The 57,671-nt window shown below is 62.4% G+C and carries 50 protein-coding genes (1 of these 50 running past the window's edge); 33 read left to right on the top strand and 17 right to left on the bottom strand.

The features are described 5' to 3' along the window. Both HX824_RS16960 and HX824_RS16955 read right to left on the bottom strand, forming a co-directional pair. Positions 1–586: the 5' end (the start) of an efflux transporter outer membrane subunit gene (locus tag HX824_RS16960; protein WP_177054847.1), read on the bottom strand. The gene continues 863 nt to the left of window position 1, outside the view; 586 of the gene's 1,449 nt are visible here — the first part of the coding sequence; its start codon is at positions 584–586; the stop codon falls past the left edge of the window. A gap of 114 nt (positions 587–700) precedes the next feature. Next, entirely contained in the window at positions 701–1,444 is a 744-nt protein-coding gene (locus HX824_RS16955; RefSeq protein WP_177054846.1) for a helix-turn-helix domain-containing protein, read from the bottom strand. Between the two features lie 161 nt (positions 1,445–1,605). Between HX824_RS16955 and HX824_RS16950 the strand changes: the two genes are divergently transcribed. The 6 genes from HX824_RS16950 (at position 1,606) to HX824_RS16925 (ending at position 7,298) form a co-directional block, all read left to right on the top strand. Continuing rightward, positions 1,606–2,406: a glucose 1-dehydrogenase gene (locus tag HX824_RS16950; protein ID WP_003208175.1), complete on the top strand. Its 801-nt coding sequence runs from the start codon at positions 1,606–1,608 to the stop codon at positions 2,404–2,406. Beyond that, positions 2,399–4,225, top strand: a complete 1,827-nt coding sequence (locus tag HX824_RS16945) for a glycoside hydrolase family 15 protein (RefSeq protein ID WP_008434531.1) — start codon at positions 2,399–2,401, stop codon at positions 4,223–4,225. The genes HX824_RS16950 and HX824_RS16945 overlap by 8 nt, the downstream gene beginning before the upstream one ends. 137 nt (positions 4,226–4,362) lie before the next feature. Continuing rightward, complete coding sequence (locus tag HX824_RS16940; RefSeq protein ID WP_177054845.1) at positions 4,363–4,824, top strand: cysteine hydrolase family protein; 462 nt, start codon at positions 4,363–4,365, stop codon at positions 4,822–4,824. Between the two features lie 491 nt (positions 4,825–5,315). Further along, on the top strand, positions 5,316–5,948 hold the full coding sequence (locus tag HX824_RS16935; RefSeq protein ID WP_087695346.1) for a BRCT domain-containing protein: 633 nt from the start codon (positions 5,316–5,318) through the stop codon (positions 5,946–5,948). Further along, on the top strand, positions 5,948–6,340 hold the full coding sequence (locus HX824_RS16930; RefSeq protein ID WP_177054844.1) for a VOC family protein: 393 nt from the start codon (positions 5,948–5,950) through the stop codon (positions 6,338–6,340). The genes HX824_RS16935 and HX824_RS16930 overlap by 1 nt, the downstream gene beginning before the upstream one ends. A gap of 49 nt (positions 6,341–6,389) precedes the next feature. Beyond that, entirely contained in the window at positions 6,390–7,298 is a 909-nt protein-coding gene (locus HX824_RS16925; protein ID WP_177054843.1) for an alpha/beta fold hydrolase, read from the top strand. Here the strand turns inward: HX824_RS16925 and HX824_RS16920 are convergent. From HX824_RS16920 to HX824_RS16910, 3 genes are all read right to left on the bottom strand, one after another. Further along, positions 7,276–9,471, bottom strand: a complete 2,196-nt coding sequence (locus tag HX824_RS16920) for an ATP-binding protein (RefSeq protein ID WP_177054842.1) — start codon at positions 9,469–9,471, stop codon at positions 7,276–7,278. The genes HX824_RS16925 and HX824_RS16920 overlap by 23 nt on opposite strands. Beyond that, positions 9,468–10,055 carry a biliverdin-producing heme oxygenase gene (locus tag HX824_RS16915; protein WP_043225183.1) on the bottom strand — a complete coding sequence of 196 codons (588 nt, stop codon included), beginning with the start codon at positions 10,053–10,055 and terminating at the stop codon, positions 9,468–9,470. The genes HX824_RS16920 and HX824_RS16915 overlap by 4 nt, the downstream gene beginning before the upstream one ends. Positions 10,056–10,186: 131 nt before the next feature. Then, positions 10,187–11,155, bottom strand: coding sequence for a GlxA family transcriptional regulator (locus tag HX824_RS16910; protein ID WP_177054841.1), 969 nt, complete (start codon positions 11,153–11,155; stop codon positions 10,187–10,189). Positions 11,156–11,245: 90 nt separating this feature from the next. Here HX824_RS16910 and inhA point away from each other — a divergent pair, with 90 nt between their 5' ends. Further along, positions 11,246–11,926, top strand: coding sequence for an isonitrile hydratase (gene inhA, locus HX824_RS16905; protein WP_177054840.1), 681 nt, complete (start codon positions 11,246–11,248; stop codon positions 11,924–11,926). Here the strand turns inward: inhA and HX824_RS16900 are convergent. Both HX824_RS16900 and HX824_RS16895 read right to left on the bottom strand, forming a co-directional pair. Further along, the gene (locus HX824_RS16900) at positions 11,923–12,264 is read right to left on the bottom strand and encodes an antibiotic biosynthesis monooxygenase (RefSeq protein ID WP_003208192.1); all 342 of its coding nucleotides are present in this window, start codon (positions 12,262–12,264) and stop codon (positions 11,923–11,925) included. The two genes, inhA and HX824_RS16900, sit on opposite strands and share 4 nt — an antisense overlap. A 27-nt stretch (positions 12,265–12,291) precedes the next feature. Next, positions 12,292–12,921: a LysE family translocator gene (locus HX824_RS16895; RefSeq protein ID WP_087695340.1), complete on the bottom strand. Its 630-nt coding sequence runs from the start codon at positions 12,919–12,921 to the stop codon at positions 12,292–12,294. Positions 12,922–13,015: 94 nt separating this feature from the next. Between HX824_RS16895 and HX824_RS16890 the strand changes: the two genes are divergently transcribed. From HX824_RS16890 to HX824_RS16810, 17 genes are all read left to right on the top strand, one after another. Then, a complete protein-coding gene (locus HX824_RS16890) occupies positions 13,016–14,341 on the top strand; it encodes a PLP-dependent aminotransferase family protein (RefSeq protein ID WP_177054839.1) in 1,326 nt (441 codons plus the stop codon). 302 nt (positions 14,342–14,643) lie between these two features. Continuing rightward, positions 14,644–14,946, top strand: coding sequence for a DUF6124 family protein (locus HX824_RS16885; RefSeq protein ID WP_003208197.1), 303 nt, complete (start codon positions 14,644–14,646; stop codon positions 14,944–14,946). Between the two features lie 129 nt (positions 14,947–15,075). Beyond that, positions 15,076–15,591: a sigma-70 family RNA polymerase sigma factor gene (locus HX824_RS16880; RefSeq protein WP_003208199.1), complete on the top strand. Its 516-nt coding sequence runs from the start codon at positions 15,076–15,078 to the stop codon at positions 15,589–15,591. Beyond that, entirely contained in the window at positions 15,578–16,537 is a 960-nt protein-coding gene (locus HX824_RS16875) for a FecR domain-containing protein (protein ID WP_177054838.1), read from the top strand. Before HX824_RS16880 ends, HX824_RS16875 begins: the two co-directional genes overlap by 14 nt. Before the next feature lie 105 nt (positions 16,538–16,642). Further along, positions 16,643–19,129 (top strand): TonB-dependent receptor, encoded by a 2,487-nt coding sequence (locus HX824_RS16870; protein ID WP_177054837.1) that lies wholly within the window; start codon positions 16,643–16,645, stop codon positions 19,127–19,129. 444 nt (positions 19,130–19,573) lie between these two features. Further along, complete coding sequence (locus HX824_RS16865; RefSeq protein WP_003208206.1) at positions 19,574–21,013, top strand: undecaprenyl-phosphate glucose phosphotransferase; 1,440 nt, start codon at positions 19,574–19,576, stop codon at positions 21,011–21,013. After that, positions 21,013–22,473, top strand: coding sequence for a mannose-1-phosphate guanylyltransferase/mannose-6-phosphate isomerase (locus tag HX824_RS16860; protein WP_177054836.1), 1,461 nt, complete (start codon positions 21,013–21,015; stop codon positions 22,471–22,473). The genes HX824_RS16865 and HX824_RS16860 overlap by 1 nt, the downstream gene beginning before the upstream one ends. Continuing rightward, positions 22,473–23,384 (top strand): glycosyltransferase family 2 protein, encoded by a 912-nt coding sequence (locus HX824_RS16855; RefSeq protein WP_003208209.1) that lies wholly within the window; start codon positions 22,473–22,475, stop codon positions 23,382–23,384. Before HX824_RS16860 ends, HX824_RS16855 begins: the two co-directional genes overlap by 1 nt. 29 nt (positions 23,385–23,413) lie before the next feature. After that, positions 23,414–24,178 (top strand): polysaccharide biosynthesis/export family protein, encoded by a 765-nt coding sequence (locus HX824_RS16850; protein ID WP_008434559.1) that lies wholly within the window; start codon positions 23,414–23,416, stop codon positions 24,176–24,178. 14 nt (positions 24,179–24,192) lie between these two features. After that, positions 24,193–26,184 (top strand): exopolysaccharide transport family protein, encoded by a 1,992-nt coding sequence (locus HX824_RS16845; protein ID WP_003208213.1) that lies wholly within the window; start codon positions 24,193–24,195, stop codon positions 26,182–26,184. Beyond that, positions 26,184–27,374 (top strand): glycosyltransferase, encoded by a 1,191-nt coding sequence (locus HX824_RS16840; RefSeq protein ID WP_003208215.1) that lies wholly within the window; start codon positions 26,184–26,186, stop codon positions 27,372–27,374. Before HX824_RS16845 ends, HX824_RS16840 begins: the two co-directional genes overlap by 1 nt. Further along, complete coding sequence (locus HX824_RS16835; protein ID WP_003208216.1) at positions 27,364–28,692, top strand: cellulase family glycosylhydrolase; 1,329 nt, start codon at positions 27,364–27,366, stop codon at positions 28,690–28,692. The genes HX824_RS16840 and HX824_RS16835 overlap by 11 nt, the downstream gene beginning before the upstream one ends. An 8-nt stretch (positions 28,693–28,700) precedes the next feature. Beyond that, positions 28,701–29,918: a glycosyltransferase family 4 protein gene (locus tag HX824_RS16830; RefSeq protein ID WP_177054835.1), complete on the top strand. Its 1,218-nt coding sequence runs from the start codon at positions 28,701–28,703 to the stop codon at positions 29,916–29,918. Continuing rightward, the gene (locus HX824_RS16825) at positions 29,909–31,012 is read left to right on the top strand and encodes a glycosyltransferase family 1 protein (protein WP_008434566.1); all 1,104 of its coding nucleotides are present in this window, start codon (positions 29,909–29,911) and stop codon (positions 31,010–31,012) included. The genes HX824_RS16830 and HX824_RS16825 overlap by 10 nt, the downstream gene beginning before the upstream one ends. Before the next feature lie 2 nt (positions 31,013–31,014). Then, positions 31,015–32,442, top strand: coding sequence for an O-antigen ligase (locus HX824_RS16820; protein WP_043225192.1), 1,428 nt, complete (start codon positions 31,015–31,017; stop codon positions 32,440–32,442). A 2-nt stretch (positions 32,443–32,444) separates the two neighbouring features. After that, positions 32,445–33,860, top strand: a complete 1,416-nt coding sequence (gene murJ, locus HX824_RS16815) for a murein biosynthesis integral membrane protein MurJ (RefSeq protein WP_177054834.1) — start codon at positions 32,445–32,447, stop codon at positions 33,858–33,860. Between the two features lie 36 nt (positions 33,861–33,896). Then, a complete protein-coding gene (locus HX824_RS16810; protein ID WP_177054833.1) occupies positions 33,897–34,940 on the top strand; it encodes an acyltransferase family protein in 1,044 nt (347 codons plus the stop codon). 113 nt (positions 34,941–35,053) lie between these two features. Here the strand turns inward: HX824_RS16810 and HX824_RS16805 are convergent, their stop codons facing one another. Continuing rightward, the gene (locus tag HX824_RS16805; RefSeq protein WP_003208227.1) at positions 35,054–35,635 is read right to left on the bottom strand and encodes a DUF4174 domain-containing protein; all 582 of its coding nucleotides are present in this window, start codon (positions 35,633–35,635) and stop codon (positions 35,054–35,056) included. A 164-nt stretch (positions 35,636–35,799) separates the two neighbouring features. Further along, a complete protein-coding gene (locus HX824_RS16800) occupies positions 35,800–36,420 on the bottom strand; it encodes a glutathione S-transferase (RefSeq protein ID WP_177054832.1) in 621 nt (206 codons plus the stop codon). Between the two features lie 70 nt (positions 36,421–36,490). On the opposite strand from HX824_RS16800, the gene HX824_RS16795 reads away from it, so the two are divergent. Then, the gene (locus tag HX824_RS16795; protein WP_003208231.1) at positions 36,491–36,706 is read left to right on the top strand and encodes an AbrB/MazE/SpoVT family DNA-binding domain-containing protein; all 216 of its coding nucleotides are present in this window, start codon (positions 36,491–36,493) and stop codon (positions 36,704–36,706) included. On the opposite strand, the gene HX824_RS16790 is transcribed toward HX824_RS16795, so the two are convergent. After that, a complete protein-coding gene (locus HX824_RS16790) occupies positions 36,703–37,281 on the bottom strand; it encodes a GNAT family N-acetyltransferase (protein WP_177054831.1) in 579 nt (192 codons plus the stop codon). The two genes, HX824_RS16795 and HX824_RS16790, sit on opposite strands and share 4 nt — an antisense overlap. 72 nt (positions 37,282–37,353) lie before the next feature. Further along, positions 37,354–39,711, bottom strand: coding sequence for a DNA polymerase II (locus HX824_RS16785; RefSeq protein ID WP_102605361.1), 2,358 nt, complete (start codon positions 39,709–39,711; stop codon positions 37,354–37,356). A 230-nt stretch (positions 39,712–39,941) separates the two neighbouring features. Between HX824_RS16785 and HX824_RS16780 the strand changes: the two genes are divergently transcribed. From HX824_RS16780 to HX824_RS16750, 7 genes are all read left to right on the top strand, one after another. After that, positions 39,942–42,176, top strand: a complete 2,235-nt coding sequence (locus tag HX824_RS16780) for a TonB-dependent siderophore receptor (RefSeq protein ID WP_177054830.1) — start codon at positions 39,942–39,944, stop codon at positions 42,174–42,176. 194 nt (positions 42,177–42,370) lie between these two features. Continuing rightward, the gene (locus tag HX824_RS16775) at positions 42,371–43,252 is read left to right on the top strand and encodes a LysR family transcriptional regulator (RefSeq protein WP_003208237.1); all 882 of its coding nucleotides are present in this window, start codon (positions 42,371–42,373) and stop codon (positions 43,250–43,252) included. Positions 43,253–43,372: 120 nt separating this feature from the next. Continuing rightward, positions 43,373–44,479, top strand: coding sequence for a tartrate dehydrogenase (locus tag HX824_RS16770; RefSeq protein ID WP_177054829.1), 1,107 nt, complete (start codon positions 43,373–43,375; stop codon positions 44,477–44,479). 2 nt (positions 44,480–44,481) lie between these two features. After that, the gene (locus HX824_RS16765; RefSeq protein WP_177054828.1) at positions 44,482–45,930 is read left to right on the top strand and encodes an aldehyde dehydrogenase family protein; all 1,449 of its coding nucleotides are present in this window, start codon (positions 44,482–44,484) and stop codon (positions 45,928–45,930) included. A gap of 32 nt (positions 45,931–45,962) precedes the next feature. After that, on the top strand, positions 45,963–46,721 hold the full coding sequence (locus HX824_RS16760) for an SDR family oxidoreductase (protein WP_008434578.1): 759 nt from the start codon (positions 45,963–45,965) through the stop codon (positions 46,719–46,721). A 27-nt stretch (positions 46,722–46,748) separates the two neighbouring features. Continuing rightward, entirely contained in the window at positions 46,749–47,720 is a 972-nt protein-coding gene (locus tag HX824_RS16755) for a cyclase family protein (protein WP_177054827.1), read from the top strand. Between the two features lie 80 nt (positions 47,721–47,800). Next, the gene (locus HX824_RS16750) at positions 47,801–48,388 is read left to right on the top strand and encodes a hypothetical protein (RefSeq protein WP_177054826.1); all 588 of its coding nucleotides are present in this window, start codon (positions 47,801–47,803) and stop codon (positions 48,386–48,388) included. Positions 48,389–48,409: 21 nt separating this feature from the next. Here HX824_RS16750 and HX824_RS16745 read toward each other — a convergent pair whose 3' ends face one another. The 6 genes from HX824_RS16745 to HX824_RS16720 form a co-directional block, all read right to left on the bottom strand. After that, positions 48,410–48,877 carry an SRPBCC family protein gene (locus HX824_RS16745; RefSeq protein WP_003208248.1) on the bottom strand — a complete coding sequence of 156 codons (468 nt, stop codon included), beginning with the start codon at positions 48,875–48,877 and terminating at the stop codon, positions 48,410–48,412. A gap of 78 nt (positions 48,878–48,955) precedes the next feature. Continuing rightward, entirely contained in the window at positions 48,956–51,445 is a 2,490-nt protein-coding gene (locus HX824_RS16740; RefSeq protein ID WP_177054825.1) for a TonB-dependent receptor, read from the bottom strand. Positions 51,446–51,545: 100 nt separating this feature from the next. Next, on the bottom strand, positions 51,546–52,496 hold the full coding sequence (locus tag HX824_RS16735; RefSeq protein WP_008434584.1) for a FecR domain-containing protein: 951 nt from the start codon (positions 52,494–52,496) through the stop codon (positions 51,546–51,548). After that, positions 52,493–53,017 (bottom strand): sigma-70 family RNA polymerase sigma factor, encoded by a 525-nt coding sequence (locus HX824_RS16730; RefSeq protein WP_177054824.1) that lies wholly within the window; start codon positions 53,015–53,017, stop codon positions 52,493–52,495. Before HX824_RS16730 ends, HX824_RS16735 begins: the two co-directional genes overlap by 4 nt. 83 nt (positions 53,018–53,100) lie before the next feature. Continuing rightward, positions 53,101–54,993 (bottom strand): penicillin-binding protein 2, encoded by a 1,893-nt coding sequence (gene mrdA / locus HX824_RS16725; protein WP_003208249.1) that lies wholly within the window; start codon positions 54,991–54,993, stop codon positions 53,101–53,103. A gap of 195 nt (positions 54,994–55,188) precedes the next feature. Next, positions 55,189–56,604, bottom strand: coding sequence for an aldehyde dehydrogenase family protein (locus tag HX824_RS16720; RefSeq protein ID WP_177054823.1), 1,416 nt, complete (start codon positions 56,602–56,604; stop codon positions 55,189–55,191). Between the two features lie 101 nt (positions 56,605–56,705). Here HX824_RS16720 and HX824_RS16715 point away from each other — a divergent pair, with 101 nt between their 5' ends. After that, positions 56,706–57,596 carry a LysR family transcriptional regulator gene (locus HX824_RS16715; protein ID WP_003208253.1) on the top strand — a complete coding sequence of 297 codons (891 nt, stop codon included), beginning with the start codon at positions 56,706–56,708 and terminating at the stop codon, positions 57,594–57,596. Positions 57,597–57,671: the final 75 nt, after the last annotated feature.

Below are 57,671 nucleotides of genomic sequence, written 5' to 3'. Positions count from 1 at the left end.
CCGAGTGCGCCTGCACCTGTTCGCGCACACCATAGACGCAGGCCTGGGCATAGGCGCGGGCCGTCTGCGCGGCCACCGTCACCCGCAGCTCATCCTCCAGCGCCCGCGCCACCTGGGCATCCGCCCGTGCCGCAGCGATGCGATAACGCACCTCGCCCCACAAATCGAGGGTGTAGCTCAGGGAAAACTCAGGGGTGTGGCTCCATTCGGCACCGGCATGACGGTTAGTCGCCTGGGCCAGCGTCTGGTCATCGCGGCTGCGACCGTAGGCCAGGCCATAGTCCAGGGAAGTCGACGGCAGGCGCTCGCCGTCTGCCTGTTCCAGCTGCGCCAGCAACGCATCGACATGGGCGGCGGCGGCTTCGAGGTCTTTGTTCTGGTGCAGGGCCCGCGCCACCAGGGCGTCCAGTTGCGGGTCGCGGTACAGCTGCCACCACCGCGCGGGCAACGCCTCGGCCGACTCGGCGGAGAGCCGCGGTGCAGGCTGCGCCGTGACGGTCGACGGTTGACCGGGCACACCAGTGCACCCGGCCAGCACACTCAACAGGGCGATGGGCATCCATGGGTGAAAAGAAGGGCTGTGCATCACAAGGCTCGCTCAAGAAGGAGCCTTGCAGATTAGGCAGATGGCCTGTCCGATTCGCCCGCGTCAGGGCCATGTATCGTCGCTAAACGGACAATAGCGTTACCTGACGCAACACTAAACTCCGGGCCGAAAATGACTTGGCGGATAACCCAGCGACTTGCGAAACATCGCGCTGAACGCACTCGGGCTCTGGTAACCATGCTCCAGCGCCACCTCCAGGATCGACACGCCCTGGGCCAGCAACTTCAAGCTCAGGGCCAACCGCGCACGCTTGCGCCATTCACCGAAACTCATGCCCAACTCCCGCTGGAACACCCGGCTCAGGGTGCGGGCGCTCATGTTCAGGCTGTCGGCCCAGGATTCCAGGCTGCTGTCGTCAGAAGGGTTGCGGATGAAATGCGTGCACAGCCTGGCCAGCCGTGCTTCGCCGGGCACCGGCACGTGCATCGCCACCACCGGCGCGGCGAGCAGTTCCATGCGGATCAACTCGATCATGGCCTGCAGACGCGGGCTGGGGTGCCCGGCAATCTGCGTGGCGGCGACGATCAGCTCCCGCAGCAATGCCGACACTTCAATCACCTGGCAGGTGCGCCCCAGCCCCGGCTCGGCCTCGGGCATGAGGAACAGCGTGCGCATATGCACCTCGCCGGCCATGCGGATCTCATGCGGGGTGCCGGCCGGCACCCACAACGCATGCCCGGACGGCACCAGCCAACTGCCCTGGGCGGTGCTGACCACCATCACCCCGGACACGCCGTGGATCAATTGCGCCTGGGCGTGGCAATGGGGGTGCACCACGTCATCGTTGCGGTAGTTGTCGGCGTAGGCTTCAAGCCACGGGCGGGGTGGGCTGTTCATCGGCTGAGGTCTCGCATCAATCAAGCGTCGATTCTAGCGAAAAGTCCTGTGGCAAAAACGATAGATATAGACAGCCATCGTCGCATTCCAGACAGCCGGTGAACTTGTGGGCCGCCCCGTCAGTCAGCTAGTTGGGCACTCTGAAAAAGGTTGGGTGGGCAATGCGCATTTCGTTGGAGCAACAAGTGGCGCTGGTGACTGGCGCCAGTTCCGGAATCGGCGCGGGGGCCGCCAAGGCCCTGGCCGAGGCCGGAGCCGCCGTGGTACTGAACTACAACGCCCAGGCGGCGCCGGCTGAAGCACTGGCGGCGCAGATCAACGCCAACGGCGGCCGGGCCATTGCGATTGGCGCCGACGTGTCGAAAGAGGCCGATGTGGAGCGCCTGTTTGCCCAGACCCTTGATGCCTTCGGGCACCTGGACATCCTGGTGGCCAACTCGGGCATGCAGAAAGACGCCGCTGCCGTCGACATGACCCTCGACGACTGGAACACCGTGATCGGCGTCAACCTCACCGGCCAGTTCCTCTGCGCCCGCGCCGCGTTGCGCATCTTCAACCGCCAGGGCATCCGCGAAGGTGTTTCCCGGGCCGCCGGGAAGATTATCCATATGAGTTCGGTGCACCAGGTGATTCCCTGGGCCGGGCACGTGAACTACGCCGCGTCCAAGGGCGGCGTGGAAATGCTGATGCGCACCCTGGCCCAGGAAGTCAGCCAGCAGCGCATCCGCATCAACGGCGTTGCGCCGGGAGCGATCCGCACGGCCATCAACCGCGCCGCCACCGAAGGCGCGGCCGAAGTGGAACTGCTCAAGTTGATTCCCTATGGCCGCGTGGGTGACGTCGAAGACGTGGCCAACGCGGTGGTGTGGCTGGCCAGTGATGCCTCCGACTACGTGGTGGGCAGCACCCTGTTCATTGATGGCGGCATGAGCCTTTATCCGGAGTTTCGTGGCAATGGTTGATCTGAAAAACGAACCACAAAGTGCCATTGATGCCCACGGCATCATCGGCGACATGCGCAGTGCAGCGCTGGTGAACGACAAAGGCAGCATCGATTTTTTCTGCTGGCCGGAGTTCGACAGCCCCTCCATCTTTTGCTCATTGCTGGACTCCCCCGCCGCCGGCATATTCCAGCTCACGCCGGACCTGCCCGACGCCCGCCGCGAGCAGATCTACCTGCCCGACACCAACGTGCTGCAAACCCGCTGGTTGAGTAATGACGCGGTGGTGGAAATTACCGATTTCTTGACCGTCAGTGAAGAAGTTGACGACCTGCCGATCCTGATTCGGCGGGTGCGGGTGGTCAGCGGCAAAGCGAGCATCCATATGCGCTGCGCAGTCCGACATGACTACGCCCGCGCCCAGACCCGGGCCACTCAAGATGACGGCGACGTGTTGTTTGAGGCCGCAGACCAACCCGGCCTGCGCCTGACCAGCAGCCACACCCTGCAGTTGGATGGCGACGCTGCCGTAGCATCCTTTGAACTCGGCCAGGAAGAAGGCGCCGAGTTTGTCCTCGGCGGGCTGGACGATGCCCGAGTCAAAAACGACTGCACCGACCTGTGCCTGGAGCGCACCCTGAAGTTCTGGCGCGGCTGGATTTCCCAATCCAACTACCGTGGGCGCTGGCGCGAGATGGTCAATCGTTCGGCCCTGGCCTTGAAGCTTTTGACCTCGCGCAAACACGGTGCAATCCTCGCCGCCGCCACCTTCGGCCTGCCGGAAACACCCGGCGGCGAGCGCAACTGGGACTACCGCTACACCTGGATCCGCGACGCCTCGTTTACCGTCTACGCCTTTATGCGCCTGGGGTTTATCGAGGAAGCCAACGGCTACATGCGCTGGTTGAAAGGCCGGGTGGGTGACTGCTGCGATCAGCCGATGAAAATCAACATCCTGTACGGCATCGACGGCCGCCAGGAACTGCCAGAAACCGAGCTGAGCCACCTCAGCGGCCACGGCGGCGCGCAACCGGTGCGCATCGGTAACGAGGCGTACGACCAGGTGCAACTGGATATCTACGGCGAGTTGATGGACGCGGTATACCTGGTCAACAAATACGGTGAGGCCATCTCCCACGAGGGCTGGAAACACACGGTGGAAGTGGCCGACCAGGTCTGCGAAACCTGGAACCACAAAGACGTCGGCATCTGGGAAATGCGCGGTGAGCAGCATCACTTCCTGCACTCAAGGCTGATGTGCTGGGTGGCCCTGGACCGGGCGATTCGACTGGCGTCCAAGCGCTCGCTACCGGCGCCGTTTGCCCGTTGGGACCAGACCCGCCAGGCGATTTACGCCGATATCTGGAGCAACTTCTGGAACGAAGAACGCGGCCACTTCGTGCAGCATATCGGCAGCACCGCGCTGGATGGCTCGATGCTGTTGATGCCTCTGGTGCGCTTCGTTGCGGCGACCGACCCGCGCTGGTTGTCGACACTGGAGGCGATCCAGAAAAGCCTGGTGCGTGACGGCATGGTCTACCGCTACCGCAACGACGACAGCCAGATTGATGGGCTACAAGGCACCGAGGGCGCGTTTGCAGCGTGCTCGTTCTGGTACGTGGAATGCCTGGCCCGGGCCGGGCAAGTGGAGAAGGCGCATCTGGAGTTTGAACAGTTGCTGCGCTATGCCAACCCGCTGGGTTTGTATGCCGAAGAGTTTGATAACCAGGCACGGCATTTGGGCAATACACCGCAGGCGTTGAGCCATTTGGCGCTGATCAGCGCAGCGACGTTTCTGGACCGGAAGTTGAGCGGGGTGAAGACGGTTTGGCAGCCTTGAGCCCGAGCACAATCTGAAGGCAATTGAGTAACCTTGTGGGAGCTGGCTTACCTGCTCCCACATAGACCGCGCCAGACTTGGAGACGAGGTGTACCCGGTGCACAATGCGTGGTCCTTCGATCTATACCAGGATGCCAATGCGCCAAGTCCTACTGATCATCGATGTACAACCCTCCTTCGCCCCGCCCGACTGGCTGGTAATCGGCATCAACGCCTTGCTGGGTCGCATGCCGTCAGTGGCCACCGTAGAGCGCCACGACGAAAACATAACCCCGTTCGCCCGCCAACTCGGCTGGCAGCCGGCGCCCGACGACGACAGCCTGATCGCCGCCGACCACATCTTCATCAAACACGGCTACGCGCCCACGCCCGAGACCATCAGCCACCTGAAAAGCCTCGCACCGGACCGAGTGCTGGTGTGTGGCATCCAGACTGATACCTGTGTGCTGGCGGCCGGGTTTGCGTTGTTTGATGCCGGATTACAGCCCACGCTGATCAGCGATTTGACCGTGGGTTCGTCGCTGGATTGCTCTGGGAAACTGGGCGCGGATTTGTGGCGGCATCACTTTAAACACGTCATCACCCACGCAGAGATTTAAGTCAACCCCTCACTGTGGCGAGGGAGCTTGCTCCCGCTGGGGCGCGAAGCGGCCCTAAAAAGCTCAACGCCATCTAACTCAAAGAACACATTCAACAAAACCTGGGGCTGCTGCGCAGCCCAACGGGAGCAAGCTCCCTCGCCACAGGTTGTTTGGCAAAAAACACAAGATCTGTGTAGATCGGTCCCACCGTTTACGACACCGCTAAATATTCAAGGAAGGAATATGACCGCAATACCTGTGGCGAGGGAGCTTGCTCCCGCTGGGGCGCGAAGCGGCCCCAAAAGCTCAACGCCATCTAACTCAAAGAACACATTCAACAAAACCTGGGGCTGCTGCGCAGCCCAACGGGAGCAAGCTCCCTCGCCACAGGTTATTTGGCAAACATCACAACATGTGTGTATATCGGTTTCACCATCAACGCGAAACCTTCGGCCCATGCTGAGCTGGACCGAGACCTGGCAAAGCACTGACTTAAGGAGCATGGACGCATGACCGATCTTCATCAGGAATTCGAACGCAGTCACCTCTTCCACAAGGCGCGTATTGATCGGCGCTCTGCCGACGCATTACTCGGCGTCACTGCCGGCCTGGTCGCCGACGGAAACATCAATCAGATGGAAGCAGCGTTTCTAAAGACCTGGATAGAAACCCATCTGCTCCAGTTGGAAGACCCGGTGGTAAACATTCTTTATCAGCGCCTTGCCAGCATGTTGAGTGACGGTGTTCTCGACGCGGAAGAGTCCGCAGAACTGTTGGAAATGCTGCATCAGTTTTCCGGTATCTCGGTGGGGTCACCTCAACGCCCCTCTGCTGTCAGCAGCCTGCCGCTGAACAATCCGGCTCCGACACTGGAGTGGCAGGACCGGACTTTTTTGTTTACCGGTGTCATGGCGTACGGGCCTCGCAAGGAATGTGAGTTACTTGTCGTAGAACGCGGCGGCCTAATCGGTAACTCGGTGAGCAAGAAGGTTCATTTTCTCGTGGTCGGGAGCGTTGGTAATGAACAATGGCTCCATAGCTCATATGGAACGAAGATCAAAAAAGCCGTCGAGTTAAGAAATAGCGGTATTCCGATCGCTATCATCAGTGAAACCCATTGGCAGCAGGTGTTGTTCGGTTGATGCCCATTATCTCCATCCTGATTCACGTCCCCGACTGGCGTGCCGCCACTGAGTGGTACGCCACCGCCTTCTATGCCGCCACACGCATCTACCACGAGCCCGATGATTTCGGTCATTTGGACGTGGGCGGCGTGGCCATCGAAATCGTGAACGCCGACAACAAGGTCGCCAGCGGTGCGGCGGGGTCGGTGGTGTATTGGCGGGTGGTTAACCTGCATCACGAGGTACAGCGACTGGTCACGTTAGGCGCCACTTTGTATCGCGGCCCGATGAAAATCCAAGGCGGCGAGTGGATGTGCCAGGTGCGCGACCCTTGGGGTAATTGCATCGGCTTGCGCCAGGCCGGTCTAGACAAGTCAAGCAATTGCAGCCTTTCGAACCACACTCGGTAACCCGCTTGGTCTACAGTTCCAACACTTTCCCTCCACCCTCGGAGCCTCCATGCCCACCCTCCAAATCCGCACGCCCATGCTCGATATCGCCTACGAAGCCCATGGCCCGGAAGGCGGTGAGGTGGTGATTCTGCTGCACGGCTTCCCCTACGACCCTCGTGGCTATGACGAGATCGCCCCGGTGGTCGCCGCACGTGGCTACCGGGTATTGGTGCCATACCTGCGCGGCTATGGCCCGACGCGCTTTATCAACGAACAGGTGATGCGCTCCGGCCAACAAGCAGCGCTGGCCAAGGATTTGCTGGATTTCATGGATGCCCTGTCCATCGAAAAAGCCACGCTGGTGGGCTATGACTGGGGCGGACGCGCGGCGTGTATCGTTGCGGCGCTTTGGCCTGAACGGGTGCGCGGCCTGGTGACGGGCGATGGCTACAACATTCAGGATATCGCTGCGTCGACCAAGCCTCGGGCGCCGGAAACAGAGCATCGGCTGTGGTATCAGTTTTACCTTCATACCCAACGGGGTGCCGACGGACTGACCGCCAACCGGCGTGAGTTCTGCCAGTTGCTGTGGGCGCTCTGGTCGCCGTCCTGGGCCGAAGGGCCGAGCCTGTATGGCAAGACAGCGCCTTCGTTTGATAACCCGGATTTTGTCGAGGTGGTGGTCCATTCCTACCGGCACCGCTTCATGTACGCACCGGGTGACCCGGCGCTGGAAAGCATCGAGCAGGCCCTGGTGCAGCCACCGCCGATTTCAGTACCGAGCATCTCGTTGTGCGGCGCTGATGACGGCGTAGGTCCGGCTCCGGTTGAAGATGACGACCTGGAAAATTTCAGCGGGTTTTATCGGCGCGAGGTGTTGGCCGGCGTGGGCCACAACATTCCCCAGGAGGCGCCCCAGGCAACCCTTGAGGCGATTTTCGAGCTGCTGAGCCTCAGCCCCCAGCCGAAATCCTGAAGCTGAACACGCTGCCCTGCCCCACCACGCTTTCAGCCCACAGGGTGCCGCCGTGGGCTTCGACGATGCCGTGGGAGATGTACAACCCCAGCCCGCTGCCGGTGGGGTTGCCCTCGCGTGAGGTCCAGTAGCGGTCGAAAATATACGGCAGTTGCGCCGGGTCGATGCCGATGCCGTTGTCGCATACCCGAAACAGCACTTCGTCCCCCGCCGCCTCGGCAATCACCTCGATCACTCCGCCCACCGGGGTGAATTTCAGGGCGTTGCCCAGCAAGTTGGAAAACACCTGGAACAAGCGCTCCGGGTCGGCCTGGGCACTCAGCCCGTCCACTGAGCGCCAAGTCAGGTCCAAACCCTTGGCCGCCGCCAGCGGTTGCCACATCGAACAGATCTGGTCCAGGGTTGCCGCCACATCGAGCCGTTGCAGCGAAACGCTGTAGCGCCCGGCCTCGATGCGCGAAATATCGATCAGGTCTTCCAGCAGCGTGTTCATGCGGGCGGTGGCGTTTTGCATGGTTTCAATCGCGGTGGAGAGGCGCCGGTTCGCCTTGTTGTCCTCGGCGGGCACCATGCTGCGCATCATGCCGCATTGCATCAGCAGGATGGTCAGCGGGCTGCGCAGGTCATGGGAGACCACCGCCACCAGCTCGTCACGCGCCCGCACCGCAGCATGTTCGCGTTGCACCTGGCGCGCCAGGTCATGCTCCAGGGCATTGCGCCGCAGGCTCTCCACCGCCTGTAGCTCCGACAGCGACCAATACAGCGCCTTGCCGTCGACCTGCTGCTTCCACAACTCAAACGACAGGCGCGGGCTCAAGGTCGTGCTGCCCGGTTCCTGATGTTTGACCGGCTGGCCGCTCCACTCCACCGAGGACTGGACCTCCGGGCGAAACCACATCACCGCGTTGTCCACCGGCTTGGGCAGGCAGAACGCCAACAGGCCGCTGGCGTGGGCCTGATAGGCCGCCGCCGGGGGGAAATCCACAGACAGTTGATGGCTGTGCACCACGCCTTTGCCCTGCCCGCGCACCCACTGGTACAAGGCGTGGATTTCAGCACGTGCAGGGCAAACGCCGAACACATGCAGGCGCTCTTCCACCAGGATCGCCAGGCCACCGGCGGCGGTCAGGCTCAGCAGCATTTGCGCATGCGGCAACAGGCTTTCCATCACATCGCACTGCACCCCCGTCATGGCAGCAACCAGCGCTTCGACCATGGCGGCCTTGTCGCGTTGTTGGCGGCGCTCCTGCTGTTCCTGGAGCAACGTGATCTGCATCGACAACAACTGGCCGATGCTGGTGCACGCCGTGCGCAGTTCATGGGGCACGCGCAACGGCTCACGGTGACCACAGGTGATCAGGCCCCAGAGCTGGTCGTCCTTGAGCAGCGAAATGCTCATGGAGGAACGCACGCCCATGTTCTTCAAATAATGGCAGTGCACCGGGGACACGCTGCGCAACACGGCGAAGCTGAGGTCCAGGGGCTGGCCGTTGTCGGGGCGCAGGGCCGGCAGGATCGGCACCGGCTGGTACTCGGCGTCGGGAATCGCGCGGATCCAGTTCAGCCGGTACAGCTCGCGTGCCTGGGGCGGGATGTCCGACGCGGGAAAACATAATCCCAGGTACGGCTGCATGCCGTCGCTGAGGGCCTCGCCAATCACTTTGCCGTGGCCCTCCTGCTCGAAGCGGTACAAGGTGACCCGGTCATAACCGGTGAGGCTACGAATCTCGGTCACGCTGATCTGGTACAAGCTGTCGAGCGTCTTGGCCGACTGCAAGCGGCGCAGCGTTCGGGACAGCTGCTTCACAGCGCTGTGCTCAAGCGTGAGGCTCCGTTCCAGTTCGAGAAACAGCAGGCCTTGATGACGATGCAGCAGGATGTCGTAGGCGTAGCCATCCAGCGTCAGTTGATGCACCTCCTCCTCAAAGGCGTCCAGGTCTGCCAGGGCACGATTCACCTGTACTGCCGCTTCGCTGCCCAGCACACTGGCCAGCGCCTGGCCCGACAGGCGTTGCGCGTCCAGGCCCAGCGCGACGCTCAGGTTGCTGCTGGCTTGCAGCACCTCAAGCGCCGGTTCGCTCAGCGTCAACAACAACCCGTGAGGCTGGATCGAGCCGGGGATATGGATGGGCTCGCTGGCGCAATCGTCGATCAGCGTATCGACCGTGGTCATCGCAGCACCCCGCAGCGGTCCAGCCACTGCTCGAAACACAGGAAGGTCGACTCGGCGACCTTCACCGCCTCCACGCGCTCGTACGCGGTTCGCAGCGGGTAAAGGCACGCCATAAAGCGCTGCCACAGGGCGCTGGTCTCGGCCCCGTACACATTCATGAACGCGCCGCCATTGGTGGAGCCCACGCCAATCTTGATCTCGATCAGGTCGCGCAACACCTGGCCGCCGAGGGTGGCGCCTTCCAGCACATAGAGGGCGCCCAAGGCCTGGGCCACGTTGGTGATGGCGGGCAGTTCGGGGCATATCGGCAAGGCATCGATCTGCAGGTTTTCCAGGCCCAGCGCCCGCAAATCCGCCTGCAAGTACGGGGTTTTGCTGCGCCGCCCCCACTCCAGGTCCGGGATGATCTCGCCCCACGGCGCCAGGGCGCGCTCCAGCGGTTGATAGAAGCCGTAGTAGGCGCTCATCAACTCGCGGTACAACGCCAGGTCCATGCGGGAAAAAGGCAGCCGAGTGTCGAGGCGTCGATGCAGCGCAGCGGTCGCCGCGCGTAGTTCGACAAGGACAGGAGGTAGTGAATTCATGAGCTGTGCGCACGCCGGGAAGGTTCAAAACCGCGACGTAGAGGCCTGGGATCAAGACACTGCGCAATGGACTGTGAGTAACATAGCACCTTGATACAAAAACGTACCTATTCGTTCAAACAGGCTCGACCTCAACCGGGTGAGGAAAACCGTTCACGGTAGGCCTGGGGCGTGATCGATACCGCTCGCAGGAAGCTGCGGCGCATGGTTTCTTCACAGCCAAAGCCGCAGTGCACGGCAATGCGCTTGATCGACACGCTGCTGTCCGCCAGTTGCCGGCGGGCGGTCTCCACGCGAATCAACTCGACCGCCCGCGCGGGGGTCTGGCCGGTCTCGCTGCGGTAGTGGCGCACGAAGCTGCGCTCGCTCATGCCCGCCTGGGCGGCCAGTGTGGCAACGTTCAAATCGAGGGTCAGGTGTTCGGCGATCCAGGCGTGCAGCTCCGCAAAACGGCTACCGCCCTTTTGCAGGGACAACGTCACGCTGAACTGCGATTGCCCACCGGGGCGCTTGAGAAACACCACCAGGTGCCGCGCCACTTCCAGGGCCACGGCGCGACCCAGGTCCTCTTCCACCAGCGCCAGGCACAAGTCGATACCGGCGGTCACGCCGGCGGAGGTCCACAGGTTGCCCTGCTGGATGAAAATCGGATTGGCCTCCACCGTCAGCTGTGGGTACTTGCGCGCGAGTTCTTCGCAGCGCGTCCAGTGGGTCACCACGCGGCGGCCGTCGAGCAAACCGCTGGCGGCCAGCAGAAAGGCGCCGGTACACACCGAAGTCATGCGCCGGGCCTGGGTGGCTTTTTGCCGAACCCAGTCCACCAGCGCCGGGTCTTCGGCGGCGCCGTACACCCCCCAGCCGCCGGCAATCACCAGTGTGTCGCACGGAGCATCGGCAGGCGGCAGTGGCTCGGCCACCAGGGCCAGGCCCGCCGAGGTCATCACCGGCTCGGCCTGCGCGGCAATCACACTGACCGCATAGGGCAACGGCAAGCCCTGCTGGCGCGCCAGGTCATTGGCCGAGGCAAATACTTGCAAGGGCCCGGTGACGTCGAGCACCTGCACATTGGGAAAGGCGAGCACGTTGATGATTCTGGGCATGTTGGCGTAATTCGTGGGCTCAATGGCGTATGCGCCAAAGCCTAGGTGACTAGAGTGAAGCCGTCCATCCCTTTATCAGGAGCAGTCCCAATGACCTTGCAGATCGGCTTTTTGTTGTTCCCCGGCATCCAGCAACTGGACCTCACCGGGCCCTACGACGTGTTGGGATCGCTGCCGGATGTGAAACTGCACCTGGTGTGGAAGGACCTCGCGCCGGTCACCTCCAGCACCGGCTTGGTATTTACCCCCGGCACCACTTATGACGAGTGCCCGACGCTGGACGTGATTTGCGTGCCCGGCGGTTCTGGCGTCGGGGCATTGATGGAGGATGAGCAGACCCTGGCGTTTCTCAAGACACAGGCCCAGACCGCGCGCTATGTGACATCGGTGTGCACCGGCTCCCTGGTGCTGGGTGCCGCGGGCTTGCTGCGCGGGCGTCGCGCGACCACTCACTGGGCCTACCACGACCTGCTCGCACCGCTCGGTGCGATCCCGGTGCAGGAGCGCGTGGTGCGTGACGGCAACCTGTTGACCGGTGGCGGGATTACCGCCGGGATCGACTTTGCCCTGACCCTGGCCGCCGAGCTGTACAGCGAGGCGGCAGCGCAACTGGTGCAGTTGCAGATTGAGTACGCCCCGGCGCCGCCGTTCAATGCTGGCCGGCCGGAAACCGCACCGTCGCATGTACTGGAAGAAGCCCGCAAGCGCACCGCCGAGTCGCGCAAGACCCGGGGTGAAATCGTGGCACGGGCGGCGGCCAAGTTGGGTTAAGCGTTCGCCCGTCCGTGGCGGTCGGCGGGCACCAGATGCCCGATGGTGCCGTCCCCATACGCCCGCTCCACTTTGGAAATCACCACGTGATAACCGCCGTACCAGCGGCGGTATAGGCGCTTGGCTTCCAGGTGGGTCGGGTGGCTGGCAAAGGCGCGAATGGAGGCCTCGTCACGCCAGTAATAACTGGCGTTGATCAACCCGCCATCCGCCGAACGCCACGACTCGGCCCCCACGTATCCCGGCAGCCTTGCTGCCAATGCGTCGATCAGATTCGTGAGGCGCTGGAACTCGTCATCCCGTTCGCCGGGCTTGTAGATAAAGGCTGCGATGTACATGGGTAACGTCCTTTTATGAGTGATGTTTCACGTCGGGCGAGACATCAATGCCAAGCGCACGGCCAGCACCATCAGCACGGTTGCCAGGCCCCATTTCTGTAAGCCTGCGCTCCCCGGTTTGCCGGCAAAAAACCGGCTAACCGCCCCGCCAAAAATCCCCAGCACGGCATGAAACACACCGCTGATCAGCGTCAGGATGATCCCCAGTTGCACCAGTTGCAGCGCGATGGGGCCCGCCTCGGGGCTGACGAATTGCGGCAGGAACACCATGAAAAACAGCAGCGCCTTGGGGTTGAGCAAACTGTTGAGCATTGCCCGCACAAACACCCGGCCCAGCGGCACGCGGCTGACGTGGGCCGTGTCCAGGGCGGGCGTTTTCTGCAGGGTCTTGAACACCAGCCACAGCAGGTACAACACCCCGGCGTAGCGAATCAGGTCGAAGGCCGGCGGCCAGCTGGCGACCAGAGCGGTCACGCCGGTTGCGGTCAGTGCCGTGAGCAGCAGGTCCGCCACGCTGATGCCCAACCCGGATGCCACCCCGCCACGCCAGCCATAGGTCACACCGTGGCTGATGACGAAGGCCATGTTCGGGCCCGGGGATAACAACAGCAGCAGGACTGCGCCAGAGAACACAGCCAGGGTTGCGAGGTCGATCATGCTCAAGCCATCCACCGGGAAAGCCTGTAGATTAATCAGCTCACCTGATACAAACAAAAAATTGATCTAGATACGCTTTACACGGGAACGCACCATGGCTCAGGTCCGCTACAAACTGATCGTCGATGAACTGGCCACGCGGATTCGCGCCGGAAAATTGCCGCCGGGCACCCAGTTGCCGACCGTGCGTAGCCTGATGAACAGCCATCGCATCGCCCTCGCCACTGCCTTGCGGGTGTACAGCGAACTGGAGGCCAGCGGCCTGGTGGTGGGTGAACCGGGACGCGGGACGTTTGTGCGCGACACCACGTTGCTGCGGGGCATGGGCCTGGTACAACAACCGCTGCAACCGGGCACCGTGGACCTGAGCCTCAACTACCCCTCGTTGCCGGGCCAGGCCGAGATGCTGCGCGACGGTTTGCGTGCCATTGCCGCCTCGGGCGACCTCGATGCGCTGCTGCATTCCGCGCCGCAGGGTGGCCGCGCCCATGAACGACAGACCGCCGCGCGGCACCTGCGCAATCGGCAGATTCGCGTGAGTGGCGAGCAAGTGCTGATCGTCAACGGTGCGCAACAAGGCCTCGCCGTCAGCCTGATGGCGCTGCTGCAACCGGGGGATGTATTGGCGGTGGATGCGCTGACGTATCCCGGGTTGAAAACCCTGGCCCAGTCCCAGCGCATCGACCTGGAGCCGCTGCCGCAACCGGCTGGGCATACGGATCTGGATGCGCTGGAGGCTTTGTGCAAACGGCGCCCGGTGCGGGCTTTTTATTGCATGCCCACGTTGCACAATCCGCTGGGCACGGTGATGGGTGAAGCCGACCGCGAGCGCCTCGCAGCGTTGGCTGAACGCTACGATTTTCTACTGATCGAAGACGGCGCCTACGCCTTTCTCGCCGAGCCCGCACCGAAGCCGTTGTTTACTTATGCGCCGCTGCGCACGGTGTATGTGTCTGGCCTTTCGAAGAGTGTGGCGTCGGGGTTGCGGGTGGGGTTTATCGTCGCGCCCAAGGCGTGGGTACCGGCGCTGGAGCAAGCGATCCGTGTCTCGACCTGGAGCACGCCGACGCTCACGGTGAACCTGGCGTGCCGCTGGATAGAATCCGGTGCAGTGGATGCACTGGAAGAGCACAAGCGCCAGGATGCGCGCCAACGCCAGGCGCTGGCCCGGGAGGTCTTGCGAGGGTGTGAGGTGATTGCGCATCCGGCGTCGTATTACCTGTGGCTGGTGTTGCCGGAAGGTCTGCGGGCGGATGCAGTGGTGGCTGCGCTTGAGGGCCAGGGTGTGCGGGTCACCAGTGCCGAGCCGTTTGCCTGTACGGCCCATGTGCCGCATGCGTTGCGGGTGGCGCTGGGGTCGATTGACTTGGCGACGTTGAGAATAGCCTTGGGGAAAATTCGCGAGGCAATTCGGATATGAATAAAGGGCCAGCAGGGTAAATCCCTTTGATTTGCGGGACATTTCCGAGACAATCTTTCGGCCTTGTGCCTGCCGGAACCGGTGGCTAGTCTTCGCCCCGTCACTGCTCATCAGTGATCGGGTTTAGTCGCCCGGATCCGAAAAGGCGCATGTCCCATCATGAGGTTTTATGGTGGCTGTGCGCAGGGCACCTTCGGGTGCGCCGGTTTTTCCTTTTCGGCCGGTCGACTAACCTGCGTACAGCCGCCACCCTACGTTTAGTCGCGAAGGGGTCGGCTCCTTAACCGAAAAGGAGTTACACCATGAATAAACCCGTCCCCGACCCACCCATCGACCTGCTCAAAAACCGCGCTGCCTTCAATCGCGCCCTCGAACACTACCTGCCTTCCCAGGGCTTCCATACCGTCAACGAAGACCTGAGCTTCGAAGACTCCCTGCTCTACACCGCCAGCCTGCTCAGCAGCGCCTCGGCCACCGCCCTCGACTGCGGCGAACTGCTGCAAAGCCCCGAGCGGGCAAAGTTGCTGGCGGTGTGGCATTTGCTGGAAATTGCCAAGACCACCGTCGACCGCTCGATTGAGTGTTTGCACCTGCGCAAGGCTTAGCCGCAACCCCGTCAAGCCTGTGTGGGTTTGTGCATCCGGCCAAATCCACACGGCAACGATTGCCCAATCCTCTGGCCAACGCTTAGAATGCGAACCGTTATCAATTAAGACGCCCGCGCCAGGATGCCCATGTCGAGCGACCACCCACTGGATCATGCCGCCATCGGCCAGCTCTACCATGCCCATCATTCCTGGCTGCGCGGCTGGTTGAGCCGGCGTACGGGCTGCCGTGAGCACGCCGCCGACCTGGCGCAGGAAACCTTCGTGCGCCTGCTCAACGCGCGCAAGCAGCAAGCCTTGCTGCAACCCCGGGCCTACCTGAGCAGCATCGCCCGCAGCCTGATGATCGACCAGTATCGCCGCCGCGAACTGGAGCGTGCCTATCTGGAGAGTCTCGCGCATTTCCCGCAAGTCGAGGTGCCGTCGGAAGAAACCCGCCTGCTGATCCTCGACAGCCTGGAGCGCATCGACCGCCTGCTGGACCAACTCAAGCCACGGGTGCGCGAAGCGTTTTTGCTGGCGCAACTGGACGGCTTGACCTGCCAACAGATCGCCCAGCGCCTGGGGGTGTCCAAGGCCACCGTGGAGCGCGACCTGGCCAAGGCACTGCATGCCTGTTATCGGTTGCGTTATGCCGAAGGCTAATCCGCCATTGGTGGACCAGGCGATCCAGTGGATGATCAAGCTGCGGTTCAATATTGCCGATGACGCCACCACCGCTGCCTTCGAACGCTGGCTTGAAACCAGTGGCGATCACCAGCAGGCCTGGCAACGGGTCTCGTCGATGAGTGACGAGTTTGCGCAGTTGCCGGCACAGGTCGGCCGCCATGCCTTGCAAGGTGCCCGCCAACGCATCAGCCGCCGTGAAGGGTTGAAGTTGCTCGGGCTGTTCGCCGGTGCCGCAGGCCTGACATGGTTCGGCCGCGACTACACGCCATTGCCCGGCCTGCTGGCCGACTACCGCACCGCCACCGGAGAGCGGCGTTGGGTCGCCCTCGACGATGGCAGCCGTATCCAGCTCAACAGTGCCAGCGCCATCGACACAGTCTTCAACACCGAAAGACGTCTGGTGCAGTTGCGCCAAGGTGAAATCCTGATCGACATGGGCGCCGACGGTAGCGCGCCACGGCCCTTCTGGGTGCAAACCCGCGACGGTTATCTGCGCGCTTTGGGCACCCGGTTCATGGTGCGCGAGGAGCCCGACGGCACCTTGCTCGCCGTGCAAAAAGGCAGCGTCGCGGTATTCGCCGACAGCCATCAGGCCAGCGCACGTGGGGTGATACAGCCCGGCGAGCAGATGCTGTTTGATCGAAACGGCTTGCGTCCACCCGCCACCACGGGCCTGGATCCCTGGGCCTGGAGCGACGGTGTGATCAGCGCTCACAACATGCGTCTGGACGATTTCCTCGCGGAGCTGAGCCGTTACCGCACTGGGCTGGTGCGCTGCAGCGAAGCGGTCGCCGGCCTGCGTGTGTCCGGGACTTACCAGTTGGACGATACCGATCAGGTCCTGACCCTGGTGGCACAGACACTGTCGGTGAACATCACCTATCGCAGCCGTTATTGGGTGACCGTCGCAGCTCGTGCATGACCTTCCGAAAATAAATGAGGTGAATTCTCATCTTCGCTCGACCTGTAAGGAAAGGCCGATCAACAGGCCGATTCTGTCCACTTCCTTCAGGAGCATTCCGCGGTCATGCAAGCGTTCCCCTCCAAGCGTTCTCCCCTCAAGCATGCGGTGCACGCCGCCCTGCTCGGTGCCTGCCTGAACGGCAGCGCCCTGCCCCTGGCGGTCATGGCGCAAACGCCTGTCAGCGACACCCAGGCCCGTGACTGGAACATCGCACCCGGCCCATTGGCCACGGTGCTCGACCAGTTTGCGCGCCAGGCGAGTATCAGCCTGTCCTATGACGCCACCAGCGTCGCCGGCAAGACCAGCCCCGGCCTCAACGGCGCACTGGACAGCCAACAGGCCTTGAGCCAATTGATCCAGGGCCAGGGTTTGCAAGCCCAACGCCAGAGCAACAACACCTGGCTGCTGTTGCCGCAAGTCGCGGACACCGGCGCGCTGAACCTGGGCGCCACCACCGTGACCGGCGAACACCTCGGCGTCACCACTGACGGCAGCGGTTCCTACACCACCGGCGCAGTGACCATCGGCAAGGGCGCCCACAGCCTGCGGGAAACACCGCAATCGGTCAGCGTCATGACCCGCAAGCTGATCGACGACCAGAACATCACCACCATCGATCAATTACTGGAACACACCCCGGGTATCACCACCTACGACTCACCTATGGGTGGCAAGTATTTCTATTCCCGTGGTTTCAAGATGCTCGGCCAATACCAGTTCGACGGTGTGCCGTTGGACATCGGCAAAGACTACGTACAGGCCGACAGCTTCACCGCCAACATGGCGATCTATGACCGGGTGGAAGTGCTCAAGGGCGCGGCCGGCATGCTCAAGGGCGCCGGCACCGCCAGTGGTGCGGTGAACTTCGTGCGCAAGCGGCCACAAGACAAACCCACCACCAGCCTGTCGCTGTCTGCCGGCACCTGGGACAACTACCGCGCCGACGTCGATACCGGCGGCCCGCTCAATGACAGCGGCACCGTACGCGGGCGCGCCGTGGTCAGCCAACAGAATCGTGGCTCGTACATGGACGTCTCCAAGCGCCAGGACCAAGCTGTCTACCTCGCACTGGATGTTGACCTCTCGCCTGACACCACCCTGGGCATCGGTGCCAGCTACGAAGATGTCGATGCAACGCCCTGCTGGGGCGGCGTGCCGCGCTACAGCGACGGCAAGAGCATCGGCCTGAGCCGTTCCACCTGCCTGGGCCAGGCCTGGAACGACTGGCAGAGCCAACGCACTACGCTGTTTGCCGACCTCACCCACCACTTCAACGACGACTGGCAACTCAAGGTCACGGCGGTGAACAGCCGCAACCTGCAAGACATCAAATACGCCGCCAGCCAAGGCACCGTGAAGTACGGTGATCCGGCGCCAACCGCCGAGATGTACGCCGCGCTGTTTGACTACGACCACCGGGATTTCGGACTGGATGCCTACCTGGACGGTAAGTTCGAAGCGTTCGGTTTGCAGCATGAACTCATCATCGGCGCCAATGGCAGCCGTGGCATCCAGGACGATGTCTACGCGATCCGGAGCCTGCCCGACCGGCAAAGTATCTTCCTGCCCAACCACCACTTTCCGCAGCCCGCCAACGATACCTTCTGGCCCAACATGTACCGGGGCGGCACCGTCAAGGAAACCGCCACCCAGTACGGTACCTACGCCACTTTGCGCCTGAGGCTGGCCGAGCCATTGATGGTGGTGCTCGGCAGTCGCGTCAGTTGGTTCGAAAACCGCCGCCAGTCGAATAACCTCGCCTGGGGCGAATGGGCCCTGCAGGATGCACGCACCAAGGAAACCGGTGAAGTCACGCCGTTCGCCGCGGTGATCTATGACCTCGACGACAACCTTTCGGTGTACGCCAGCTACGCCGATATCTTCCAGCCACAAAGCTCCAACGCCACGGTGACCGGCGCCGCCCTCAAGCCCAAAATCGGCGAAAACTACGAACTGGGCATCAAGGGCGAATGGTTTGAGGGGCGCCTCAACAGCTCGCTGGCATTGTTCCGCGCTATCGAGAAAAACGCCGCCGAAACCGACTACACCACCCAGTGCGGTACCTCGGCAGACGGCTATTGCTACACCGACACTGGCAAGGTTCGCGCACAGGGTGTCGAAGCCGAGTTGAGTGGCGAGTTGCTGGAACGCTTGCAAGTGGCGGGCGGCTATACCTACACCCAGACCAAGAACCTCAACAACATCAACAGCGCCGCCATTGGCGCGGTTGCAAACAGCTACGTGCCGCGACACATGCTGCGCTTGTGGGGCGATTATCAGTTGGACGGCACACTGTCGAAATGGAGCGTCGGCACCGGCGTCAACGCCCAGAGCAGCAACTACCGAATTCAAGGCATCAAACTGGAACAAGCCGGTTATGCGGTATGGAATGCGCGGTTGGCGTACCGGGTTGATGACACATGGACGGTGGCGCTGAACGGTAACAATCTCTTCGACAAAAATTACTATCAGACGGTGGGAACGGCCGACTGGGGTAATTTCTACGGCGAACCGCGCAACTTTACCGTCAGTTTGAAAGGCAATTTTTAAGGTTAGTACCGCCTCAATGTGGTGACGGACTCACGTCCTCACCACTCGTCGCTTGTCCCCGAAAAACCCCGCATCCGACCTCCGTCAAAAAAAGGTTTTCCTCAGCCGCAGGAAATTTCCTAAATTTATTCCTACACTCCAAAACGCCAGCATTTTGTTCCGGAAAAACCCGGAAATCCGACCAAGACAGTCAACAAACTGTCACGCGGAAGAGCACCTGACGTGTCTAGACCGAAGGTCTTATAAAAAAGTCAAAACCTTGACGAGCGACGAAAAGGGAACCATCATTTAGCCATTACCCCGCAAATTCCCTGCAGATAGATAGGTAATTGCGTATTACCCAGCGAAGTAACCGTTCGTCTGGCGCCACTTATAAAGCAAGCCCTGCCTTTATGGATGAGCAGCCGAACAAGGAAGCCCTGGTGTGCAATGAGGGATGTTTTTATGCGCGAGAAGTCGTCAGTCGACAGCCTGTTTTTGACCCGGGCCGGTTTCATTGAGTTCTTTGTTGTTTTCGTAAAATTGATGCACGGCCTCACCGCCGTTTTTCCAGCACTGATCCTGCTGTTTTATCCAGACCCGATGGCCCCCGAACTGCGCGCGCACTTTCTCGGCTTGCTGCTGTTTTTCGCGATCCTGACGATCATTCTGTTCCAGGCCATGGGGGTTTACTCCGAGGAGCTGTTCAGCAACCGCCTGCGGTTTCGCACCATGCTGGTGGCCTGGTCCGCGGCCTTTTGCATCCTGCTGTTCATGTACCAGATTCTGCTGATGTTCCCGCAGTTGAGCCCGCGCAACCTGGCGTTCTGGTTTATCACCAGCCTTGCGTTGTTCGGGCTGGAGCGGATCGTGATGCTGCGCCTGTTCCGCAACCTGATGGCCAGCGGCAAATACCTGCAACGCACGGTGATCCTCGGCTTCACCGACACCGCCGTGCACGTGGCCGACCACTTGCAGCGCAACGGCGATATCCGTTCCGGACTGATCGGTTTTATCGACGACCGCACCGAGCGCATCCCCAAGGAACTGAGCAACCTGCCGCTGCTGGGCAACACGCGCGACCTGGAAAAACTGATCCGCTCCGAGCAGGTCAACCAGGTGATGATTACCCTGCCCTGGGCCGCCGAACAGCGGATCAACGGGCTGGTGAAGCGCCTGCGGCAGATGTCGGTCAACGTCATGCTGGTGCCCGACATGGCGGCCCTGCGCTATGGCCACAGCCGCATCACCGATGTCGGCGGCATCCTGATGTTCAACACCTCCCACGTGCCGCTGCGGGGCTGGTCGCCGTTTATCAAGCGCTGTGAAGACCTGATCCTGGCAACCCTGGGCCTGGTGGCACTGTCGCCGATCATGCTGATCACGGCGATTGCCATCAAGCTCGACTCCAAGGGCCCGGTGCTGTTTCGCCAGAACCGGTTTGGCTACAACGACAACGTGATCCGGGTGTTCAAGTTCCGCTCGATGTACGCCGAGATGAGCGACTTCAACGCCGACCGCCAGACCACCCGCGGCGACCCGCGCATCACCCGCGTGGGCCGGATCATTCGCAAGACCAGCATCGATGAGCTGCCGCAGCTGTTCAACGTGCTGCTGGGCAACATGTCGATGGTCGGCCCGCGCCCGCATGCCACCGCGACCAAGGCCGCCGGCGTGCCCTACGAAGTTGCCGTGAGCGAGTACAGCTCGCGCCACCGGGTAAAGCCGGGCATCACTGGCTGGGCGCAAATCAACGGCTATCGTGGTGAAACCGACACCCTGTTCAAAATCCAGAAACGCGTTGAGTACGACCTGGAGTACATCTCGAAGTGGTCGGTGTGGTTCGACTTGTACATCGTTTTCATGACGGTCCCGGCCGTCCTTTCGACCAAGGAAGTCTATTGATGAACACCCTCAACGGCTTGATTCCCTCCATCATTTCCGGTGGTTCGGGCACCCGGCTGTGGCCGGTGTCGCGGCAAAACATGCCCAAGCCTTTCATGCGCATGCGTGATGACCAGAGCCTGCTGCAGAAGACCTTCCTGCGGGCCAGTCACCTGCCGGGTGTGGAAAGCGTGCTGACGGTGACCAACCGCGACCTGCTGTTTCGCACCCTCGATGACTACCGCGTGGTCAACAAGGCCCATCTGGCCCTTGACCTGTTGCTGGAGCCGTTCGGGCGCAACACCGCCGCCGCCATCGCCGTGGCCGCCCTGCATGTACAGGAAAACTTCGGCAGCGAGGCGCAGTTGCTGATCCTGCCCGCCGACCATCTGATTCTTGATGAAAGCGCCTTCGCCGATGCCGTCACCCAGGCCCGCGAACTGGCGGAGGCCGGCTACCTGGTGACGTTCGGCATCCAGCCCGACCACCCGGAAACCGGCTTCGGCTATATCGAACAAGGCGAGGCGCTGGGCCAGGGGTTCCGGGTCAAGCGCTTCGTCGAGAAGCCCGACCTGGCCACCGCCCAGGGCTACCTGGACGGCGGCAAGCACCTGTGGAATGCCGGGATGTTCTGCTTCAAGGCCGGTACATTGCTGGAGGAACTGGCGCTGCACGCCCCCGCCGTGCTGGACGCCGCCAAGGCCGCCCTCGAGCACGGCCACAGCCTGAACAACAACAGTTGCCGTCAGCGCGAGCTGAACGCTGAAGGTTTCGGCGCGGCGCCCGACATCTCGATCGACGTGGCGCTGATGGAAAAATCCGCGCAAGTGGCGGTGGTGCCCTGCGACATCGGCTGGAGTGATATCGGTTCCTGGGACGCGGTGCGCCAACTCACCCCCAGCGACGCCAACGGCAACCAGGTCAATGGCCAGGCGATCCTGCATGACGTGCACAACTGCTACATCGACTCGCCCAAGCGCGTGCTGGGCGCAGTGGGCGTGCGCGACCTGATCGTCGTCGACACCCCGGATGCGATCCTGATTGCCGACGCCAAGCGCAGCCAGGACGTGCGCTACATCGTCGCCGAGCTCAAGCGCCAGGACCATCCGGCATTCAGCCTGCACCGCACCGTCACCCGGCCGTGGGGCACCTACACCGTGCTGGAAGAAAGCAGCCGCTTCAAGATCAAGCGCATCGTGGTCAAGCCCCAGGCCTCCTTGTCCCTGCAAATGCACCATCACCGCAGCGAGCACTGGGTAGTAGTCAGCGGCGCGGCGATGATTACCAACGGCGACCGTGAATTCCTGATCAACGCCAACGAGTCCACCTACATTCCGGCCGGGCACAAGCACCGCCTGACCAACCCCGGCATCATCGACCTGGTGATGATCGAGGTGCAGAGCGGCGAGTACCTGGGCGAAGACGACATTGTGCGTTTTGACGACATCTACGGCCGGGCTCCGGCCGAAGTGAAGAAGTGATGCGTACCGCCCTGATCATCCCGACCCGCAACGCTTCCAGCCACCTCGACCGGCTGCTGCCGGCGCTGCGCATGCAAACCCTGCAACCGGACGAAACCCTGGTGGTCGACAGCGCTTCCAGCGATGACACCGTGGCGCGTTTTCGCGAGTTCGGCGTACGGGTCGAAGTGATCGATGCCAAGGACTTCAACCATGGCGGCACCCGCCGCTGGGCCAGCGAGCAAGTCGACGGCGACGCGCTGATCGTGATGACCCAGGACGCGATCCCCGCCGAACCCGAGACGTTCGCCAACCTGGTGGGCGAACTGGAACTGGACCCGCTCAACGGCGTCGCTTACGGCCGCCAGTTGCCGCACCCGGATGCCGGCGTGCTGGGCGCCCAGTCACGCCACTTCAATTACCCGCCGCAAAGCCGCAGCAAAAGCCTGGCTGATGCGCCGGAGCTGGGGATCAAGACCTGCTTCAGCTCGGATTCGTTTTCGGTGTACCGGCGCAGCGCCCTGCAAGCCGTCGGTGGCTTCCCCGCGGATGTGATCGGCAGCGAGGACGCCTACGTCGCCGCCCGCATGCTGCTGGAAGGCTACAAGGTGCGCTACGCCGCCACCGCCCTGGTCTATCACTCCCACGATTACCGTCTCATGGATGAGTTTCACCGCTACTTCGACATTGGCGTTTTCTACGGCCGCGAGCCGTGGATCCGCCAGGCTTTTGGCGATGCCGGCGGTGAAGGTAAACGCTATGTACTGGCCGAGCTTCGAGCGTTACGCGAAGCCGGTGCATTGCACCGCGTACCCGAAGTACTGGTGCGCAGCGCGTTCAAATTGCTCGGCTACCGGCTGGGCCATCTGGAGCGCCAGCTCCCCCTCGCCCTCAAGCGGCGCATCAGCATGTTCCCCGGTTATTGGAGGTGAGCATCATGACCTACAGGAAGACCCCTTTGATGAAACGAACCTTGCTCGTCCTGGCCATGATGGCATTGGCCGCCTGCAATACGCCCGCGCGGATCGTCGCGCCCGATGGCAAGACGGTGGACGAGGGCAAGCAGGCCCTCGATCGCATGGCCCAACTGCCACCGGCGGTGGAGCGGATCCGCATCGGCGACCAGTTGCGGATTGTCCGCGATGCCGGGGAAATGCCAACCCTGTCGGCGTTCAACGTCAGCACGATTTACGAGCTGACGCTGTACACCGTGCAGAACGACGGCAAGATCAACTATCCCTTCCTGGGGCCGATCCAGGTGGCGCGGCGCACGCCGGCGGAAGTCGCCGCCGAGCTGAGCCAGAAACTCGCACCGGTGTATCGCGAGCCTCGGGTGACGGTGAACATCAACCAGGCGCCGGGCAACACGGTGATCGTCGGCGGCGCGGTATTAAACCCGTCGGCTGTCTCCATCGCCACGGCCCCGACCATGGAGCAGGCGATTCTCGGTGCCGGCGGCGTGAGCTCGGTGGGCAACGCGAGCATGGTCGCCCTGCTGCGTGAAGATGGCCAAGGCGTCTACCACGCCTACTTCCTCGATTTCAGCCAGTACCTGAAGAACGGCGCACTGGGCCGCAAGCCCGTGGCGCTGCAACGCGGTGACGTGGTGTTTGTACCCAAGTCCAACGTCGGCGAACGGATCCAAGGCGTGGACACTTACCTGAACCAGCTGATTCCCTTCACCAAATCCATTGGTGTGGGCTACAGCTACACCACGAACCACTAAAGGAGCGACATCCCATGATCGAGATCCGTTCTTTTCGTGATCTTCTGCGTCTGTTCTTCATCTTCAAGCACGAGTTCAAACTGGCGGCGATTGCCGCGCTGGTGATCATTTTGCTGGGGGCGTTCCTGCTGCCGGCCAAGTATGAATCCACCGCGCGATTGCTGGTAAAACCAGGGCGTGACTCGACGATGCCGATCGAGGTCGACAACCGTCAGCCAATCGTCATGCCGAGCACCCAGCGCGACCCGATTGTCGACGAAGAGCGCCTGCTGACCGGCCGCCCTATCGTGCGTGCAGTGGCCGAGCATTACCTGGACGTGATGGACAAGATGCAGCCGCCGGAAGGCGTGTGGAAGCGCACCAAGTGGTACGTCAAGAAAGGCATCAGTGCCGTATTTGACGGTGTGCGAGTGGTGCTGGAAACCGTTGGCATCGTCGAAGAAACCACCCCGGTGGAACGCCTGGCGAAAAGCCTGGAGAAAAACTTCGAAGTGACCCACGCCATCGGCTCTACGGTGATGGACATCAGCTTCCGCTGGGATGACCCGCAAATCGCCCAGGCGGTGGTCAAGGATTGGGTCGAGACCTACATCGACGAGCGCACCCAGGCGTTGGGCCGCAAGAGCCTGTATGCGTTCTATGAAGGCCAGGTGTCTTCCAGCGCTGCGCAGATCAAGAGCTACAAGGAGCAGATCCTCGCGCACTTGAACGACATCGGCGCCTCGAGCATCACCGATCGCCTGGAAGACTTGTCCGAGCGGATCAACGTGCTGCGTGGCGAGGTGTTCAACTCCACTCGGCTGATCGCTTCCTCCGACGTGGCGTTGCAGAGCACCCGTGACCAACTCAAGGGCCAGCCCAAAGAGGTGACCACGGTTCGCCAGATCGCGTTGAACCCGCAGCAACAAGACTTGCGTCGCCTGCTGAACCAGAAGCTCCTGGAAAAAGCCGACATGATGCGTACCTATACGGATAACGCGCCGCCGGTCAAAGCCCTGGACGCTTCGATCCGTGCCATGCAGGCCCAGGTCGCCGGTGAAAGCGACACGGTGCAAAGCTCCGAGAACCGCGCGCCGAACACCCTGGAAATCCACCTGCAACGGGTACTGCTGGATGAGACCAGTCGCAACCAGTCGCTGCGTACACAGTTGGTGCAACAGCAGAAGCAACTGACTGAACTGGAAGCCCAGCGTAAGGACGCCCTGGCCATCGAGCCGGAACTGGCGCGCCTGGCCCGTGAGCTGAACGGCACCGAGAAAAACTACGCGCTGTATGTCGACAGCCTGGAAAAATCGCGGATCGACCGTGAACTGGACAAGAGCCAGATCAGTAACATCGCGGTGATCGAAGAAGCTACCCTGAACCCTGGGCGCGTCTTCCCGAAAACCCTGCTGATGCTGTTGCTGGCGATCCCGTTCTCCATCGTGGTCGGCTTGCTGGTGATCTACCTGTGCTACCTGCTGGATCAACGGATCCACGACGGCGGCCTGGTGGAAGGCAAATTCGGCCTGCCGCTGTGGACCACGCTGCCGGAGTTGGACACCAGCACCGCGCAAAGCACCAACGCCTTCAACGCGAGCATCTATCGCCTGTATGGGTTGCTGCCGCTGGAGCGTATTGCCGAACAGGGCCTGACCCTGGGGCTGACCTCGGCACGGCACGGTGAAGGCGTGAGCTTTATCGTCGAGCAGTTGCGCCAGTTGCTGGAAGAGAACGGCGTGCGGGTGCGGATCGGCGGGGTTGAGCCGGCGATTCCGGGCCAGGTGGTACTGCTGGATGCTTCGGCGCTGCTGGACAATCGTGATGCGTTCATCAACCTGCGCCGTGCCGACCTGATTGCGCTGGTAGTGGAAGCGCAAAAAAGCACGGTACCGGTGGTGGAACACGCACTGTCGATCCTCACCACGGCGTTCGGCAAGGTCGATGGCATTATCATCAACCGCCGCAAGTTCGAGGTACCGGTCAAGGTGCTGAAAACCATCGCCAAATACCGGGGTTCGTTCTGATGCGCATCGCCCTGCTCGCTCCCCTGCCGCCGGAAAAGAACGGGATCGCCGACTACGCGAACCACTTCAAGACGGCACTGGAGCAACTGGGCGTCGAGGTGGCTACGCCCTTGACGGGCGTGGTCGGCAGCACGGCGGCGATCAAGCAAGCCATTGCCGGTTTCGACTGGCAGGGTGTTGACCTGGTCCACGCCGAGCTGGGCGGTGGGCGGCTGGGGGAGTTCCTGGCCCTGCGCGAATTGCGCAAGGCCTACCCCGCCCTGCCGTTGACCGCCACGGTGCATGACCCGGAACGCATGGTCTGGCGGCGCGAGCAATTGCCCTTTCCGCTGAACCTGCTGGAATCCTTGCCCAGCCCATTGCCCCAGGCGGCAGTGGTGCTGGCCGATCCCTTGACCCTGCGCGAAGAACGTCACGTCGCCCAGGGCCTGACCCGGCTGGTGACCCTCACCCGCCTGGGCGCCGACTGCCTGACGGCGCGCATGCAATTGCCCGCCGGCAAGGTGGCGGTGATCAACCACGCCAACCTGGATATCCCGCCGGTGGCCTTGCCGCCGCTGGACACGCTGCACCTGTTGTATTTCGGTTTTATCTACCGTGGCAAAGGCATCGAAGACCTGTTGCAGGCCCTGGCCGCCGCCTTCGAAAAAGCCCCCGAATTGCGTGACCGTGTGCGCCTGACCCTGGCCGGTGGCACTGCCGCCGAAATGGCGTTTGGCACAGGCGGCAATTACCTGGAGCAGTTGAACAGCCAGATTGCCGAACTCGGCCTGGCAGGCTCCATCGACTGGCGGCTGAATTTGCCGGCCAGCGAGATCCCGCAGACGATCCAGGCGCACCATGTGATGGTGCTGCCGTATCGCGAATCGAAAAAGCTCGGCCTGCTGGGCCGCCAGCGCGGCACCAGCGGCGCATTGTCCTGGGCTGCCGCCTGCGGGCGCGGCGCGATCACCTCCGATGCCAGGGCGTTTGCCGAGGAAGTCGCCAGCGGCAATGGCGCCATCTATCCACAAGGCGATGTAGCCGCCTTGAGCGAACAACTGCTGCGGCTCGCACGCAACCCGCACATGGCCACGGACTGGGCCGCACGCGCCGCCGCCATAGGCCGTGAACGGTTGTGGCCAGTGACCGCGCAGAAGTTCGCGAGCCTGTTTGAGCAAACCGTTGCAGGAGGCAACCATGGCGCGTAAACGGACTTACCTCGCTACCCTCGCAGTCGTCGCTGCGCTGGGTTTGACCGCCTTTCTCTGGGGCCGCCCGGCCGATGCCGAGAGCCATGTGCTCAAGGGCAGCAAAGAGGTCGTGTGGAAGGACTTCCTGGGGGTGAACGCGCAGTTCCTGTGGTTCAGCCCCGAGCGTTATCAGAAGCAGATCGACCGCCTCAAGGCCCTGGGCCTGGAGTGGGTGCGCCTGGACCTGCACTGGGACCAGCTGGAAACCGCCGAGAACCAGTACAACGTCGCGACCCTCGACGAACTGGTGAACAAGCTGCAGCAGAACCAGATCAAGTCGGTGTTCTACCTGGTGGGCTCGGCGAAGTTCGCCACCACCGCGCCCGCCTCCTCGCCGTACCAGGACCAGTTCCCGCCCAAGGACCCGAATATCTTCGCCAACCGCATGGCATTGCTGGAACAGCGTTACCCCAGCGTAGATGCGTGGCAGGTGTGGAACGAACCGAACCTGCTGGGGTTCTGGCGCCCCGCCGCCGACCCGGCCGGCTATGCGAACCTGTTGCAAGTCACCGCCGCCGCGTTGCGGGTGGTGAACCCGAACAAACCGGTGGTGGCCGCCGGCATGGCATTCTTCAGCGAAATGCCCAACGGCCAGAACATGCTCGACGGGCTGCTGCAACTGGGCGTGCCGAGCCTGAATACCGTCATGTCCTATCACCCCTACACCCAATTGCCCGAAGGCAACACGCCGTCGAACCTCGACTTTGTCGAAAAAACCAGCGCCCTCAACCAGAAACTGCGGGCGGCCGGGGTGAATACCCTGTGGAGCACCGAGTGGGGCTGGTCGACCTACAAAGGCCCGAAAGAGGTGCAGGACTTCATCACCACCCAGGGCCAGGCCGACTACATCGTGCGCCGCGTCGCGCTGATGAGCGCGCTGGATTTCGACAAGATCTTCCTGTTCACCCTGAGCGACCTGGACCAGCGCGCCAGCGTGCGCGACCAGAGTTATGGCTTGCTCGACATCGACGCCAACCCCAAGCCGTCGTACACCGCGCTGCAGAATTTCCTGCAGGTGAGCGGGCCCAAATTGACCCCCGGCGACCCACCCACCGCCGATCAGTTGCCCGATGGCCTGTTCAGCATCGGCTGGTCCCGTGCCGACGGGCGCAAGGTGTGGTTTTTCTGGTCGGCCCGTGGCGGCAGCGCGCACTTGCCGGGCATGACCACCGCCACCTTGTATGACCCGTTGCGCGGCACCGAAACACCCTTGAGTGGCACCAATGGACTGGACGTACCGGTCAAGCCGAACCTGCAAATTCTGTTATGGGATTGAAGCCACCCATGCGCATCCTCTGGATCCTGCCCTACTCGCCTTGGCCCGCTACCAGCGGCGGCAAGACGCGCCAGTTTCATTTGCTGCGCAGCCTGGCTGCGCGCGGGCATCGGATCACCTTGCTGCTGCATGACAAACATGCGGTATCGCTGACGGATCGCCAGGTGCTGGAAGCCTTTCTGGAACAGGTGATCATCCTCCCCCGCCGCCCGCTGCGCAGCCTGAAGACCCTGCTGGCCGGGCTGTTTGCGCCGTACCCGTTGCTGGCCAGTGTGAATGGCCTGTCGGGTGAACTGCAGGACACCTTCGAGCGCTTGCTGACCGAGCATTGGGACGTGGTGCAGATCGAACATACCTACACCTTCCAGCCTTACGAAGATGCATTGGCCCGTCGCTCCCAGCCGTTTGTGCTGACCGAACACAATGTCGAATCGTCCCTCGGCGCCGCGACTTACGACCGCCTGCCCGGCTGGGCGTTGCCGTTCATACGCTACGATCAATGGCGCTACGGCCGCTGGGAACACCGGGTGATGCGCCAGGCCGCGCAAGTGGTCGCCGTGACCGACGCCGACGCCCAGACCCTGGCGCAGATTGCCGGCAAGCCGGTACCGGTGGTGGTCAACGGGGTGGATTGCGCGCACTTCGCTGCTGCCCGGCCCGACCCGACGACCCGCCGCGTGCTGTTTCTGGGCAACTACGAATACGCGCCCAACGTCGATGCCATCGAGTGGGCACTGGATGAGATCCTGCCGAAAGTGTGGGCCCGCTGCCCCGACGCACGCATGAGCGTCTGCGGTTTCGGCATGCCGGAAAGCTGGCGCGAACGCTGGAAGGACGGACGCATCGAATGGCAGGGTTTTGTCCCCAACCTGCTGGCCCTGCAATCGAGTTGCTCGGTGTTTCTGGCGCCGTTGCGCCATGGAGGCGGCTCCAAGCTCAAGGTGCTTGAAGCCCTGGCCGCCGGCCTGCCGCTGGCGAGTACCGACCAGGGCGTGTCCGGCCTGGACCTGGTGGAAGGCCTGGATTACCTCGGCGGCCAGACCGCTGAAAGCCTGGCCGACGCCGTGGTGCGCCTGCTGCAACAGCCTGAAATCGCAGCTCCCATGGGCGAAGCCGGTCGCGCCTATGTGCGCCGTGCCCATGACTGGAGCGTCGCCGCCAGCCAGCTGGAGCAGGTGTACGCGCAACTGTCGCCCCAGAGCCAAAAGGAGGCGGCATGCGCATAGGCCTCGATTACCGCACCGTCGGCACCTCGCCGCAATCAGGCATCAGTCGCCAGGTGTACGCCCTGGAAGATGCCCTGCGCACCCTGCCCGGCATCGAGCTCGAACGCTTCAGCGTCGCGCCGCTGGGGGATGAGCTGCGCCTGAACGTGCATTGCCCGGACTGGGGCTGCGCCAAGACCGCCATGCATCAGCCGCACCAGCGCCTGCGTTTCGAGGCGGGCTACCTGCCCAAGGCGCTGCGCAATGAGCACATCGATGTGTATATCAGCACCTTCAATATGGGCCTGCCGCTGCCGCCCAAGCCGCAGGGCCTGCGCACCGTGGTGCTGCTGCATGACCTGTTTCAGATCACCCTGGACAACTATCACGCCAACCGCCTGAAGGCGCTGATCTACAAGGCCAGTGATCGGCTGTCGATCACCTATGCGGTGCACACGGCAGACCGGGTGTGGACGCCTTCGCAGTACAGTGCCGACGAAACCGCGCGGCTGTTTCCCAAGGCGGCAGGCAAGATTCGCGTGTTGCCCAACCAGGTGGTCGGTTTTGTCGGACTGCCGGCGGACCTCTCGGCCCGGCAACTGCCCGAGCGCTACTGGCTGCTGGTGGGTACCCGGGAATTGCGCAAGAACGTGCCGTTCCTGGTGGACGCCTGGCAGCAAGCGCGCAGCCAGTCGCCGAGCGTGCCGGAACTGGTGCTGGTGGGCAGCCTGGAGCATTTGCCCGAAGCACAACGCAACTACCCGGGGATACGCGCCTTGAGCGGCGTATCCGACGCTGAATTGCACGGGCTCTACCGCAAGGCCTTGCGCCTGTGGCAGCCTTCCTACGCGGAAGGCTTTGGCTTGCCGGTGATCGAAGCCCTGAGCGTCGGCACTCCGGTGGCGGTGGCCAGCGGTACCTCGCTGGACGAAATCACCCCGCCGCTGGCACCGCGGTTTTCACCCACGGACGGCGCGGCGCTGGTGCAATTGATGCTGCACCTGGCCGACCAACCCGTCGAACAACCACCTGAACAGTTACGCAGCTGGGCCGAACGCTTCAACCACCAGGCCTACCGTCGGCGCCTGGCCGAACTGATCGAGGAATTGAATTGAGAATCTCACTGGGTAGCCTCGTCGCCATCGTCTTCGGCCTGCTGTTTGGTGGGTTGATCCTGTTTCTTTCCCCGGTCAAGGCCGTGCTGGCAGTGATCGGCCTGGCCGCTGCCGTGACGATTCTGCGGTTCCCGTTCTGGGGACTGCTGCTGTTCGCCCTGGTGGCGACGTTCATGCCCTACTCCACCCTCAACCTGGGGATTCGCAGTACGGTCAGTGAGGCGCTGATCGCCCTGACCTGGGCGGCGGTGATCTGGCACGGTTTCCTCTCGCGCCTGCCGGCCGCCCCACCGCTGTCGCGGCGCCCTACCGACCGCATGTTGATGTGGCTGATGATCTTCACAGTGGTGCCGTTTATCGTCGGCCAGGTCAGCATCACCGCCGAGGCCAGCGGCGTGGCGAACTGGTTGCGTTGGCTGCTGAACCTGTCGGTGCTGTTCCTCGCCGCCAAGCTGCTGGTTGAACAGAAGAACCGCGAAGCCCTGGTGATCGCCTTGTTGCTGGGCACACTGGCGATGCTGGTGATGTCCATCGGTGTATTTATCCGCTCGCGCTCGGCCTCGGGCATGTTGCCGATCCTGACCCTGATGAACTACGGCAGCCTCGACACCCTGTCCCTGGGCCTGGGTGCCATGGCCTCGCGGATGGGTTCGCCATGGATGCACCCGAATGCCACCGGCGGGATCATGGCGCTGCTGCTGCCATTGGCGTTCTGCTATGGCATCACCAACACCGGCTGGAAACGCGGTCTCGGCCTGGGCGTTGCCTGCCTGGGTGCGGCGGCCCTGCTGTTGGCCAGCAGCCGGGGGGCGATGGTCAGCCTGGCGCTGGTGCTGATCTGGATGGCGTCGCGGCGGGTGCCGTACACCGGGCGTTTGCTGATGATCGGCGTGGCGTTGGCCGTGGCGCTGGTGCTGTCGTACCCACCGTTGCAGGAACGTCTGGCGACAATCTTTTCGGCGCAGAACGCGAGTACCGAAGTGCGCTTTGACGAATACCGCATGTTCCCCCAGGCCGTGGCCAGTTACCCGCTGGGCATTGGCTTCAAGGTTGACCCTCCAGTGCCGGGTACGCACCTGCTGGGGATTTCCAACCTGTGGCTGAATTTCGTCTACAAGACCGGGGTGATCAGCATGCTGCTGTTTATCGCAGTGACCTGGCGCTGGTGGCGCGAGTCCCGTCCGGAAATCGGCCCGATCCGCCTGACCAAGGACAATGCGATCTGGCTGGGCAGCACGGCGGGGATTCTGTCGGCGCTGGTCAGCGGCTTTTTCGACCACTACTTCAGCTTCGCCCTGGTGATGATTGCGCTGTTCTGGCTGATGGTGGGGATCAACGTGCTGGAGGCGCGGCGGCTGTTTCCGGCGCGTCTGCCAAAGGTCAAGACCGTGGCGCATCGCAAGCCTGTGTTCAATAGCGTCGGGCCCTAGGCATGCTCGGATCGGCGTTCTGGTTGACCCTGGCAACCTTGCTGGGGTTGTGCCTCGGGTTTGCCCGTGAGTGGTTGCTGGTGGCGGCGTGGGGTGCGGGCGAGCGCAGCGATGCGTTCCTGATCGCGCTGTTCTTGCCCGAAGCGTTACGCATGTCCCTGGCCGGCGGTGTGCTGAGTGCCGCCGCCCTGCCGCTGTACCTGCAACGCAAGGACGGCGAGCGCCTGGACTGGCTGGCGGTGTTGTTCCCGGCGCTGTTGCTGATCGCCCTGGTGACCAGCCTGCTGCTGACGTTGCTGGCGCCATGGCTGGTGCAGCTGCTCGGCCCGGGGCTGGCGGCGACGGCCACCAGCCTCGCCAGCAGCAACTTGCAGATTCTCGCCTGGAGTGTGCCGGGGCTGATGCTGCATGCGCTGTTCAGTATTCCGCTGCAGGCCAGCGAGCGCTTTGTGGTCGCGGGGCTCGGTTCGTTGCTGTTCAACCTGCCGCCGGTGACCTACCTCGCCCTCGCCGGTACCGCCACGCAACCGCACTCGCTGGCGTTGGCCTGCCTCACCGGCAGCCTGCTGATGCCCCTGGCGCTGTTGCCGTCGATGCTGCGCCTGGGCTGGCGGCCGTGGCGGCTGCGGGCTTCGACATTGGAATTGCGCGAGCTGGGCGCTCGCATAGGCCCGCTGCTTTTAAGCAACGGTGCCAGCCAGGGTTTGGCGCTGATTGAACGGCTGGTGGCGTCCTTGCTGGGTGAAGGTGCGGTGACCTGGGTCAACCTGGCCCGCAAGCTGATGAACTTGCCGTTGATTGCCCTGATGAGCCTCAACCAGGTGCTGCTGGGCATGATGAGCCGGCGCCAGGGCGACGAGCGCCTGGCCCTGCTCAAGCGCGGCCTGGAAACCGCCAGCCTGCTGACCCTGCCCGCAGGCGTCGGCCTGGTGGCGGCGGCGCCGAGCCTGGTGGCGTTGCTGCTGCCCAAGCAGTCGGTAGATTCGCCGTTGCCGCTGCTGCTGGCCTGGTTTGCCGTGCCGCTGGTGTTCGGCGCCTGGAACGCCCTGCTGGCGCGTTATGCCTATGCCGCCGGCGACACCCGCCAGCCGCTGCGTTGCGAGTTGCTGGGCAGCCTGGTGAACGTGTTGCTGCTGGGTGTGCTGCCGTTTGTGTTTGGCCTGGCGGGTATCCCGCTGGCCGCCCTCGCCGGGGTGTTGTGCACCGCGTTGCTGTTGATGCAGCGCCAGGACTTGCTCGGCGCCCTGCCCTGGAAGGGGCACTGGTTGCTGAGTGGGCTGGTGATGGGCTTGGCGGCGTTGGTGTTGTTTCGGGTTCAAGGTATTTGGCTTCAGCTGGGGTTGAGCACCCTGGCGGGGGCCGTGGTGTTGCTGGGCATGGGCCTGTGGCTCAAGCCGTGGCGCAAGGCAGATTTATAGAGTGGGAGCAGTCAGGTGAAAAAACGCTGGATTCAAATGGATATTGCCAAGGGCATTGGCATCCTGATCATCGTGTTCGGGCATGGCTGGTTCGTGGAGCATTCCCCGAACCTGCTGTACCCGATACTCGCGGTCTTCATCCTGCCGCTGTTCTTTTTCCTCTCCGGGGTGTTCTTCAAGCCCGAGCAGCCGTTCGTTGAAATGGCGGTGCGCAAGGCCGATGCCCTGCTCAAACCGTTCTTCACCACGATGCTGGTGTACGTACTGGTGCGCGATATCCTGCGCGGCCAACCGCTGCTGCCCGACATTGGCGGCGTGCTGTACGCCTCGGTGGATACCCTGCCCTGGCAGGCCTTGTGGTTCTTGCCACACTTCTGGGCGGCGATACTGTTTGCCTGGGTGATGCTGCGGCTGATGCAACGCCTGGGCCTGTCCCTGGTGTGGAGTTGTGTGGTGGTGGGCGTGCAGTTGCTGCTGGGGGTCTGGACCCTGGACTGGTTCTGGCAGGTACCGATCACCGTCGGCGGCCAGACCTGGACGATGCCGGGGCTGCCCTTCAGCCTGGATGTCACGTTGATCAGCAGTACCTATTTCATCCTCGGTTATCTGCTGCGGGACGTGCTGCGCAAACACCAGAGCTCACTGCTGAGCATGGTGGTAGCACTGGTGGTGTACTTCGCGATTTTCATCCCGACCTGGGACACCATGGACTTGGCTCAACGGCGCTATGACCATTGGCTGTGGACCAGTGCACTGGCGGTGATCGGTGTGTACATCTGCTGGGCGCTGGCCGGGTTGATGATGACGTCTGCGGTGCTGACCCGCGCCATGACCTACATCGGCCAGTCGACACTGATCCTGTTGATTTTCCACGGCGAGATCCAGCACAAGACCATTGCCCTCCTGCAGCACCTGGGCCTGCCGGATGTGGCGGCGGCGTTTATCGGGCTGGTGGTGGCGGTGGTGGTGCCGTTGATGATCGGCGAAGTGATCAAGCGGGTAGCGTTCCTGCGGTTTTTCTACTTCCCCTTCCCGATACGCAAGGCACCGGCGGTGGCCGGTGAAAAGCCTGGAGCTTGAGGCGTGATGTGGGAGCTGTCGAGCTTTAGCGAGGCTGCGATGGCATCACCGCGGTGTGCCTGAATTACCGAGGTGATGCTATCGCAGGCAAGCCAGCTCCTACAGAAAAACGCTCAATCATCCAGTGCCGGTTGTGGCGCTGGATGCTTGGTGTTTTTGCCCGCCTTGGCTCCAGGCTTGCCTGCTGCAGGGGCAGCGGGCTCAGGTTCGGCCGGCGCGGCAAGGTCCTTTTCAGCCTGGGGCATCTGATCAATCGCGCTGAAGAAATCCGCCAGGCTGAGGGTGTCGGGTGGCACGGTCTTCTCGAGTTTTTTCTCGCCGTCCTTGCCCACCAGGATCACCTTGGTACCACTGCCGGCGCCCAGCTTGAGTGCGCGGATCAGCGCGTTGGTTTCCGGCGGCGCGAGCTTCTTGTTGTCCTTCGCGTCCTTGGCGAACTTCTCGCCTTCAGCGCCGATGCTGCCAAAGGACACGGTGTACAGCACCATGTTGCGCTCTTCAAAGGACTGCTTGTTGGCAGGCTCGTCCAGCTGTTTCTTGAGGGTGGCCAACGTCGGGTTGCCGGAGTCGAGCTCCACCACCACCAACGGACGGGACTTGCCCAGGTCCTGCTTGAGCGGATTGAGATCATCCGCGGCCAACAGCGGCCCCGTAAAAGCCATCAGGGTAGCCAGGGTCAGCGACCGGATGAGCATGCACACCTCCTTTGAATTCCATGCAGGGTTCTTGAGTTTCATGTCTGCGACAGTCAAATTCAAGGATGATTCCTACAACAACTTCAGAAAGCGTAGGTCAGGACGCCCGCGACGCAAGGCGTTTAGCCACCTTACGCCTCATTGTTTCTTTTGATTGCGGATGCTCACGACGGCCAATGCCGGGCAAATACCGGCGCTACGTTTGGGTGGGCATCCACCTGCGCCAGCACCCGGGCAAACTCAGGCCGCGACTGTTGCAGCGCGTCCCGCCCGCCTGCCCAACGCGACACCGCCGCAGCCATGATCGCCAGTGCATTCGGAACCTGCGCCGGGGTGAACAGTTGCTCGGCAAATTGATCGGCAAACACTTCCCAGGCCCTATGCAGGCGGCGACGGGTGCCGCTGATCAGCTGTTCATGCTGCTGCGCATCGGGGCTGTCGGTCCAGCGTTCCGGATAGTCGATGATGCCAATCGCCGAGTAACAGTTGGCGGCGATGTACACCAGGCCGCGAATGACTTGGGCGGGCTCCTCGGGCAGCAGCCCTGAGGCGGGAAACTGCAGGCCCAGGTGAATCAGGATCGCCGCGCTTTCCGTCAACACGCTGCCATTGGGCAGTTGCAGGGTAGGGATTTGCTTGAGCGGGTTGATCCGCGCCAACGCCTCGTTGCCCACGCGGTCTTCCCAGGAGCAGGCGTCGACCTGGCACCACTCGACACCGCAACGCTGCAGGGCAATTTCGATGATGCACGAGCCGGTGCCGGGGGTTCCGTAAAGGGTGTACACAGTGCCAAGCCTCCTGGCAGTGGATTGAGGTGTTAGGCTAGGCCGTTCATTCGTTCAACGGGAAGCCATCATGCACAGCAAACGCGTCACGATCGAAGACTGGGACGGCGACGGCGCCATTCGCCTGCCAGACGAAGCCTTGCAGGAACTGGGGCTGGATGTGGGCGACACGCTGTACATCGTCGAGACCTATGTGGGCACGCAAAAAGGCTTTGTGCTGTCGACCACGCCGAAAATTGCCGACCGGATGGATGAGTTGGTGGAAGAGCTGAGCCATAAGCCCTAGCGAGCCAGCCTGGCTTGCAACGCCGCCTTCACCTGTGGCCATTCCGGATCAATGATGCTGAAGCGCACCGAGTTGCGCTTGCGGCCATCGGGCATGATGCGCTCGTGGCGCACGATCCCTTCCTGTACCGCGCCGAGGCGCAGGATCGCGGCCCGGGATTTTTCGTTGAGTTCATCGGTGGTGAACTGCACTCGCACGCACTCCATCACTTCAAACGCGTAGGTCAGCAGCAACAGCTTGGCCTCGGTGTTGACCCCGGACTTCTGCACCGACTGGCTGATAAACGTGTGGCCGATCTCCAGCTTGCGGTTGACCCGGTCGACCTTCCAGAATCGGGTGCTGCCCACCACTTCACCGGTGTCGCGGCGCACGATGACAAACGGCATCACGGTGCCCGCCTCACGCCCGGCCAGGGCAATGTCCACGTACTTTTCGACGGTGTCGGGCCCCGGCACGTTGGTCACCTTGAGGTTCCACAACTGCCCGTCGGCAGCAGCCTGTACCAGGGCGGCGGCGTGTTCGCGTTGCAGGGGCCGAAGTTCGACCGTGGTGCCGGTCAGGGTGATATCAGTCATGGGAGGGCTGCGCTGTCTGGTGGTCGTCAGTGGCCAAGATTGCAGGCTCTCGCCACCTCAAGGCAAGCCGTTTTAGAACAAGCCCATCTGGCCGCCCACCAGGGTGCCGAAGTCATCGTTTACAAACGGCAGGATCGCGTCCGCCACCGGTTGCAGTTGCCGGGTGACGTAGTGGTCGTAGTCGATCGGTGCCTGGCGCACTTCCAGCGGTTCGGGGCCGTTGACGCTGATCACGTAGCTGATCCAGCCACCGTTCTGGTACTGGCGCGGGCGACCCTGGCGGTCGTTGTATTCGTCGGCCAGCCGCGCGGCGCGCACGTGGGGCGGTACGTTGCGCTCGTAGTCGCCCAGTTGCCGGCGCAGGCGCTTGCGGTAGATCAGCAGGTCGTCGAGCTCGCCGCTCAAGGTGCGACGTACGTAGTCGCGCACATAATCCTGGTGGGGCTGGCGGTGGAAGATGCGCTGGTAGAGTTCCTGCTGGAATTGCCGGGCCAGGGGCGACCAGTCGCTGCGTACGGTTTCCAGGCCCTTGTAGACCATTTCTTCGCTGCCGTCGGCACGGGTGACCAGCCCGGCGTAGCGCTTTTTGCTGCCCTCTTCCGCACCACGAATGGTCGGCATCAGGAAGCGGCTGAAGTGGGTTTCGTATTGCAGTTCCAGGGCGCTTTGCAGGCCGAACTCATTCTGCAGGCGCTCGCGCCACCAGGTGTTGACGTGCTGCACCAGGTCCAGGCCGATGCGCGTCGCGTCTTCCTGGGAATGGGGGCTGCCGAGCCAGACAAAAGTCGAGTCGGTATCGCCGTAGATCACCTCATAACCCCGGGCTTCGACCAGCTCGCGGGTCTGGCGCATGATCTGGTGGCCGCGCAGGGTGATGGACGATGCCAGTCGCGTGTCGAAAAAGCGGCAACCACTGGAACCGAGTACGCCATAGAAGGCGTTCATGATGATCTTCAGCGCCTGTGACAGCGGCGCGTTGTGTTCGCGCTTGGCCACTTCGCGGCCCTCGGAAACCCGCGCGACAATCGACGGCAGGCAATGCCGGGTGCGGGAAAACCGCGCACCGCGAAAGCCTTCCACCGACTCGCTGTCTTCGGGGTGACGCAGGCCTTCGATCAGGCCCACCGGGTCGATCAGAAAGCTGCGAATGATCGACGGGTAGAGGCTTTTGTAGTCAAGCACCAGCACCGACTCGTAGAGGCCCGGGCGCGAATCCATGACAAACCCGCCGGGGCTGGCCTGGGGTGGTTTGTCTCCCAGGTTCGGCGCGACGAAACCCTGGCGGTGCATCAGCGGCATGTACAGGTGCGTGAACGCTGCCACCGAACCGCCGTTGCGGTCTGCCGGCAAGCCGGTGACGCTGGCTCGTTCGAGGAGGAATTTCAGCAGCTCGGTCTTCTCGAAAATCCGCGTGACCAGCTCGCAGTCCTTGAGGTTGTAGCGTGCCAGCGCGGGCTTGTCCTCGGCGAACATGCGGTTGATTTCGTCCATGCGCTGGTACGGCGTGGAGATCGATTTACCTTCGCCGAGCAAGGTCTGGGCGACGTTTTCCAGGCTGAAGGATTCGAAACTCCAGGTGGCCGAGCGCAAGGCTTCGATGCCATCGATGATCAACCGCCCGGCCGCTGCCGCGAAGTAGTGATTGCGGCTGCCGTGCTCGCGCCAGCCCATGGCATCGCCGCCACGGCCCAGCAGCAGCGGCACGTTCAGGCGTTGCGCGTGTTCGTGCAGCACGCGCAGGTCGAACTGCACCAGGTTCCAGCCGATGATCGCGTCGGGGTCATGGGTGGCGAGCCACACATTCAGGCGTTCGAGGAGTTCGGCGCGGGTGTCGCAGTAGTCGAGCTTGAAGTCCACCGCATCGGTGTTGTTGGGCGGGCCGAGCATGTACACCTGGCGCTCGCCGCAACCTTCCAGGGCGATGGAATACAGGTCGCCCTGGGCGGTGGTCTCGATGTCCAGCGACACCAGCTTGAGGGGCGGGCGGTAATCCGGCGCGGGTTTCATCTGCGCCTCCACCAGCATGCCGCCCTCGCCCGCTTTGCCGCCGAACAACACCGGCGCGGTGATGAAGCGCTCCATCATGTAGCGATCGGGCGGGCGCACATCGCCTTCGTAGACGTCGATGCCGGCTCGACGCAGGCGCTTTTCCAGGTCCATCAATTGGCGATGCTGTTTGGTGTAGAGGCCCAGCACCGGGCGATGGTGGAAGTCGCAGAGCGCCAGGTCACGCAACTCGATACCGCGCTCGCCCTTGAGCTGCAGCTCGGCCGGCTTGCGATGGGCTTGCGGGATGAACATCACGGAGGTCTGCACCGGCAAGCGCACGAACCTGGGGCCTTGATCGGTAGCCAGCCAAAAGCTGACCTCCGTGCCCGCCGGGGTGTCGCGCCAATGCCGGGTCAGGACAAACCCCTGCTGTAAATCCACCTTGCCACACCTCAAGAATCACTTTCAGGGCGTGATTCTACTCGGCCTGTGCCACGGCGCGGCGATTTAACCGAAATGGCCTACGTATACGGAGAGAGTAATCTCACAAACTTGTTGCAGAACATTAATGACAATTACTATCATTCGCACCGGAGTCGTATCCGCGCAGCGAGGACGCGCAACGTTGTTGCCCTTTTCCTCACATTGACGGTTCGCCGTCAGGATCGACCATGCCCACTTCCACCCGTTTGGCTGTGCCGTTTCGCCCTACCCTGCTCGCCCTTTGCTGCTCCCTGAGCCTCGCCGCTCACGCCGCCACTCCAGAAACCTCGCAGGATGCGAACAACAGTCAGGACGGCAAGGCTCTGGAACTGGGCGCTACCACCATCAGCGCCGACGCGGCCACGCCCAACGCCCTGCCCCCGGTGTACCCCGGCGGCCAGGTCGCCCGCGGCGGGCAACTGGGGGTGCTGGGCAACCAGGACATCATGGACGTGCCCTTCAGCATGTCTTCCTACACCGAAAAATTGATCCGTGACCAGCAGGCCGAGAACGTCGGCGATGTGCTGCTCAACGATTCGTCCGTGCGCCAGGCGTCGGGGTACGCGAACCAGGCCCAGGCCTTTGTGATCCGTGGCCTGCCGCTGAACGGCGATGACATTTCGTTCAACGGTCTGTACGGCATCCTGCCGCGCCAGATCATGTCCACCGACGCCCTGGAGCGGGTTGAAGTGTTCAAGGGCCCCAACGCCTTTATCAATGGCGTGACGCCCGGCGGCTCCGGGATTGGCGGCGGTGTGAACCTGCAACCCAAGCGCGCCGATGATGTGCCGTTGCGGCGTTTCAGCACCGACATCAGCAGCGATGGCCGGGTCGGCGAGCACCTGGATATCGGGCAACGTTTTGGCGAGGACAATCGTTTTGGCGCACGGGTGAATATTTCCCAGCGCGAAGGCGACACCGGGATCGATGACGAGAGCCAGCGTTCGAAGCTGTTTGCGGTTGGCCTGGACTATCGCGGTGATGCGCTGCGTTTGTCGGGAGACTTTGTCTACTCGAAACAGCAGATCAATGGCGGGCGCAACACCGTGTTGCTCGGCCAGAACCTGACTCATATCCCCAACGCGCCTTCGGCCGACACCAACTACGCGCCGAGCTGGGGCACCAGCAGCCTGGAAGACACTTTCGGCATGTTGCGCGCCGAGTACGACCTGAATGACAACTGGACCGCCTACATCGCAGGCGGCGCCAAGCACACCAACGAGATTGGCCGTTACTCCTCGGTCACGTTGAATGACACCCTGGGCAATGCCACCGTCAGCGGCTCGCGCATCGCCCACCAGGAAGACAACACCAGCCTGATGGCGGGCTTGAATGGCAAGTTCCAGACCGGCGCTGTCAGCCACAAACTGAACTTCGGGTTGACCGGGATCTGGGCCCAGACGCGCAACGCCTATGACTTCGACCTCAACGGCCACGCCAGCAATATCTATAACCCGGTGGACGTTGCCGAACCGGTCAAGGGCAGTTTCGTCGGCGGCGACCTGAACGATCCGGGCATCACCGCCAAGACCTTCGCCCGCAGTGCAGCGGTCTCGGACACCCTGGGCTTTATGGATGATCGCTTGCTGGTGACCGCCGGGTTGCGCCGCCAGGAACTGGTGGTCCAAGGGTATGCCTACGGGTCGGGCCCACGTAACGCCAATTACGACAAGTCGATCACCACACCGGTGTACGGCCTGGTGTTCAAGCCGTGGGACCACGTGTCGTTCTATGCCAACCATATCGAAGGCTTGGCCCAGGGCCCGACCGCACCTCAGAACGCCGGCACCGCACCCATTACCAACGCCGGCCAGGCCTATGCCCCGGCGCGCTCGAAACAGACCGAAGCCGGGGTCAAGCTTGACATGGGTACCTATGGCGCAACCCTGGGTGTGTATCGCATCGAGCAACCAACCGACGGTTACTCACAACTCAGCGCCGACGGCTTGAGCGCCACCTATGTTCGCCAGGGCGAGCAAGTCAACAAAGGCGTTGAGCTCAACGTGTTCGGTGAACCGATCGCCGGCCTGCGCCTGCTGGGCGGCGCAACCATCATCCACACCGAAGTCCACGGCACCCAGAACGGCGCCAACGACGGCAACCGCGCCATCGGCGTACCGACCTTCCAACTGAATGCCGGCGTGGACTGGGATGTACCAGGCCTGCAAGGCGTGACAGTCAACGGACGGATGCTGCGCACCGGCGGCCAATATGCCGACGCGGCCAACAACCTCAGCCTGCCCGCCTGGAACCGCTTCGACGTGGGCGCCCGCTACACCTTCAAGGTGGACCAGCGAGACGTCACCCTCGGCGCCACTGTGGAGAACGTCGCCAATACCAAGTACTGGGAATCGGCACTCGGCGGCTACCTGACCCAAGGTGACCCGCGCGTGGCCAAGCTGTCGGCCAGTATCGACTTCTAACCCCTGTCAATGTGGGCGCTGGCTTGCCTGCGATGCGGGCACCTCGGTGTGTCAGATGCACCTCGGTGATGCTATCGCAGGCAAGCCAGCTCCTACAGAAAGCAGATCGGCCTGCACCCGGGTTGTTTGCCGGACATTGGACAGCCGAACGCCAACTGCGTAGTTTCCCAACCACTGCGCACAAGGACCCCGGCATGTCCCCCGACCTCACTTCCATCGAGCTGTTCCTCAAGGCGGTCAAGCTGGGCAACCTGTCCCGGGCGGCCGAGCAATCCCATCTCTCCCTCTCTGCCGCCAGCCGACGCCTGTCGCTGCTGGAGCAGCACTTCAAGGTCGCCCTGCTGACCCGCACCTCCACCGGCGTTTCACCGACGGCAGCCGGGGAAGTATTGGCCCAGCATGCACAATCGATCCTGCGGGCGGTGGACGGCATGCACGCCGACCTCGCCGATTACGCCAAGGGCGCCACCGGCCGGGTTTGCCTGTACGCCAACAGCTCGGCGATGAGCCAGGAACTGCCGCGCCAACTGACCCAGTGGAACACCTTGCACCCGGGCATCCGCCTGGATATTCGCGAGGAGCGCAGCCGGGAGATCCTCCAGGCCGTGCGCGAGGGCGTGGCGGATGTCGGTATCGTCACCACCCGCCCCAGCGAAGAGCTGCGGTTCGAGCCCTACTGCCAGGACCGCCTGTGCCTGCTCGTGCCCAATGACCACCCACTGAAAATGCGCCATGCGCGCTTCGAGGATTTGCTCGGCTACGACTTCGTCGGCCTGGAAGACAACGCCGCCATCACCCCGTTGATTACCGAGGCCGCCGCGGCGATCGGCATGCCGTTGCGGCTGCGGGTGCAGGTGCGCAGTTTCGAAGCAGTGTGCCGCTTGATCGCCGCCGGCCAGGGTGTGGGCGTGTTGCCACAGGGTGCAGTGCAGATCTTCCGCAAGGAGATGGCCTTGCGCTTTATCGAAATCGACGACAGCTGGGCCGACCGGCAGATGTACCTGTGCATGCGCAAGGAACAGCCGTCGCTGACGAGCCTGGCACTGTTCGACTACTTGAGTGCCAACCCTGCGTAAACCTTTGGCCTTCGAATTTTGCGAAGGCCGATTCCACAATTAGCAATTCCACTGTTGTCACAGCTGTGCCAAGAATGCCCCCGCCAGACCTTCCTATAAAAACAAGACAGGAGACACGGCGTGTCCGAATCCCACACCCGCCCCACCCACCGCATCGCCGTGATTCCCGGCGACGGCATCGGCCGCGAAGTGGTGCCCGAAGGCCTGCGGGTACTGGACGCTGTCAGCCGGCGCTTCGGTATTCACTTTCACTTCGACCACTTTGCCTGGTGCAGCGAACACTACCTGGCCCACGGCACGATGATGCCCGACGACTGGGCCGAACAGATCGGCAGCCATGACGCGATCTTCTTCGGCGCGGTGGGTGCGCCCGACATCATTGCCGACCACACTGCGGTGTGGGAGTCGCTGCTGAAGATCCGCCGCCAGTTCGATCAATACGTGAATATCCGCCCGGTGCGCCTGATGCCCGGCGTGCCCTGCCCGCTGGCCGGCCGCGTGCCGGGGGACATCGACTTTATCGTGGTGCGGGAAAATACCGAGGGCGAATACTCCAGCGTTGGCGGCCGCATGTGGGAAGGCACGGCGCGGGAAATCGCAGTGCAGGAGTCGATCTTCTCCCGCGAAGGCGTGGACCGCGTGGTGGACTACGCCTTCAAACTGGCGCAACAGCGGCCGCGGAAAAACCTGGTGGCGGCGACCAAATCCAATGGTATCTCGATCACCATGCCGTTCTGGGACGAGCGGGTTAACGAAATTGCCCGGCGCTACCCGGACGTGAAGACCGCCAAGTTCCACATCGACATTCTGTGCGCGCACTTCGTGCAGCATCCCGACTGGTTCGATGTGGTGGTGGCCTCCAACCTGTTCGGCGACATCCTTTCCGACCTCGGCCCGGCGTGCACCGGCACCATCGGCATCGCGCCGTCGGCCAACCTCAATCCCGAGCGGCGCTACCCGTCGCTGTTCGAGCCGGTGCACGGTTCCGCGCCGGATATTGCCGGGCTCGGTGTCGCCAATCCCATCGGGCAGATCTGGTCGGCCGCGCTGATGATCGAGCACCTGAGCGACGGTGATCCGCTTTACCAGGAAGCGGCGGCAGCCATCGTGTCCGCCATCGAAACGGTGCTTGCCGAAGGCCCGCGCACCCGGGAAATGGGCGGCAGCGCCAGCACTGTCGAAGTGGGTCGCGCCATCGCCGAATGCGTCGCCGGGAACAGGAGCTGAACATGACCAACGCACATTACATCGCCAACCAATGGCTGGCGTCGACCTCGCTGGAAGACATTCCGGTGATCGACCCCAGCACCGGCGATACCTATTCGAGCATCGCCCGTGGCACGGCCGCCGATATCGAGGCGGCGATCAGCGCGGCGCGCCTGGCACTCGGCGAAACCTTCGACGGCCCGTGGGGCCGGTTGTCGGCCGTGGAGCGCAGCCGTTTGCTGGCCAAGCTTGGCGTGGCAGTGCTGGAACATCATGAAGAGCTGGCGCAGATCGAGGCGCGGGACACCGGCAAGGCGCTGAAAGTCGCCCGCGCCGATGCCACCGCCCTTGCCCGCTATTTCGAATACTACGCGGGTGCCGCCGACAAACTGCACGGCGAAACCCTGCCGTACCAGGCCGGCTACACGGTGTTGACGGTGCGCGAACCCCACGGGGTGACCGGGCATATCATCCCGTGGAATTACCCGATGCAGATTTTCGGGCGCAGCGTCGGCGCCTCGTTGGCGGCGGGCAATGCGTGCGTGGTCAAGCCGGCGGAAGATGCCAGCCTGTCGTTGCTGCGCCTGGCGGAAATCGCTGCCGAGGTTGGTTTTCCAGCCGGCGCGATCAACGTAGTCACCGGTTACGGCTACGAAGCCGGCGCGGCGTTGTGTGCACACCCGGGCATCGATCACATTTCGTTCACCGGCTCCACCGCCACCGGTACTGCCGTGTCGAAAGCCGCTGCCGAACGCCACTGCCCGGTCACCCTGGAGTTGGGCGGCAAGTCGCCGCAACTGGTGTTCGCCGATGCCGACCTGGATGAAGCGTTGCCGGTGCTGGTCAACGCCATCATTCAGAACTGCGGGCAAACCTGCTCCGCCGGCAGCCGTTTGCTGGTGGAACGCAGCATTTACGAAACCCTGCTCGCACGCCTCAGCCAACGTTTCAGCGAACTGCGCGCCGGGCCTTCGGCGCTGGACCTGGACATGGGCCCGCTGATCAATCAGAAGCAGCTGCGCCTGGTGCGCGAGTTTATTCGTCAAGCCGAACAGGAAGGGATCACCGTCGCCGCGCGCGGAACGGTGGTGGCCGAGGCCGGCAGCGGCGGGTATTTCCAGGAGGCGGTGCTGTTTCGCGATGTGCCGCCTGACAGTCGCCTGGCGCAACAGGAAGTGTTCGGCCCGGTGCTGGCCGTGATGCCCTTCGACGATGAAGCCGAAGCGATTCGCCTGGCCAACGGCACCGAGTTCGGCCTGGTGGCCGGCGTGTGGACCCGCGATGGCGCGCGGCAAATGCGCCTGGCGCGCACCCTGCGTTGTGGCCAGGTGTTCATCAATAACTATGGCGCCGGTGGCGGCGTTGAATTGCCATTCGGCGGCGTGAAGGCCAGCGGGTATGGACGGGAAAAAGGCTTCGAGGCGCTGCTGGGCTTTACCACCTTGAAGACCATTGCGATCAAACACGGTTGATTCCTCACAACAACAAGAACGGAGAACACACCATGCGTTTAGCCAATAAAGTCGCGATCGTCACCGGCGCCGGTTCGGGGTTTGGCGAGGGCATCGCCAAGACTTTCGCGCGCCAGGGCGCCAAGGTCATCGTCGCCGACATGAACGCCGTCGGCGGTCAGCGGGTGGTCAATGAAATCGCCGAAAGCGGCGGCCATGCGCATTTCATCGAGGTCAACGTGGCCAACGATGAAAGCATGGGCGCCCTGCTGCGTGGCACTTTGGAGCAGTTCGGCGGCCTCGATATCGTCATCAACAACGCCGGTACCACCCACCGCAACCGGCCGATGCTGGAAGTCGACGAAGCCGAGTTCGACCGGGTGTTTGCGGTCAACGTCAAAAGCATCTTCTTGAGCGCCAAGCATTTTGTGCCGCATTTTCGCGGCCAGGGCGGCGGCGTGTTCGTCAATATTGCCTCGACGGCGGCGATCCGCCCGCGTCCGGGACTGGTCTGGTATAACGGCAGCAAGGGCGCAGTGGTGGTCATGAGCAAGACCATGGCGGCGGAGCTGGGGCCGGACAATATCCGCGTCAACTGCGTGAACCCGGTGGTGGGTGCCACGGCGTTGCTCAGCGAATTCATGGGCGTACCGGACACCCCGGAAAACCGCCAGAAATTCATGGCGACCATTCCCCTGGGGCGCTTTTCCACCCCGCAAGATGTGGCCAACGCCTGCCTGTACCTGGCGTCGGACGAAGCGGCGTTCATCACCGGCACTTGCCTTGAAGTCGATGGCGGGCGCTGCGTGTAACTCACTCTCACAGGGACCGGAATTGCTATGTGTGATCTTCATAATAAGAACGAGCCGAACACCCGCGAATTGCTTAAAGGCCTGCCAAAGAACTGGGGTAAATGGGGCCCGGACGACGAAGTCGGCGCCCTCAATTACCTGACTGAAGCCGAAGTACTGCGGGGCGTGGCCTCGGTGCGCCAGGGCAAGACCTTTACCCTGCAAGTGCAGATCGGCCACCCCGACGGCGACCCGATGTGGCCGGCGCGCAACCCGTCGATGCGCTTCAATACCCTCGACCACAGCCATTACCACTTCGGCAAACAACCGCACATGACCGGTGGTGCGGCGTATTCCGACGACGTGATCTTCATGCAGCTGCAAGGCTCGACCCAGTACGACGCCCTCGGCCACGCCTGGTACGACAATCAACTGTGGAACGGCTACGACGCCCAGACCACCGTTGGCGGCATGGCCAAGGCCAGCGTGCTGGCGATTGCCGAACGCGGCGTGGTGGGCCGTGCGGTGCTGATCGACATGGCCCGCCATCGCGGCAAGAAGTGCCTGGGCCGGGGCGAAACCTTCAACCACCTGGACCTGCTCGACGCCGCCAAAGCCCAGGGCGTGACCATTGAAAAACGTGACATCCTGATCATCCGCACCGGGTCCATGGGGGCGTTTTATGAGCTGGGCAAGACCGAGTTCTTCAAGGACCTGATGGAGCCGGGGCTGACCTACAGCCGGGAGCTGGTGGAGTGGTTCCACGAGATGGAAATCCCCAATCTGGTGACCGACACCATCGCCAACGAAGTGATCACCGACCCGGTGTCCGGGGTGCAGATTCCGCTGCATTGCGCGCTGATGCGCAACCTGGGGATCGCCTTCACCGAAATCGTGTTGCTGGAGGAACTGGCCGCCGATTGTGCGGACGACGGCCAGTGGAAATTCCTCTACACCGCCGCCCCGCTGAAGATTGTCGGGGGCAGTGGCGCACCGGTGAATCCGGTGGTGATCAAGTAGCCGTTCCGTCTCAGTGGCGAATTTGCGAATCGCGAACGCGCCACTAGACTCAAGGCTCCTCTCACATGGAAGTCCACTCAATGAATGTATTGCGCCCTCTTCGCCAGGCAATTGCCCTGGCAACCCTGCTGTCTGCTGGTGCCCTGACGGCACATGCTGCCGATATCCCGTTGTCCAAGTCGCTGGAAGCCGATGAGGTGACCACCAAGGTGCTGGAGGTGGATGCCGCCAACCATCAGGTGGTGCTCGAAGGTGCCGAAGGCCGCAAGGTGCATGTGCAGCTCAGCGACCAGGCCAAGGACCTGGGCAATCTCAAGGTAGGTGATCAGGTCAAGGTGCTGGTGACCCATTCGGTCGCCGCCGTGCTGGACACCGACATCGACAAGAGCGCACCGGACGCCACCGAGAAGACTGGCGTCTTGCGCGCCACCGCGGATAACCCGAACCCGGGCGGTGCGGCCTTCCGCCAGGTACAGGTGCAGTTGAAGATCACCCACATTGAGCTGGCGAAAAACCAGGTAACCCTGGAAAACCCGGCGGGCCAGAGCAAAGTGCTGACCGTGGAGAAACCGCAAATTCGCGCCGGCCTCAAAGACCTCAAGGTCGGCCAAAGCGTGTTGGTGACCTACACCGATACCCTGGAAATCAGCACCGCCCACGAAGGGTGATGAATGCGGCGCCCCATCAGCTCACGGCTGATGGGATTTCGCCAGATAGTCTTCGATGTTGTTCATCTGATCATCCCAGCCTCGGGAGTTCTTCTTGTAGGCCTTCTGGCGGCGAACGTCCGGGATCCCGTCAAAACCTGACTCCACCACGCGCAACAAGATGCCTTCGGCGTGATCCTCGAGGGTGAACTCCACCAGCGTTGGGGTTTCCGCGTCGTAATCCACATCCTTGTCTACGGCGTAGGGATGCCAGCTGAAAGAGAACCGTGTCTGTGGTTCAAGCCGCTCGATCCTTGCCTTCCACACCACGTGCTCGTAACCGGGATAGGTGATCGGGGCTTCAATGGCCCGGCCCTGGGCAAACTGTTTGCCCTTGAGGGCGATGCCAAACCAGCTGCCGAATTGCTCGGCGTCGGTCAGTGCTTCCCAGACCCGTTGGCGTGGAGCGTTGAGCAGGACTTTACGTTTGATTTCATTTGATTCGTGCATGAGACACCTCCTGTATTGACAGTAGGCGACATCGACCAATGCGCAACCCTGGGGTTGCGCATTCCCGGTTTCAGCGAGTCAGAATTGCCACTTGGCGTTGACCATCGCGTTGCGCGGTTCGCCGTAGGAGCCGGAGTTGAACGTGCCTAGGCCGTCGTAGTACTTCTGGTCGAACAGGTTGTTGACGTTCAGGCCCACCGACAGGTGTTCATCAACCTGGTAGCTGGCGAGCAGGCCGACCACACCGTACGGGTCCTGCTTGGCCTTGTAGTACGGGCCTTCGTAGTTGATTTGGGAGGACGCATAGATCTCGCTTTGCCAGGTGACGTTGGCGCCGATGGTCAGGCGGTCGAGGTTGCCGGGCAGGCGGTATGAGGTGCCGAGTTTGAACAGGTTGATCGGCTGGTTGGCCTGCACGCGTGCGCCGTCCTTGTCGTGGGATTCGCGGTAGGTGTAGCCGCCGAATACGTTCCAGCCTTCGGCCACTTCACCGGAGATTTCGGTTTCGACGCCACGAGTGCTGGTGCCGGCGATGGCCTTGTAGACGGCTGCGCCTGAAGAGTCGGTGCCGGATTGCTCGGGAGTATTCTTCTGCTCGATGTCGAACAGGGCAATGCTGGCGTTCAGCGCGCCATTGAAGAATTCGCCCTTGAGACCGATTTCGTAGTTGTCGCCCTGCTGCGGCGCCAGGGAGCCCTTTGAAGACGTCTTGTAGAAAGTCTGCGGCAGGAAGATGTTGGTGTAGCTGGCGTAGACCGAGTAGGTATCGTTGAGGTCATAGATGACGCCGGCGTAGGGCGTGACCACGCCGGTCTTCCTGGTTTTATCGATGGTTTTCGTGCCTGCTGCGTAGTCCCGGTCGGCGTTCTCCTGGTTCCACCAACTGACCCGCGTCCCCAGGATGATCGTCAGCGGATCAATCGGTTTCAAGCGCAGGGCGGCGTAGACGCCGGTCTGTTGCAAAGTGGTGACGGTGCCACCGACTTCGGTGTACGAACGGCGACTGTACTGCCGGCCATCCCAGGTGAAGATGTTGTCCACCTGACCGTAGTCGTTATCGGCCGAACCGCTGCTGTAGTCGGGGAAGTTCAGGTGCGTGCGCGAACTGCTGGCGCCCATCACCAGTTCATGCTCACGCCCGCCCAGCTGGAACGGGCCGGTGGCATACACATCGACGGTGTCCTGGGTCTGGTAGCTGTCCAGGCGATAGATGAAGGCACCCGCGCCCTGCCCTGTCACGGGGTCCGGGTAGCCGCCACTGGCCGACGCGCCCTGTCCTTTGCGGTAGGAATACTGATGGCTGTAGGCAGTCTTGAGGCTCCAGTCGTCATCCAGCTTGTGATCGAGCATCGTCGTGAAGGTGTAGCTGGTGTTGTCCATGTAGCTGGAGCGCGAGGCCGGGTTGAAGGAGCGGGAGAAGTGGGTCTGGGTGCCATTGTTGTAGAACAGCGGGATATGGCCGTAGGTGCTGCCATTGGCGTCGTTGTTCTGGTAGTCGAGGCTGGTGCGCAGCGTGGTGTTTTCGTTCAGGTCGATGTCCAGGGCGCCATACATCACGCGCTTGTCCTGCTTATACCAGTCGATGAACGAATTCTGTTTTTGATAAGCCGCGACGAAACGTCCGCGCACGTTGCCGGTTTCGGTCAACGGGCCGGACACATCGACTTCGGAACGGTAACGGTCCCACGCCCCGGCTTCGCCGGAAACGTAGGCCTGGAAGTCCTTGGTCGGGCGCTTGCGCACCAGGTTGATGGTGGCCGATGGAGTGCCGGCGCCGCTCATCAGCCCGGTGGCGCCGCGCACCACTTCGACGCGGTCGTAGATCGCCATGTCGGAGATCGCGCCGGTGTATTGCTGGGACTCGTTGGCCACCTGCGACGGAATACCGTCGTACTGGAAATTCTGGATTTCAAAGCCCCGGGAATAGAACGAGTAACGCTCGCTGTCGCGGTGGTTGCTGCTGATGCCGGGGGTGAAGGCCAGCACTTCGTTGAGGGTCGACAGGTGTTGGTCGTCCATCAACTGGCGGGTGACGACGCTGACCGATTGCGGCGTTTCCCGCAGCGACAACGGTAGCTTGGTCGCGGTACTGGTGGCGCCGGTGGTGTAGGAGCCGGTGTTTTCGGTGGTCAGGCTCAGCCCTTCGGCATTGATGCTGGTGGCGCCCAGGGTGAAGGCGCCGCTGGATTGCGGGATCAGGCCGTAGCTGCCATCACCATTGGCCGCCACGCTCAGGGCGCTGCCCGCCAACAAACGCGCGAAACCCTGCTCGACACTGTAGGTGCCGGTGAGGCCCTGGCTCTGCTTGCCCGCGGTCAGGCCCGAGTCAAAAGACAAGACGACGCCGGCGTCACTGGCAAAGCGGCTCAGTACCGACCCCAACGGGCCGGGCGCGATGCTGAAGGTCTTTTGCGGGCTGGCCGCCACAGCGCTGGAGCCTGGGGACAGCAACGGGCCCAGAAGGCTGTATTGCACCATCAACGACACGCCGAACAACGCCACCTGCAGGGGCTTTTTGCGAAATGATCGAAGCGGTGGATTGGCGACTGAAGTTTGCCCTGCGCGCATTACTGACTCCTGGTGACCGAAAGAAATGAAGAGGTATTGCAGGAGGAGTCGAGCGAGGCGCGGCAAATCGACAACGGCGGCGGATAAATATTTTGCGTTTTTATCCGCGGGCGACAATTTGGGTCCAGTAATCGGTGCGGGAGATGCGCCGTACCGGTAGCGCACGGGTCAGTGCGGTGAGGGTCAGGTCCAGATCATCCAGGGAATAGGCGCCGGAGACCCGCAGGTGGCCGACCTCGGCAGCACACCCCAGGTAACCTGGCCGATAGCGCTGCAACTCTTCGAGCAGGCGATCCAGCCGCCAGTTGTCCACCACCAGGCGCCCCGCCGCCCATTCGCCCTCGCCGGGCTCAATGGCGCGCAGCGTCAGCAGGCGGCTGGTATCGAAGGTCACGGCGTTGCCGGTGGTGATCACCGTCTCTGCCAGCTCATCACCCGGGCGCACGGCCACGGCGTGTTGCAGGACGCTCATGGCGGTGTAGCCGTCGAACTGGCGCACGGTGAAACGTGTGCCCAGCGCGCGCATCTCGCCGTGGGCGCTGCGTACCATGAAAGGGCGTGCATCCTTGGCGGTCTCGATCAGGATCTCACCGGCGCGCAGGATCAGCAGCCGCTGGTCCGGGCCGTAGCGCACATCTACGGCGCTGGCCGTATTGAGCGACAGCCGGGTGCCATCCTCGAGGGTGACAGTGTGACGTTCGCCGGTGGTGGTGCGCTGATCGGCCATCCATATCGGCGCCTGGCGATAGCCGGTCCAGCCCATGGCGCTCACCCCGGCACCGATCACCAGGCCCTTGAGCAAGCCGCGTCGCCCCAGGTGCCGGGAATGATCGGCGGCCTTGTCCAGCACATTGACGGCCAGGGATCCCGGCAGGCACTGGAGTTGGCCCTGGAGCATCTCCACACGCTGCCAGGCCCACTGGTTCAACGGGGATTCTTCGCGCCACGTGTTCCAGTCCTGCTGAAGCTGGCGATCACCGGGCACCTCCGCCAGGCGTGCAACCCATTGGGCTGCGGCACTCAGCGCCTGGCGTTGCGGGTCAAGGGTCATCGGTCCAGCGCTTCAAGCAGGCAATGCTCGGTGGCCTTGGCGATGTATTTGGTCACCGAGCTGACCGAGACCTGTAGCTGCTCAGCGATTTCCTTGTAAGGCATGCCCTGCAACTGCGAGAGCAGGAACGCGCGTTTCACCTTGCGCCCGAGACCGTCGAGCATCGCATCGAGGCGCTGCAGGGTTTCGATGATCAGCAGGCGCTCTTCGGGTGACAGGGCGTAGGCCAAGGGCTGTTCGGCCAAAGCCTGGAGATAAGCCTGCTCAAGGGCCTTGCGACGGTAGCTGTCAATCATCACGCGCCTGGCGATGGTCACCAGGAAGTGCCGCGGCTCCTTCAGGTCGGCGGCCAGAGGTTTGGCCCGGTCGGCCAATAGCAGGCGAATGAAGGTGTCCTGTGCCAGGTCAGCCGCCTGATGCGAACACCCCAGCCGCGCACGCAACCAACCCACCAGCCAGCGGTGATGGGCACCGTAAAGCGTGGCAACAGGCTGGTGAGCGTGGCGGATCGATTCGGGCATGATGGCGATTAGCGCTAATGAGAACGAATCGCAATTTAGACGAATGTAGGAGTAAGGGCAATCACCTGTGTGTATTTGTGGCTTTAGACGTGGGGATCACCCGGCGCCTTGGCAGGGGTCGCGTATTGCGGCTTCAAGTGGCCTTCCTGATCGAGCAGCCAGGCGTCCATGATCTGGCGCACCACCGGCCCCGCCACTCGGCCACCGGCCTCGCCGTTTTCGATCATCACCGAAATCACGATCCGCGGGTGCTCCGCCGGGGCAAAGCCGACGAACAAGGCGTTGTCGCGGTTGCGCTCCAGGGTCTTGAGACGGTTGTAACGCTCGCCCTGCTTGATCGCCACTACCTGCGCAGTACCAGACTTGCCAGCAATCCGGTACTGCGCACCGGCTGCAGCCGCCCGGGCGATACCGCGTGGATCGTGCATTACCAATTGCATGCCGTGGTTGACCTGCTCCCAGTCGCGCGGGTCTTTGAGCACCACGTTGGGCATCGGGTTTTCATCCACCGGCGGCACGCCATTGATGGTCTTGGCCAGGTGCGGTCGGTTCCACACGCCCTTGTTGGCGATCAGCGCAGTGGCCTGGGCCAGCTGCAACGGGGTGACCTGCATGTAACCCTGGCCGATGCCGAGGATCACGGTTTCACCCGGGAACCACGGCTGGCGCCGGGTAGCGCGCTTCCAGGCTTGGGACGGCATCAGGCCGGCTGACTCTTCGAACATGTCGAGGGAGACTTTCTGGCCAAGGCCGAACTCGGCCAGGTAGTCGTGCAGGCGGTCGATACCCAGCTTGTGGGCCAGGTCGTAGAAGTAGGTGTCGTTGGAGCGCATGATCGCTGCGTCCATGTCCACCCAACCATCGCCGCTGTGGTTCCAGTTGCGGTATTTGTGGTCGAAATCCGGGAGTTGGTAATAGCCCGGGTCGAACACCCGGGTCTGGGCGGTAACCACGCCGCTGTCGAGGCCAGCGATGGCGACTTCCGGCTTGATCGTCGAACCCGGCGCGTAGAGCCCGCGCAGCACGCGGTTGAACAGCGGACGGTCGAGGGAGTCGTGCAGCGCGGCGTATTCCTTGAAGCTGATGCCGGTGACAAACAGGTTCGGGTCGAAACTTGGCTTGCTGACCATCGCCAGCACTTCGCCGGTTGCCGGGTCGAGAGCAACCACCGAACCACGGCGGTCGCCGAGGGCTTCTTCGGCGGCTTCCTGGAGTTTGACGTCCAGGCTCAGCACGATGTTTTTGCCGGGGATCGGGTCGGTGTGCTTGAGCACCCGCAGGACGCGGCCCTGGGCGTTGGTTTCAACTTCTTCATAGCCGACGTGGCCATGCAACTCGGACTCGTAGAAACGCTCGATCCCGGTTTTACCAATGGACTGGGTGCCCCGGTACTCCACTGAGTCGAGGGCTTTGGATTCTTTTTCGTTGATCCGGCCTACGTAGCCAATGGAGTGGGCAAAGTGCGCACCCAGCGGATAATGGCGGACGAATTGCGGCTCGACATCCACGCCCGGCAGGCGGAATTCGTTGACGGCCAGCACGGCGATCTGCTCTTCGGTCAGCTCGTAGAACAGGGTGACGGGCACGAAGGGATGACGGGCTTGCTTGAGCGCCTTATCAAATACGCCACGGTCCTCGGCGGGCAAATGCAGGAGGCTGACGATAGCGTCCAGCTCTCCTTTGAGATCGGTGGTGCGCTCGCGGGTGATGGTCAGGTTGTAGCTGGGACGGTTGTCGGCAAGTACTACGCCGTTGCGGTCATAGATCAGGCCGCGGGTCGGTGTGATCGGCAGGACGTGGACGCGATTGTTTTCGGAAATGGTGGAGTGGTAGTCGTACTGCACCACCTGCAGGAAGTACATCCGACCTACCAGGGCGCAGGTAATGCCGATTACCAGCAGCGCGCAGGCCAGCAGCCGCTTGTTGACCAGGCGGTTTTCTTTTTCGTGATCCTTGATCGGTATTGGTTCAGGCATTTCTACAGCATCTCGTTGAATAAGGTCGACGCCGCTTCCTGCGGAGGAAAAATCAGTCCTTGTGAAAATGTGCTGCACCATACCAAAAATGCAGAAACACTTTGCATCGATTTCCCTGAACGGTGTGCTAATGGAGCCTGTTCATGCACTTTGGTTTGAGCCGTTGACCTTATTCATGCGTTTTTATGCTGACGATCAGCTCAGGATCGACTTGGGCTCCAGGAAGGCTTCGAGGCCGAATGTGCCGTACTCGCGGCCGATACCCGATTGCTTGAAGCCACCAAACGGCGCTAGAGGTTCATGGGCCAGGGTATTGATCAGCACTCGGCCAGCGTCTATACGGCTGGCCAGCCTGCGGGCGCGTTCGGGATTTGAAGACAGGATGTATGCCTGGAGGCCGTAGGGTGTGTCGTTGGCGATGGTCAGGGCCTCTTCCTCGGTTGCGTAGGTAATGATCGAGAGCACTGGGCCGAAAATCTCCTCGCGGGCGATGGCCATTTGGTTGGTCACCCGGCTGAATACGGTTGGTTTTACGAACCACCCGGCTTTGATGCCCTCAGGCAAACCGCGACCTCCTGCCAATAGGTGGGCGCCCTCCTCGATCCCGATCTGAATGTAGCGCTGTACGCGCTCCCACTGTTTTTGGCTGACCATGGGGCCGACCGCAGTGGCTGGGTCACGAGGGTCGCCGGCTTGCACGTTGCCCACCTCGTCGATCATCAGCGCTTCGATTTCTTCCAAACGACTTTCGGGTACCAGGATTCGAGTGCCGGCGATACAGGCCTGGCCGCTGTTCATGAAACCGGCCTGAAGGGCCATGGGCACGGCCGTCTTGAGGTCCGCATCATCGAGAATCAGCACCGGTGATTTGCCGCCCAGCTCTAGGGTCACGCGCTTCAGGGTCTCGGCGCCGGTCCGCAGGATTGTTTTGCCGACAGCGGTTGAACCCGTGAAGGACACTTTTGCGATGTCGGGATGGGCGCTCAACACGGCGCCTACGGTTTCGCCACGGCCAGTGACGATGTTGAATACACCGGGAGGCAAGCCTGCGTCATGCAGGGCGCGGGTGACTAGCGAGGTCTGGATTGCGCTCATTTCACTGGGTTTGATCACGGCGGTACAGCCGGCGGCCAACGCCGCAGCGAGCTTGCCGCAGATAAAACCGGCGTTGCTGTTCCAGGGTGTGATCAAGCCGGCCACACCCAGCGGCTGCATGACCACCTCGGCGATGCCAATGCGTCGGGAGAAGTTGTAGTTCTCCAGTACTGAAGCGGCATCTTGCAGGACGCTGGCTGCATGCCTGGCCATCCACCGCGCACGGGATATTGGGGCGCCGTACTCCTCGATAATCGCGTCGGTAAGTGCGTCTTCAATGGATTCAACTGCGGCGTGAAGGCGTTTGAGATAGTCGATGCGCACATCTTTAGAGCTATGGGAGAACTCGGTAAAAGCTCGCTTGGCGGCAGCGATGGCATCCAGGGCGTCTTGTTCATTTGCCAATCGAACCTGGCCGATACGCTGGCCTGTTGCAGGGTTGAACAGCTCAAAAAGCTCTTCGCCATGGGGCGTCACAAAGTCGCCGTTGGTGTAAATCTGGTTGATGTATTGCATAGGTCCTCCGGGACGCTGAGCTAGTGCGTCCTACGGTAAGTCACTATGATTAAGCCGATAAGCCGTACAAATCGGCATGAGTTGATGAGCGATTCAGGACAATGAATACATCCGGGCTGAATGAGTTGGAAGCGGTGCTGGCAGTGGCTCGGCATCGCAGTTTTCGTGCAGCGGCGACCGAGTTGAATGTGTCGACATCGGCGTTGAGCCACTCTATCGCGGGGCTTGAAGCGCGGATGGGGGTGAGGCTGTTCAATCGCACCACGCGCAGCGTGTCGTTATCTGAAGTGGGCGCGGAGTTTGTCGAAACCATTACCCCTGCACTGTTGAGCATTCGCACGGCCTTGGAACAGGCAGGAAATCGCAGCGCGGAACCCAGCGGTACCTTGCGCCTGAATACCTCGGCGGGGGCGGCAAAGCAGGTGATGCCGTTGCTGCTGGAGTATCTGCGACGTTATCCACGGATGAAATTGGATATCGTCACTGAGGGGCGGCTGGTGGATATCGTCGCGCAGGGGTTTGATGCGGGGATTCGGCTCGGGGGTACGGTTCCTCAAGACATGATCGCAGTCGATATCAGTCCGGCCCAGCGTTTTTCGGTATTGGGCAGCCCGGACTATTTTGCTCTCAACCCAGTTCCCGTCAGTCCCATGGATCTGCGGGCCCATCAGTGTATTCGCAGCCGGATGCCCAGCGGGGCGATCTATCATTGGGAGTTTGAGCGACATGGCGAAGCGCTTGCTGTCGAGGTGCAAGGGGTTTTGACCCTGGATAATCCGACTCTGATGCTTGAGGCTGCCAGGGCGGGACTAGGCTTGACCTATCTTACGGAATGGAATGCCGCTGCCGATTTAGCGAACGGGACGTTAGTGCGCGTACTGGAGGAATGGACGCCGTCTTTTGACTGCTTGCGCCTCTATTACCCAGGTAGGCGCCATGTGCCGGCCGGGTTAAGGGCACTGATTGAGTTGATCAGGGAGCAAGGCTTTTAACCAGGCTGGATCTTTTTTACGGCCAACAGCTCTCTCCCCGTTTTCCGACCGCCCAAAACAAAACCCCTGACTGCA

The organism is Pseudomonas sp. D4002, from assembly GCF_013385665.1.
Lineage (GTDB): Bacteria > Pseudomonadota > Gammaproteobacteria > Pseudomonadales > Pseudomonadaceae > Aquipseudomonas.
The sequence above is the reverse complement of the archived record's forward strand: the minus strand, read 5'-3'. Positions and strand labels throughout refer to the sequence as shown.

Excerpts from the sequence above, each read along its gene's own strand:
- HX824_RS16955 (WP_177054846.1), bottom strand. The coding sequence starts at position 1,444 with ATGAACAGCCCACCCCGCCCGTGGCTTGAAGCCTACGCCGACAACTAC.
- HX824_RS16950 (WP_003208175.1), top strand. The coding sequence starts at position 1,606 with ATGCGCATTTCGTTGGAGCAACAAGTGGCGCTGGTGACTGGCGCCAGT.
- HX824_RS16945 (WP_008434531.1), top strand. The coding sequence starts at position 2,399 with ATGGTTGATCTGAAAAACGAACCACAAAGTGCCATTGATGCCCACGGC.
- HX824_RS16940 (WP_177054845.1), top strand. The coding sequence starts at position 4,363 with ATGCGCCAAGTCCTACTGATCATCGATGTACAACCCTCCTTCGCCCCG.
- HX824_RS16935 (WP_087695346.1), top strand. The coding sequence starts at position 5,316 with ATGACCGATCTTCATCAGGAATTCGAACGCAGTCACCTCTTCCACAAG.
- HX824_RS16930 (WP_177054844.1), top strand. The coding sequence starts at position 5,948 with ATGCCCATTATCTCCATCCTGATTCACGTCCCCGACTGGCGTGCCGCC.
- HX824_RS16925 (WP_177054843.1), top strand. The coding sequence starts at position 6,390 with ATGCCCACCCTCCAAATCCGCACGCCCATGCTCGATATCGCCTACGAA.
- HX824_RS16920 (WP_177054842.1), bottom strand. The coding sequence starts at position 9,471 with ATGACCACGGTCGATACGCTGATCGACGATTGCGCCAGCGAGCCCATC.
- HX824_RS16915 (WP_043225183.1), bottom strand. The coding sequence starts at position 10,055 with ATGAATTCACTACCTCCTGTCCTTGTCGAACTACGCGCGGCGACCGCT.
- HX824_RS16910 (WP_177054841.1), bottom strand. The coding sequence starts at position 11,155 with ATGCCCAGAATCATCAACGTGCTCGCCTTTCCCAATGTGCAGGTGCTC.
- inhA (WP_177054840.1), top strand. The coding sequence starts at position 11,246 with ATGACCTTGCAGATCGGCTTTTTGTTGTTCCCCGGCATCCAGCAACTG.
- HX824_RS16900 (WP_003208192.1), bottom strand. The coding sequence starts at position 12,264 with ATGTACATCGCAGCCTTTATCTACAAGCCCGGCGAACGGGATGACGAG.
- HX824_RS16895 (WP_087695340.1), bottom strand. The coding sequence starts at position 12,921 with ATGATCGACCTCGCAACCCTGGCTGTGTTCTCTGGCGCAGTCCTGCTG.
- HX824_RS16890 (WP_177054839.1), top strand. The coding sequence starts at position 13,016 with ATGGCTCAGGTCCGCTACAAACTGATCGTCGATGAACTGGCCACGCGG.
- HX824_RS16885 (WP_003208197.1), top strand. The coding sequence starts at position 14,644 with ATGAATAAACCCGTCCCCGACCCACCCATCGACCTGCTCAAAAACCGC.
- HX824_RS16880 (WP_003208199.1), top strand. The coding sequence starts at position 15,076 with ATGTCGAGCGACCACCCACTGGATCATGCCGCCATCGGCCAGCTCTAC.
- HX824_RS16875 (WP_177054838.1), top strand. The coding sequence starts at position 15,578 with ATGCCGAAGGCTAATCCGCCATTGGTGGACCAGGCGATCCAGTGGATG.
- HX824_RS16870 (WP_177054837.1), top strand. The coding sequence starts at position 16,643 with ATGCAAGCGTTCCCCTCCAAGCGTTCTCCCCTCAAGCATGCGGTGCAC.
- HX824_RS16865 (WP_003208206.1), top strand. The coding sequence starts at position 19,574 with ATGCGCGAGAAGTCGTCAGTCGACAGCCTGTTTTTGACCCGGGCCGGT.
- HX824_RS16860 (WP_177054836.1), top strand. The coding sequence starts at position 21,013 with ATGAACACCCTCAACGGCTTGATTCCCTCCATCATTTCCGGTGGTTCG.
- HX824_RS16855 (WP_003208209.1), top strand. The coding sequence starts at position 22,473 with ATGCGTACCGCCCTGATCATCCCGACCCGCAACGCTTCCAGCCACCTC.
- HX824_RS16850 (WP_008434559.1), top strand. The coding sequence starts at position 23,414 with ATGAAACGAACCTTGCTCGTCCTGGCCATGATGGCATTGGCCGCCTGC.
- HX824_RS16845 (WP_003208213.1), top strand. The coding sequence starts at position 24,193 with ATGATCGAGATCCGTTCTTTTCGTGATCTTCTGCGTCTGTTCTTCATC.
- HX824_RS16840 (WP_003208215.1), top strand. The coding sequence starts at position 26,184 with ATGCGCATCGCCCTGCTCGCTCCCCTGCCGCCGGAAAAGAACGGGATC.
- HX824_RS16835 (WP_003208216.1), top strand. The coding sequence starts at position 27,364 with ATGGCGCGTAAACGGACTTACCTCGCTACCCTCGCAGTCGTCGCTGCG.
- HX824_RS16830 (WP_177054835.1), top strand. The coding sequence starts at position 28,701 with ATGCGCATCCTCTGGATCCTGCCCTACTCGCCTTGGCCCGCTACCAGC.
- HX824_RS16825 (WP_008434566.1), top strand. The coding sequence starts at position 29,909 with ATGCGCATAGGCCTCGATTACCGCACCGTCGGCACCTCGCCGCAATCA.
- murJ (WP_177054834.1), top strand. The coding sequence starts at position 32,445 with ATGCTCGGATCGGCGTTCTGGTTGACCCTGGCAACCTTGCTGGGGTTG.
- HX824_RS16810 (WP_177054833.1), top strand. The coding sequence starts at position 33,897 with ATGGATATTGCCAAGGGCATTGGCATCCTGATCATCGTGTTCGGGCAT.
- HX824_RS16805 (WP_003208227.1), bottom strand. The coding sequence starts at position 35,635 with ATGCTCATCCGGTCGCTGACCCTGGCTACCCTGATGGCTTTTACGGGG.
- HX824_RS16795 (WP_003208231.1), top strand. The coding sequence starts at position 36,491 with ATGCACAGCAAACGCGTCACGATCGAAGACTGGGACGGCGACGGCGCC.
- HX824_RS16790 (WP_177054831.1), bottom strand. The coding sequence starts at position 37,281 with ATGACTGATATCACCCTGACCGGCACCACGGTCGAACTTCGGCCCCTG.
- HX824_RS16780 (WP_177054830.1), top strand. The coding sequence starts at position 39,942 with ATGCCCACTTCCACCCGTTTGGCTGTGCCGTTTCGCCCTACCCTGCTC.
- HX824_RS16775 (WP_003208237.1), top strand. The coding sequence starts at position 42,371 with ATGTCCCCCGACCTCACTTCCATCGAGCTGTTCCTCAAGGCGGTCAAG.
- HX824_RS16765 (WP_177054828.1), top strand. The coding sequence starts at position 44,482 with ATGACCAACGCACATTACATCGCCAACCAATGGCTGGCGTCGACCTCG.
- HX824_RS16760 (WP_008434578.1), top strand. The coding sequence starts at position 45,963 with ATGCGTTTAGCCAATAAAGTCGCGATCGTCACCGGCGCCGGTTCGGGG.
- HX824_RS16755 (WP_177054827.1), top strand. The coding sequence starts at position 46,749 with ATGTGTGATCTTCATAATAAGAACGAGCCGAACACCCGCGAATTGCTT.
- HX824_RS16750 (WP_177054826.1), top strand. The coding sequence starts at position 47,801 with ATGAATGTATTGCGCCCTCTTCGCCAGGCAATTGCCCTGGCAACCCTG.
- HX824_RS16745 (WP_003208248.1), bottom strand. The coding sequence starts at position 48,877 with ATGCACGAATCAAATGAAATCAAACGTAAAGTCCTGCTCAACGCTCCA.
- HX824_RS16740 (WP_177054825.1), bottom strand. The coding sequence starts at position 51,445 with ATGCGCGCAGGGCAAACTTCAGTCGCCAATCCACCGCTTCGATCATTT.
- HX824_RS16735 (WP_008434584.1), bottom strand. The coding sequence starts at position 52,496 with ATGACCCTTGACCCGCAACGCCAGGCGCTGAGTGCCGCAGCCCAATGG.
- HX824_RS16730 (WP_177054824.1), bottom strand. The coding sequence starts at position 53,017 with ATGCCCGAATCGATCCGCCACGCTCACCAGCCTGTTGCCACGCTTTAC.
- mrdA (WP_003208249.1), bottom strand. The coding sequence starts at position 54,993 with ATGCCTGAACCAATACCGATCAAGGATCACGAAAAAGAAAACCGCCTG.
- HX824_RS16720 (WP_177054823.1), bottom strand. The coding sequence starts at position 56,604 with ATGCAATACATCAACCAGATTTACACCAACGGCGACTTTGTGACGCCC.
- HX824_RS16715 (WP_003208253.1), top strand. The coding sequence starts at position 56,706 with ATGAATACATCCGGGCTGAATGAGTTGGAAGCGGTGCTGGCAGTGGCT.